At 69.2% G+C, this 57671-nt stretch carries 47 protein-coding genes, 1 pseudogene and 2 riboswitches (2 of these 50 cut by a window edge); of the genes and pseudogenes, 30 read left to right on the forward strand and 18 right to left on the reverse strand.

The features are described from left to right. Together RN901_RS01550 and RN901_RS01555 are read right to left on the reverse strand one after the other, a co-directional pair. Window positions 1-399, reverse strand: partial view of a sulfite oxidase gene (locus tag RN901_RS01550; protein ID WP_310755104.1) — the 5' end (the start) only. Its footprint begins 759 nt before the window's first position; only the first 399 of its 1158 coding nucleotides appear in the window; the start codon lies at window positions 397-399; its stop codon lies beyond the left edge, outside the window. A gap of 85 nt (window positions 400-484) precedes the next feature. Further along, window positions 485-1927 (reverse strand): amidohydrolase family protein, encoded by a 1443-nt coding sequence (locus tag RN901_RS01555; RefSeq protein WP_310755106.1) that lies wholly within the window; start codon window positions 1925-1927, stop codon window positions 485-487. A 257-nt stretch (window positions 1928-2184) separates the two neighbouring features. Here RN901_RS01555 and RN901_RS01560 point away from each other — a divergent pair, with 257 nt between their 5' ends. From RN901_RS01560 to RN901_RS01570, 3 genes are read left to right on the forward strand one after another with little or no spacing between them, the layout of a single operon-like run. Beyond that, complete coding sequence (locus RN901_RS01560; RefSeq protein WP_310755108.1) at window positions 2185-3327, forward strand: MFS transporter; 1143 nt, start codon at window positions 2185-2187, stop codon at window positions 3325-3327. After that, window positions 3324-5084 carry an amidohydrolase gene (locus tag RN901_RS01565; RefSeq protein ID WP_310755110.1) on the forward strand — a complete coding sequence of 587 codons (1761 nt, stop codon included), beginning with the start codon at window positions 3324-3326 and terminating at the stop codon, window positions 5082-5084. The genes RN901_RS01560 and RN901_RS01565 overlap by 4 nt, the downstream gene beginning before the upstream one ends. A gap of 46 nt (window positions 5085-5130) precedes the next feature. Next, window positions 5131-5664, forward strand: a complete 534-nt coding sequence (locus RN901_RS01570) for an 8-oxo-dGTP diphosphatase (RefSeq protein WP_310755112.1) — start codon at window positions 5131-5133, stop codon at window positions 5662-5664. Between the two features lie 64 nt (window positions 5665-5728). Here the strand turns inward: RN901_RS01570 and RN901_RS01575 are convergent, their stop codons facing one another. From RN901_RS01575 to RN901_RS01590, 4 genes are all read right to left on the reverse strand, one after another. After that, window positions 5729-6568, reverse strand: a complete 840-nt coding sequence (locus tag RN901_RS01575) for a zinc metalloprotease HtpX (RefSeq protein ID WP_310755114.1) — start codon at window positions 6566-6568, stop codon at window positions 5729-5731. An 80-nt stretch (window positions 6569-6648) separates the two neighbouring features. Further along, window positions 6649-7320: a hypothetical protein gene (locus tag RN901_RS01580; protein ID WP_310755116.1), complete on the reverse strand. Its 672-nt coding sequence runs from the start codon at window positions 7318-7320 to the stop codon at window positions 6649-6651. Between the two features lie 19 nt (window positions 7321-7339). After that, window positions 7340-8815 carry a hypothetical protein gene (locus tag RN901_RS01585; protein WP_310755118.1) on the reverse strand — a complete coding sequence of 492 codons (1476 nt, stop codon included), beginning with the start codon at window positions 8813-8815 and terminating at the stop codon, window positions 7340-7342. 23 nt (window positions 8816-8838) lie between these two features. Beyond that, window positions 8839-10059, reverse strand: a complete 1221-nt coding sequence (locus tag RN901_RS01590) for a hypothetical protein (protein WP_310755120.1) — start codon at window positions 10057-10059, stop codon at window positions 8839-8841. A gap of 108 nt (window positions 10060-10167) precedes the next feature. Between RN901_RS01590 and RN901_RS01595 the strand changes: the two genes are divergently transcribed. From RN901_RS01595 to RN901_RS01610, 4 genes and pseudogenes are all read left to right on the forward strand, one after another. Further along, a complete protein-coding gene (locus RN901_RS01595; protein WP_310755122.1) occupies window positions 10168-11607 on the forward strand; it encodes a serine hydrolase domain-containing protein in 1440 nt (479 codons plus the stop codon). Window positions 11608-11687: 80 nt separating this feature from the next. Next, window positions 11688-13457: pseudogene (locus tag RN901_RS01600) on the forward strand (DUF885 domain-containing protein). Window positions 13458-13476: 19 nt separating this feature from the next. After that, window positions 13477-15399 (forward strand): S9 family peptidase, encoded by a 1923-nt coding sequence (locus RN901_RS01605; protein WP_310755124.1) that lies wholly within the window; start codon window positions 13477-13479, stop codon window positions 15397-15399. Between the two features lie 34 nt (window positions 15400-15433). Then, window positions 15434-16093, forward strand: coding sequence for a peptidylprolyl isomerase (locus RN901_RS01610; protein WP_310755126.1), 660 nt, complete (start codon window positions 15434-15436; stop codon window positions 16091-16093). A gap of 39 nt (window positions 16094-16132) precedes the next feature. Here the strand turns inward: RN901_RS01610 and rph are convergent, their stop codons facing one another. Next, window positions 16133-16840, reverse strand: a complete 708-nt coding sequence (gene rph / locus RN901_RS01615; protein ID WP_310755128.1) for a ribonuclease PH — start codon at window positions 16838-16840, stop codon at window positions 16133-16135. Window positions 16841-16877: 37 nt separating this feature from the next. On the opposite strand from rph, the gene RN901_RS01620 reads away from it, so the two are divergent. From RN901_RS01620 to RN901_RS01645, 6 genes are all read left to right on the forward strand, one after another. Then, complete coding sequence (locus tag RN901_RS01620) at window positions 16878-18548, forward strand: amidohydrolase family protein (protein WP_310755130.1); 1671 nt, start codon at window positions 16878-16880, stop codon at window positions 18546-18548. A 49-nt stretch (window positions 18549-18597) separates the two neighbouring features. Next, window positions 18598-20454, forward strand: a complete 1857-nt coding sequence (locus tag RN901_RS01625; RefSeq protein WP_310755132.1) for a Xaa-Pro dipeptidyl-peptidase — start codon at window positions 18598-18600, stop codon at window positions 20452-20454. Window positions 20455-20660: 206 nt separating this feature from the next. Next, a complete protein-coding gene (locus RN901_RS01630; protein ID WP_310755134.1) occupies window positions 20661-21767 on the forward strand; it encodes a hypothetical protein in 1107 nt (368 codons plus the stop codon). Between the two features lie 320 nt (window positions 21768-22087). Continuing rightward, window positions 22088-22642 carry a DUF305 domain-containing protein gene (locus RN901_RS01635; protein ID WP_310755136.1) on the forward strand — a complete coding sequence of 185 codons (555 nt, stop codon included), beginning with the start codon at window positions 22088-22090 and terminating at the stop codon, window positions 22640-22642. 3 nt (window positions 22643-22645) lie between these two features. After that, window positions 22646-24715 (forward strand): hypothetical protein, encoded by a 2070-nt coding sequence (locus RN901_RS01640; protein ID WP_310755138.1) that lies wholly within the window; start codon window positions 22646-22648, stop codon window positions 24713-24715. Window positions 24716-24748: 33 nt separating this feature from the next. After that, window positions 24749-25111, forward strand: coding sequence for a cupin domain-containing protein (locus tag RN901_RS01645; protein ID WP_310755140.1), 363 nt, complete (start codon window positions 24749-24751; stop codon window positions 25109-25111). Here RN901_RS01645 and RN901_RS01650 read toward each other — a convergent pair. After that, window positions 25108-25956, reverse strand: a complete 849-nt coding sequence (locus RN901_RS01650; protein ID WP_310755142.1) for a site-specific DNA-methyltransferase — start codon at window positions 25954-25956, stop codon at window positions 25108-25110. The two genes, RN901_RS01645 and RN901_RS01650, sit on opposite strands and share 4 nt — an antisense overlap. A 268-nt stretch (window positions 25957-26224) precedes the next feature. Here RN901_RS01650 and RN901_RS01655 point away from each other — a divergent pair, with 268 nt between their 5' ends. Continuing rightward, the gene (locus RN901_RS01655; RefSeq protein WP_310755144.1) at window positions 26225-27487 is read left to right on the forward strand and encodes a dicarboxylate/amino acid:cation symporter; all 1263 of its coding nucleotides are present in this window, start codon (window positions 26225-26227) and stop codon (window positions 27485-27487) included. A gap of 69 nt (window positions 27488-27556) precedes the next feature. Here RN901_RS01655 and RN901_RS01660 read toward each other — a convergent pair whose 3' ends face one another. Next, the gene (locus RN901_RS01660; RefSeq protein WP_310755146.1) at window positions 27557-27988 is read right to left on the reverse strand and encodes a TonB-dependent receptor plug domain-containing protein; all 432 of its coding nucleotides are present in this window, start codon (window positions 27986-27988) and stop codon (window positions 27557-27559) included. A 215-nt stretch (window positions 27989-28203) separates the two neighbouring features. On the opposite strand from RN901_RS01660, the gene RN901_RS01665 reads away from it, so the two are divergent. The 5 genes from RN901_RS01665 to RN901_RS01685 are packed head-to-tail and all read left to right on the forward strand — an operon-like array spanning window position 28204 to window position 33799. Further along, window positions 28204-29658, forward strand: a complete 1455-nt coding sequence (locus RN901_RS01665; protein ID WP_310755148.1) for a hypothetical protein — start codon at window positions 28204-28206, stop codon at window positions 29656-29658. Window positions 29659-29675: 17 nt separating this feature from the next. Next, entirely contained in the window at window positions 29676-31343 is a 1668-nt protein-coding gene (locus RN901_RS01670) for an amidohydrolase family protein (protein WP_310755150.1), read from the forward strand. After that, on the forward strand, window positions 31340-31894 hold the full coding sequence (gene msrA / locus RN901_RS01675) for a peptide-methionine (S)-S-oxide reductase MsrA (protein ID WP_310755152.1): 555 nt from the start codon (window positions 31340-31342) through the stop codon (window positions 31892-31894). Before RN901_RS01670 ends, msrA begins: the two co-directional genes overlap by 4 nt. A 52-nt stretch (window positions 31895-31946) precedes the next feature. Beyond that, complete coding sequence (locus RN901_RS01680) at window positions 31947-32582, forward strand: hypothetical protein (RefSeq protein ID WP_310755154.1); 636 nt, start codon at window positions 31947-31949, stop codon at window positions 32580-32582. Continuing rightward, window positions 32582-33799, forward strand: coding sequence for a cytochrome P450 (locus RN901_RS01685; protein WP_310755156.1), 1218 nt, complete (start codon window positions 32582-32584; stop codon window positions 33797-33799). Before RN901_RS01680 ends, RN901_RS01685 begins: the two co-directional genes overlap by 1 nt. Before the next feature lie 4 nt (window positions 33800-33803). On the opposite strand, the gene RN901_RS01690 is transcribed toward RN901_RS01685, so the two are convergent. Further along, window positions 33804-34916, reverse strand: coding sequence for a serine hydrolase (locus RN901_RS01690; protein ID WP_310755158.1), 1113 nt, complete (start codon window positions 34914-34916; stop codon window positions 33804-33806). Between the two features lie 121 nt (window positions 34917-35037). Between RN901_RS01690 and RN901_RS01695 the strand changes: the two genes are divergently transcribed. Further along, a complete protein-coding gene (locus RN901_RS01695) occupies window positions 35038-37218 on the forward strand; it encodes a S9 family peptidase (RefSeq protein ID WP_310755160.1) in 2181 nt (726 codons plus the stop codon). Between the two features lie 39 nt (window positions 37219-37257). Here the strand turns inward: RN901_RS01695 and RN901_RS01700 are convergent, their stop codons facing one another. Further along, entirely contained in the window at window positions 37258-38247 is a 990-nt protein-coding gene (locus tag RN901_RS01700; RefSeq protein WP_310755162.1) for a polysaccharide deacetylase, read from the reverse strand. Window positions 38248-38416: 169 nt separating this feature from the next. Here RN901_RS01700 and pckA point away from each other — a divergent pair, with 169 nt between their 5' ends. The 8 genes from pckA to RN901_RS01740 all read left to right on the forward strand — a co-directional run bounded on the left by pckA (window position 38417) and on the right by RN901_RS01740 (window position 47814). Then, window positions 38417-40024, forward strand: a complete 1608-nt coding sequence (gene pckA, locus RN901_RS01705) for a phosphoenolpyruvate carboxykinase (ATP) (RefSeq protein WP_310755164.1) — start codon at window positions 38417-38419, stop codon at window positions 40022-40024. Window positions 40025-40036: 12 nt separating this feature from the next. Continuing rightward, window positions 40037-41671 carry a hypothetical protein gene (locus RN901_RS01710; protein WP_310755166.1) on the forward strand — a complete coding sequence of 545 codons (1635 nt, stop codon included), beginning with the start codon at window positions 40037-40039 and terminating at the stop codon, window positions 41669-41671. A 25-nt stretch (window positions 41672-41696) separates the two neighbouring features. Next, entirely contained in the window at window positions 41697-42578 is an 882-nt protein-coding gene (locus RN901_RS01715) for a PPK2 family polyphosphate kinase (RefSeq protein ID WP_310755168.1), read from the forward strand. Between the two features lie 8 nt (window positions 42579-42586). Further along, window positions 42587-43414: a hypothetical protein gene (locus RN901_RS01720; protein WP_310755170.1), complete on the forward strand. Its 828-nt coding sequence runs from the start codon at window positions 42587-42589 to the stop codon at window positions 43412-43414. A 105-nt stretch (window positions 43415-43519) separates the two neighbouring features. Continuing rightward, window positions 43520-44656 (forward strand): MBL fold metallo-hydrolase, encoded by a 1137-nt coding sequence (locus tag RN901_RS01725; RefSeq protein WP_310755172.1) that lies wholly within the window; start codon window positions 43520-43522, stop codon window positions 44654-44656. A 26-nt stretch (window positions 44657-44682) separates the two neighbouring features. Continuing rightward, the gene (locus RN901_RS01730) at window positions 44683-45822 is read left to right on the forward strand and encodes an NAD-dependent epimerase/dehydratase family protein (protein ID WP_310755174.1); all 1140 of its coding nucleotides are present in this window, start codon (window positions 44683-44685) and stop codon (window positions 45820-45822) included. 88 nt (window positions 45823-45910) lie between these two features. Continuing rightward, the gene (gene soxC, locus RN901_RS01735; RefSeq protein ID WP_310755176.1) at window positions 45911-47143 is read left to right on the forward strand and encodes a sulfite dehydrogenase; all 1233 of its coding nucleotides are present in this window, start codon (window positions 45911-45913) and stop codon (window positions 47141-47143) included. Further along, window positions 47140-47814, forward strand: coding sequence for a hypothetical protein (locus tag RN901_RS01740; protein WP_310755178.1), 675 nt, complete (start codon window positions 47140-47142; stop codon window positions 47812-47814). The genes soxC and RN901_RS01740 overlap by 4 nt, the downstream gene beginning before the upstream one ends. Before the next feature lie 9 nt (window positions 47815-47823). Here the strand turns inward: RN901_RS01740 and RN901_RS01745 are convergent, their stop codons facing one another. Continuing rightward, entirely contained in the window at window positions 47824-48111 is a 288-nt protein-coding gene (locus RN901_RS01745; RefSeq protein ID WP_310755180.1) for a hypothetical protein, read from the reverse strand. 215 nt (window positions 48112-48326) lie between these two features. Here RN901_RS01745 and RN901_RS01750 point away from each other — a divergent pair, with 215 nt between their 5' ends. Then, window positions 48327-49121 (forward strand): outer membrane beta-barrel protein, encoded by a 795-nt coding sequence (locus RN901_RS01750; protein WP_310755182.1) that lies wholly within the window; start codon window positions 48327-48329, stop codon window positions 49119-49121. 42 nt (window positions 49122-49163) lie between these two features. Here RN901_RS01750 and RN901_RS01755 read toward each other — a convergent pair whose 3' ends face one another. The 6 genes from RN901_RS01755 to RN901_RS01780 all read right to left on the reverse strand — a co-directional run bounded on the left by RN901_RS01755 (window position 49164) and on the right by RN901_RS01780 (window position 56501). Further along, the gene (locus tag RN901_RS01755; RefSeq protein WP_310755184.1) at window positions 49164-50885 is read right to left on the reverse strand and encodes a sodium:solute symporter family protein; all 1722 of its coding nucleotides are present in this window, start codon (window positions 50883-50885) and stop codon (window positions 49164-49166) included. Next, window positions 50882-51175, reverse strand: a complete 294-nt coding sequence (locus RN901_RS01760) for a DUF4212 domain-containing protein (RefSeq protein WP_310755186.1) — start codon at window positions 51173-51175, stop codon at window positions 50882-50884. Before RN901_RS01760 ends, RN901_RS01755 begins: the two co-directional genes overlap by 4 nt. 120 nt (window positions 51176-51295) lie before the next feature. Further along, a complete protein-coding gene (locus tag RN901_RS01765) occupies window positions 51296-52981 on the reverse strand; it encodes a hypothetical protein (protein ID WP_310755187.1) in 1686 nt (561 codons plus the stop codon). 266 nt (window positions 52982-53247) lie between these two features. Further along, entirely contained in the window at window positions 53248-54543 is a 1296-nt protein-coding gene (locus RN901_RS01770) for an O-acetylhomoserine aminocarboxypropyltransferase/cysteine synthase family protein (RefSeq protein ID WP_310755189.1), read from the reverse strand. 84 nt (window positions 54544-54627) lie between these two features. Next, complete coding sequence (gene asd / locus RN901_RS01775) at window positions 54628-55701, reverse strand: aspartate-semialdehyde dehydrogenase (protein WP_310755191.1); 1074 nt, start codon at window positions 55699-55701, stop codon at window positions 54628-54630. After that, window positions 55692-56501, reverse strand: a complete 810-nt coding sequence (locus RN901_RS01780) for a hypothetical protein (protein ID WP_310755192.1) — start codon at window positions 56499-56501, stop codon at window positions 55692-55694. The genes asd and RN901_RS01780 overlap by 10 nt, the downstream gene beginning before the upstream one ends. Before the next feature lie 67 nt (window positions 56502-56568). Next, window positions 56569-56685: riboswitch (SAM riboswitch) on the reverse strand. Between the two features lie 120 nt (window positions 56686-56805). Next, window positions 56806-56917, forward strand: a riboswitch (SAM riboswitch). A 77-nt stretch (window positions 56918-56994) separates the two neighbouring features. On the opposite strand from RN901_RS01780, the gene RN901_RS01785 reads away from it, so the two are divergent. After that, a protein-coding gene (locus tag RN901_RS01785) for an alpha/beta fold hydrolase (protein ID WP_310755194.1) crosses the window boundary here: on the forward strand, window positions 56995-57671 show its 5' portion. Its footprint extends 340 nt past the window's final position; the window shows 677 of its 1017 coding nt (coding positions 1-677); it begins with the start codon at window positions 56995-56997; the stop codon falls past the right edge of the window.

Genomic DNA, 57671 nt, shown 5'->3' on the forward strand with positions numbered 1-57671 from the left:
CGAGGGGCGGCCGCGGTTTCCCGAGCACTCCAGCGTGAACACGACCTCCTGACGGGGCCGCGCCCTCAACTCGGCGAGGCCGAACGTCCGCGGCCGGTCGACGAGTCCCCCGACCTCGAGGCTCCAGTCGCTCTCCGCGACGACCGGCAACCCGTAGTGCCCCACGCGGAACATCTGACTGACCGGCGTGATCCAGGAATCCAGCTCTTCCCAGTTCAGGATGTTCATCCGCTCCGTCAGCCCCGGGTGCGGACGCTGAACCCATGGGATCACGGCCTCCTGATCGAATCCGGCGAGCCAGCCACGGAAGATGTCCGTCGGAAGGACCGCAAGCCCGGCGGCCGCCGCGCCGCCCCGGATCAGCACCTGTCGTCGTGGAATCGGGTTTCGCTGGCTCATGTCAGACCTCGCCTCGGGTGGATGGTGTGTCGCAAGCTCGGGTCTGATTAGCCATCGGAGCAAGACATCCACCATGGCGGCAGGCTCAGCGGCCGGGCCTCCACGCGGATTCCTCCGACGCATCCGCCGGCCCGATACTTCCTTCCGCCATCGCAAGCAGCTCGTCCGGCGAATGAAGCCGTCCCCGCGCGAAGACGAACCACACCTCGCGGGCGGCCCGGACATCCTCCAGCGGGTTCCCCCGCACGATCACAAGATCCGCGAACTTCCCTTCCTCGATGCTGCCGAGTTCGTCGTCCACGCCCATCGCGCGGGCCGAATTGAGGGTCGCGATGCGGAACACGTCCGCGGGCGGGACCCCGGCGCGCGCGAACGCGAGGAGTTCGCGGTGTACGGCGAACGGCGACCAGTAGTCTCCCCAGCTCGGGTGATCCGTGCCGAGCGTGATGAGGTCGCGCCCGCCGCCGTCATGGAACGCCTTGAGCGTCCGGCGCTTGATCGGCGACATCTTCGCGAACGACTCGTTCACGGGGCGGGGCGGACGGGCTTCGACGATCTCCCGCATGTACGGCGTCAGGAAGCGGTGTTCGTCCGTCCAGTACTCCGTCATCTCCGGGTCGTGCGGCCCCCAGTAGCCGTAGATGGAGAGCGTGGCGTCGAAGTACGCGCCGTGGCCGACATAGAGATCGATGATGTCGCGGAGCGCGTCCCCCTCGAAATCGTCGAACTCCTGCAGCGAGGCGTAGGCCGTGCGGTCGGCCGGCATCATGTCGCCGCCCAGGAAGTGCTCGACGCGGTCGATGCCCATGAGAATCGCGTCGCGGGGGTTCACCGTGTTCCCGAAACCCGAGTCGAGGTGGGCGGTCACCGTAAGTCCGTGCTCGTGCGCCTGTTCGATGAGCACGGAGAGGTGGTCGGGCCGGATTCCCTTGGCCTTGAAGCCGGCCGCGCCGAGCGACGCCCAGTGGTCCACTTCCCGCCGGATCGAGTCGGGTGTCATGGCGTCGTCGTCCCAGCCCCGCCGCCATGATCCGAAGTAGGGGCCGGAGTTGAGGATCCGGGGACCCCTGCGCTCGCCCCGGTCGATGGCGAGCCGCAGCTCCCGCATGCGGACCGGATCCATCTCGCCGGCCGGGAACGTCGTCGTCACGCCGTTGGCGAGGAAGAGTTCGGGATAGGCGGCCGTCTCATCGACGCGGCCATCGCCGAACAGGTCCACCGCGTAGTGGGCGTGGAGGTCGAAGAACCCCGGAAGGATCGTCGCTTCCCGGTCGAGGTCGATCGTCACCGTGACCGGGTCCGTATCCGCCGATCCGCCGATGGAGACGATCCTTCCGTCGCGGATGGTGATTCCGGCGTTTTCGACGAGGGTTCCGGCATGCACGTCGAGCCAGCGCCCGCCCGTGATCACGTAGGTCGCGTTCTCGTCTACGAGATCGACGAGGTCCATCACGATTCCCTCGCAGCCGGCAAGGGTCACGGCCGGGCCGCCCACTCCGAGGGCCAGAAAGATCCATCGTCGCCGCATCCGCCGTCTCCGAACCATCGATGCACCTCGCGTTCCCTGCGTATCGCCTCGGGTCGCGCGAATCGCGGTCGACCCGACACTCAACATAGATGCGCGCGGGTTCCTCCACGACGGACTCGATCCTGTTACTGTGAGCGGTCACCACGCGGCTGCCATCCGAACCGGATCGGAGTTCGACACTGCACGAACCGAGCGCGGCGCTCGCCAATCCCCCGTCGGGCCTCTCGGGACGCACATCGCCGCGCCCCGCAGTGGTCGTGGCGCTCATCGTCGTCTCGCACACGACGGTGGATGCGTATACGGCGTTCCTGCCGCCGCTGCTGCCGCGGATCATGGACAACCTCGGCCTCTCGATCACGCTGGCCGCGACGCTGTCGACCGTGCTCTCCATCTCGACCGCGCTCCCGCAGCCGGCCTTCGGCTACCTGGCCGACCGGTTCGGGAGGCGCGCCTTCCTCGCTGCGGGGCCGATCGTGGGGGCCGTGTTCATCTCGCTGCTGGGGCTGGCGCCCAGCTTCTTCGTCCTCCTTCTCCTCCTCACGGTGGGCGGACTGGGGTCGGCCGCCTTTCACCCGCCGGGGGCGTCGCTCGTCGCGCGCGCCGGGGAGGGTCGGGGAAGCGGCGTGCGCATGTCCGTCTTCTCCTTCGGTGGGGCGGCGGGCTTCGCGCTGGGGCCGATCAGCGCGGTCGCCATCGTGAGCTGGTTGGGTCTGGCCGGCCTGTGGGTCGCGATGATTCCGGGGGTCGTGCTCGGGATCGCCCTCTGGTTCGGTGCGAAGGGTCGGACCCGGGTGGGGCCGGGGACCCCGCCGCCTCCCCCACTGGAGGTGCTCCGCAAACTCAAGGGGCCGCTCGGTCTCGTGTTCGGAATCTCCGTCGTCGGCTCCTTCGCCCAGAAAGCGGTCCTCACGTTCATCCCGATCATCGCCCACCGCGCGGGCGAGAGCGAGACGGCGGGGGCCGTGGTGCTGAGCATCTACCTGGGCGCCCAGGGCCTGGGGACGCTCGCCTCCGGCTACCTCACCGACCGGCTCAACCGGCAGCACCTCCTGGCCGCGATCAGCGTGCTCGCCGTGCCCACGCACATCCTGGCCTTCACGCTGGCGCCGGCCAGCCCGGCCGCGATCGCGATGGCCGTGTGCGCGGGCTTCCTGAACATGGCGCTGCTGCCTCCGATCGTCGTGGTGGCGCAGGAGATCCTGCCCTCGGGGACGGCCGTGAGTTCGGGCATCGTCATGGGGCTCGCATGGGCCGTCGGGACGCTGGCGATTCCCGTCGTGGGTGGGTTCGCGGACGCGTTCGGGCCCGTCGTCGCGACCGCATGGTCGATGCCGCTCCTGCTGCTCGGCGCGCTCTTCGCAATGCAGCCCTCGCTTCGTCCCTACTGTATGGCCCGATGATGAACCGATCGAATCCATCCGCCCTCGTGTTGGCGGGCGCCGTTCTCGCCGCCTGCGGAGAGTCGCCGCCGGCCGACCCGGCCGACCTGATTCTCGTGGGCGGACCCGTGATCACGCTCGACGCGGAGAGCCGCGTCGCCGAAGCCGTCGCCGTGCGCGACGAACGTGTCGTGGCCGTCGGTTCGACGGGGGAGGTCGAGGCGCTCGCGGGCCCGCAGACCCGCCGCATCGACCTTGACGGACGCGCGGTGACGCCGGGCCTCATGGACGCGCACGTCCACTTCGCGAACGGCGGCGCGAACCGGCTGTACCGGCTCGACCTCAGCTATCCGAACGTGGAGAACATCGCGGACGTGCAGGGCATGGTCGCGGAGCAGGCCGGGCGGCTTGCGGAGGGCGAGTGGGTGCGCGGCGGCGGCTGGGACGAGGGGAAGCTCGAGGAGTTGCGCTACATATACGCCTCCGACCTCGACGCCGTCGCCGCGGGGCAGCCCGTGTGGCTGGCGCACACGATGGGCCACTACGGCGTGGCCAACTCGCTCGCCCTCGACATGGCCGGCATCACGGCGGATACCCCCGATCCGCCTGGCGGCACGATCGACCGCGATGCCGCCGGGCAGCCCACCGGAGTCCTCAAGGAGTCCGCCATGGGTCTCGTGACCCGCCTCATCCCGCCGCTCGGGCCCGACGAGCGGCGCGAAGGCATCCGCGCGCTCGCCGACGCCTTCAACGCCGAGTGCATGACGGGCGGCAAGGATCCCGGGATCGGCCGCCGCACCTGGGAGGCCTACCGCGATGTCCTCGCCGACGGCGACCTCACGGTCCGCATCTTCGCCCTGTGGGACGGCCGCGACGGGACGCTGGCCGAGGTTCGCGCCTACGCCGACAGCCTCGCGGCCTTCACGCGGCCCTACGAGTCGACCGGGGACGACCGGCTCATCCCCGGCGGCGTCAAGCTGTACATCGACGGGAGCGGCGGCGCCCGCACTGCCTGGCTGTACGAGGACTGGAACCGGGAGCGCACGGGGACCGACGCGGGCAACCGCGGATATCCGACGATGGACCCGGATGAACTGCGTCGGCGGTTCCGGGCCTATCACGACGCCGGGCTCCACGTCTCGATCCACTCCATCGGCGACCGCGCGATCGACTGGACCGTCGACAGCTTCGTCGAGGCGCTCGAGGCCACGCCGACCCGCGGGCTCCGGCACGGGATCATCCACTCGAACATCCCCACGGACCGGGCCCTGGACGCGATGGCCGAACTCCAGCGCGAATGGCAGGCCGGCTACCCGGAGCCGTCCCCCACCTTCACGTGGTGGATCGGTGACACCTACGCCGGGAACTTCGGACCCGAGCGAACCCTGCGGCTGAACCCGTTCCGCTCCTATCGGGACCGGGGCATGATCTGGGCCAGCGGCTCCGACTTTTTCGTCACTCCCTACCCGGCGCGCTACGGCGTCTGGGCCTCCGTCGCCCGCCAGCCGCTGCTCGGCGTCTACGGGAGCGACCCCTACGGCACGGCCGAATCCGTCGACGTCGAGACGGCGCTGCGCTCGTTCACGACCTGGGCCGCGCACCAGATGTTCCTCGAGGAGAAGGTCGGAACGATCGCACCCGGCAAGTACGCGGATCTCGCGGTCTGGGACCGCAACCCGCTCACCGTCCCGACGATCGAGCTGCGGGACATGTCGTGCGAGATGACGGTCTTCAACGGCGAAGTCGTCTTCGACCGCGCCGCCGCCCGCACGCCATGACGCGCTCCAGCCGATGCGGTGCGGCCTCGCCGTGAAAGGACAGCAGATGCAAGCTCGACCCCTCGCGACGGAGCGCCCCATCCCGGAGGGTTGGGAGCCGGACCTCCACGCGACCCTTCTCTTCATCGTGCGGGGAGACGAGATCCTCCTCATCCACAAGAAGCGCGGCCTCGGCGCCGGCAAGCTGAACGGGGCCGGGGGCAAGGTCGAACCCGGCGAGAGCACGCTGGAGGCCGCGATGCGGGAATTTGAGGAGGAGCTGCGCGCGCGGCCCGTGGCGCCGCGAAAGGTCGGCGAGGTGGCGTTCGAGGTGCTGAGCGGCATGTCGATCCTGATCCACGTGTTCCGGGCGGACGCCCTCGTGGGAAAGCCGGTCGAGACGAGCGAGGCCACCCCCATGTGGACGCCCGTCGACGACATCCCGTACGACCGGATGTGGGAAGACGACCGCCACTGGCTGCCGCACGTCATCGAGAACCGCCCGTTCGAGGCCTACGCCCGTTTCCAGGGCGACGACATGGTGCACTGCCGCGTGGTCCTTTTCGCCGAAAACGAACGCTTGCCCTGGAAGTTGCCCTGAAGCACCCGCAGCGACCCCGCGCCGGGACGAAACCCGGCCCCGCTTGGCGCCGCGCTGCCGCCGTCTACGTCCGGCCGGCCTGGGCTCTCAGGGCGGCGACCCGCTCCTCTGTTGGCGGGTGGGTGGTGAAGAGGGATGTGAGACCCCGGCGTCGTCCCGCGAAGGGGTTCACGATCGCGAGCGAGGCGCCGGCCGGGTTCACGTTCATCGGGATGCGACGGGCACCGGACTCGAGGCGCTTCAGCGCGCCGGCCAGACCCATGGGGTCGCCCGTGATCTCGCCCCCGGTGCGGTCGGCCTGAAACTCGTTGCGGCGGCTGATCGCCATCTGGATGATGACGGCGGCGAGCGGGGCGACGATGGCCATGACCAGCATGCCGAGCGGGTTGTCGCCGTCGTCGCGGCCCCCGCCGAAGATGAAGCCCCAGCGGGCGATCGAGGCGATCATCGCGATGGCGCCGGCCATCGTCGCCGCGACCGTGCCCACGAGCATGTGCCGGTGCTTGATGTGAGCGAGTTCGTGTGCGATCACGCCGTCCAGTTCCCGGGCCGGCAGCGCACGCAGGATCCCCTGCGTGAAGCAGACCACGGCGTGCTCCGGATTGCGGCCCGTGGCGAACGCGTTCGGCTGCGGCTGCGGCGAGACGGCCACGACCGGCGCGGGCAGGCCCGCCCGCTTCCGTAGCCGCTCCACCCGGTCGTAGAGGTCCGGCGCCTGCGCCCGGTCCACGACCTGCGCCCGGTACATGCGCAGCACCACCCGGTCGCTGAACCAGTACATCCCGAAGTTCATGGCCGCCGACAGCACCAGGAACAGAACGGCGCCCTGCTGCCCGAACAGCATCTGGCCGGCGAACACCAGGAGAAACGTCAGGCCCAGCATGAGGCCGAAAACTCTGAACATCAGCGAACCCTCTCTATCTCACGCTCCGGACCGACTCGTCCGTCGCTCGTGGTACTCCTACACCCGGGACGCCAAGTGGGTCACGCGTCCGCCGCGAGCAGGTCGCAGAAGACGAAGCCGTCCCGTTCGACCACCTCACCGCGCGCGACCGGGATCGGTCGGGGCAGGATCGGGCCGTCCCACACGAAGGTATGGAACTCTCCGTTCTCTCCGCATGGATCCACGTCCTCCGGAAGGTCGGCGACGAACGACGCGTCGAAGGCGCGGCCCGCGAAGGAGGCGTCCAGCACCGCCGGGTTGATGCACACCGCGACGGCCTCGAACCCATCCCGGATGAAGGAACGCGCGAGCGCGGCGGTGGGTTGCTTCCAGATCGGGAACAGACATTCCAGCCCGGAGGCTGCGAGTTGCCGTTCGCGGTATTCGCGAAGGTCCTCCAGGAAGATGTCTCCGAACGCCACGCGACGGATTCCGTCCTCGTAGACGCGGTCGAACGCCTCTCCCATGGCGCGTTCGTAGATCTCGTTGGAGGACTGCGGGGGGACGACGACCTCCACCAGCGGGACGCCCATGGCCGCCGCCTGGTCGCGCACGAGCGCGCGTCGCACGCCGTGCATGCTCACCCGGTCGTAGGCGTCGGTCACGGTCGTGATCAGGGTCTCGACGGTGTAGGTCCCGGACTGCCGGAGCGCGTGCAGGGCCAGGGCGCTGTCCTTGCCGCCGCTGAAGCACATCGCGATCCGTCCCTTCACCCGACGCTCACCCCAGCGGTCACTCCAGGACCGTCGCCTGGAACGCCCCCGTGAGGACACGGCCCTCGCGTTTCACCTGCACCCAGATCGTGTACTCGCCCGGCTGCGGGAACGCGAACGGAAACTCGACCACGCCGGCGGGAGCATCCGTCCCGCCGCCCGCCATCGGCGACCCGTCAGGCGCGAGCACCGAAAGCGACCCCATCGAGATCGTGCCCGCGGGATGCAGGTGCACGAACACGGCCCCGTCGTCCCGCGTGAGCGCGGCGTGGCTGAGCATTCCCATGTAGGGCTCCAGCTCGGCCGGCTTCTCGTCCGGATCCCAGAGCCTGAAAGTGAGAACCGTCTCCTCGTCGACGCGAAGTTCCTGATCCCCCTGCCATTCGAGGATCGAACCGTCGTCCAGTCGCGTCTCCGAGCCCGGCCCGGAGAGGGCGACGGGAACGCCCGTCCATGCCGAGTCGTCCGGGTCGCGCGGCAAGCCCGCTGCCTCCTCCGAAACCCCGAGCGCCGCCGCGTCCACGGTGATCGTGTCGACGACCGTCTGCGCGAAGCCGGACTCCTGCACGATGTCGCCGTAGATGCGGTACTCGCCCGGCGGCAGGTCCGGCCACGGGACGCGGAAGGTGGACGAGTCCACTGGGACGGGGTGCACGTGCGCGAACGCGTCCATGCCCGGCGCGCCGACCACGAACATGTGCATGAGCTTGCCGTGGTCCGGCACGAGCGGGCTCCAGTCCCGGCCCCGCCAGCCGGGATCCGTGATCGCGATCTCGAGCGCGGGCGTCCCTCCGTCGCGCACGATCGCGCCCTCCACGGCGAGGCGCTCGAAGATCCCGCTGCGGACCTCCCGGTCGACGGCTGCCCACCACGCGTTCCCCACGTAGACGAGGCCCGCCATCCCCACGGCGGTGAGGGCCATGGCGAGCCGGGCGCGGCGACGCTGCCGGGAGCCCACCGCCTCACCGGCCGGGATCTGGCTCTCGCGCACCGCGGCCCCCGTAATCGACACGACGCCGGCGACGAGAAGGAGCCCCAGCGCGGCGAGGATCCACCCGAGCCCCGGCGGCAGGTCGCGCACGCCGAGCATGACCGAGGTCACCGGAACGGAGACCTGGCCGCTCCCGCGGCTCCCCTCCACCGCGACCTCGACCCGGTACGCGCCCACCGTCATGAGCCACAGTTCGGCTGCGTAGAGTTCGGGGTCGCCCGCCACGGGCACGGCCTCGTCGGGGGGCGGTGCCCCGCCTTCCGGGGACGCGTCCCAGCGGACGGGGCGCACGGTCACGAGATCCGCCCCGCCCCCCGACACGCGGACGGAGATCTCCGCCAGCCCCGGAATGACCTCGGGGGGACGGATGACGACGGACACGGAGTAGGGGCCCGCCTCGCCCGAGAAGAACACGTTGTTGCTCCCGACATGCCCCGTCGCCACGACGTACAGCCCGACGACGAACGCCGCCGCCCGCGTCAGCCGAACAGCCCCACCGCGCATCGGCCGGGCGGACCGGCTGCACCTCACCGGCGGACGCGCAGCCACCAGTTCCCCAGCCACAGGCCCGAGCGGGCCGAGACGAACGCGACCGGCAGCGCCCACCACGCCGCGGCCAGGAAGCCCGCGGCCGAGAACTCGCCCCCGAGGAACTGGCCGCCGTGCCAGAACACGTCCTCCCAGGCGCCCGGCGCGGCCGTGTAGCCCCACGTGTTGCCCTGGAAGAAGTAGTTCCGCGCCCCCTCCGAGAGCATGAAGTCGGCGAAGAACCACTGGATTACGCCGAAGATGCCCACGAAGGCGACGCCGCCCACGGCCGCGATCCGCCAGTCGGCCGAGGCCCGGTCGGGCGCCTCTCCCGGCGCCGAATGCCGCCGCAGCAGGAGGTCGATCGCGATCGCCGGCACGAACAGGAGGAGCGGAAACTCCGGCGCCACCATGTGGGTGACCGGGCGGAGAATCGGCGCCAGCATCGGCTCCGCCGGAAAGAGCGGCAGCACCCACATCATCGCCAGCGAAACCGCCGTATAGAGCAGCGTCGCGCACGTCGCGGGCCAGCGCATCTGCCCGGCCCGGCCGATGGCGAAGAGAAGGACGGGGAAGAGCGCCGCCATGATGAGGTGGAACGTCGCCCCGTGCATCTGGTTGGGGAACGTGTACTCCATGAGCAGCACGGAGAGCGACAGGATCAGCATCGCGGCGCTGAACACGTACGCCCACGCGAGCTTGCGCCGGCCCGTCTCCGACGCGCGGTTGTGCCACGACAGCGCCATCAGCAGGGCGCCGACCTGGATCGCGTAGATTCCAAGCGCGAGGACGACGTGGGGCGGGCTCAGGATCTCGACATCGAGCCCGTACGCGTTGTGCCACCAGTCGTCGAGCGGCGCGGACGCGAGCATGGCGATCGCGCCCCAGATCGCCACCCAGGCCCCGAGCGGCGCCCGGAACCCCCACAACCGCACGGAACGCCCCACTTCCCCGTCCGTCCCGGAGAACGTCGTCTTGAGCGCGAGCCACCCGCACGACAGCCCCGCCGCCAGCCCGCCCGCGTAGACCAGAATATGAGCGGGCGTGAAGAGCGTGTCCCGACCGATCGTCCGATGCCAGGAGATGTCCCACGTGATGCCCACGATCACGGCCGCCGACGCGAACAGGACCGCGCTCAGATACCACGGGATGCTGTCCGCCGACTCCGCCGCGCCCTCGCGTTCCGCGAAGACCGAGGCCGGTGCCACCGTCGATTCCATCGAAATCCTCTCTCCGGCGCCTCGCGGATCACGAACGCCGAGCTATCGACACGTTTACGCTGCCGTCCGAAGATAGGTCTGGTTCAACCGAGATGCAGGAGATTCAACGTGAGACTGGAGAGATTTGCGGTCCTCGCACTTGGGGTCGCCGGTTGTGCCGGGCCAGACCCGGCGTCGGACCCCGCCGCCCCCGATTCGTCCCCTGCCTCCCTGGCGCCGGACCAGATCGACGCGATTCACGCGATCGCCTCCGCGCCGATCGAGGCGGGCCGCACCGCCGGCATGTCGATCGCGGTCGTGCGGGGGACGGACACGCTCCTGATCGAGGAGTTCGGTCACGCCGACCTCGAACTCGGCGTGCTCACGCCGCCGGACGCCGTCTACGAGGTCGGATCCGTGACCAAGCAGTTCACCGCGGCGGCCGTCCTCCTCCTGCAGGAGGAAGGGAAGCTCTCCCTCGACGACCCGCTCACGAGGTGGCTGCCCGACTACCCCCTCGGCGACCGGACCGTCACCGTCCGCCGACTCCTCGACCACACGTCGGGCATCAAGGGCTACACCGAGATGGAGCACCTCTGGGTCGAACTCGCCCCCCTCGACCTGCCGCGCGACACCCTCGTCACGCTCTTCGCCGCCGAGCCGTTCGAGTTCGAACCCGGCACGGCGATGACGTACAACAACTCGGGCTACTTCCTCGCCGGACTCGTCATCGAGGCGGCGAGCGGGATGAGCTACGAAGCCTTCGTCGAGGAGCGACTCTTCGGCGAGGCCGGGATGGAGAACTCCCGCTACTGCCACAAGGACGAACTCACCCCGAACCGCGCGAAGGGATACGAGCCGGGGGACGACGGGCTGCACCCCGCCCCGTACCTGGACCACCAGTGGCCCTACGCCGCGGGATCGCTCTGCTCCACGGTGCGCGACCTCGTCGCCTGGAATCAGGCCCTCCACGGAGACGGCGAGGGTGGCGAGATCCTGAGCCCGGAGAGCTACCGGCTGATGATCACGCCGGAGCCCCTGCTCGACGGCACCGACCTGCGCTACGCGAAGGGCCTTTCGGTCACGGATCGGGACGGGACCCCGCGGATCGGGCACGGCGGCGGGATCTTCGGCTACGTCTCCGACCTCCGCTACGTCCCGTCCGAGGACCTGTCCATCGCCGTGCTCATCAACACGGCCGGTGGTGCCTCCTCCGGCGGGATCGCGGGCCGGATCGAAGATGTCGTGCTCGGGGAACTCGCCGAGCCCGCCGCGACTCCCTTCGAAGGCGATCCCTCGCCCTACGCCGGCCGCTACGAAGGCCCCGCCCGGGGCCAGCGCATCACAGCGACCGTGGCGGCGGAAGACGGACAACTGACGATCGCCACGGGAGGCGGCGACCCGGCCACCCTCTCGTGGCTGGGCGGCGACGAGTTCGCCGCTGGGCGGACCCTCTACAGCTTCATCCGCGGAAGCGATTCCGAAGGCGCCGCCGGCGGGGCCTCCTTCGATGAACTTCGGATGGACGTCGTATCGGGACACTTCGTCCTGCGGAGGGTGACGCCATGACCGATCCACGAAACCTCGCTCGCAGCGCGGGACGCGTTCTCACCGGAGGACCGATCCTCGCCGTCGCCGTTCTCGCCGCCATGTCGGCCCCCTTCGCCACGTCCGCTGCGGCGCAGGACCTGGCTCCGCTCGTCGGCGCGCAGACGAGCGAACTCGCGGCCGTCGTCGAACGCTACAGCACCGACCGGACCGCGCTCGGTCGCCGCTGGAACGTCTCCTACTCGTCCGAGCGCAACGCGCGCTTCCGCGACTTCTTTTCGGGCTGGCAGCGGGAGATCGACGCGCTCGACTTCGAGGCGCTGAGCCTCGAGGGGCGCGTGGACTACGTCCTCCTCCTCAACGAACTGCGCTACCAACTCGACCTCCTGACGCGCGAGGCGGGGCTCGCCACCGAGATGGACGGGTTCATCTCCTTCACCTCGCTCATCGTGGATCTGGAGGAACGCCGGCGCCGCCGGGAGCCCGTGGAGTCGGAGTCCGCCGCGGCCCGTCTCGCGGAACTTCCGGCCGAGATCGAGGCCGCCCGCGCCGAGGTCGAGGCCCGGCTCGAAAGCGGAGAAGACGTGTCCCGGATCGTCGCGCTGCGGGCGGTCACGGCGCTGGCCGAGCGCACGCGCCTCCTCGAGGACTGGTACGAGCACTACGCCGACTACGACCCCGTCTTCACCTGGTGGAACGAGGATCCGTACACCCGCGCGAAGACCGCGCTGGACGGCTACGCGACCTTCCTCCGCGAGACCGTGATCGGCTACCGGGCGGGCGAGGACGAACCGATCGTCGGCGACCCGATCGGGGCGGAGGGGCTCGCCGCGGACCTGCGCCACGAGATGATCCCGTACAGCCCCGAGGAACTGATCGCGATCGCCGAGCGGGAGTACGCCTGGTGCGAGGCGCGCATGATCGAGGCGTCGCGCGAACTCGGCTACGGCGACGACTGGCGGGCGGCGCTGGAGTACGTGAAGACGCTGCACCGCGACCCCGGCGACCAGCCGCAGATGATCCGCGAACTCGCCGATGAGGCGCTCGCCTTCGTCACCGAGCGCGACCTCGTCACCGTCCCCCCGCTTGCGGACGAGATCTGGCGCATCGAGATGATGTCCCCGGAGCGGCAGAGGGTGTCCCCTTTCTTCCTCGGCGGGGAGGTGATCTAGGTCTCCTTCCCCACGGACGGCATGGAGCACGAGTACAAGCTCATGAGCATGCGGGGGAACAACGAACACTTCTCCCGCGCGACCGTCCACCACGAACTCATTCCGGGGCACCACCTGCAGGGGTTCATGACGAGCCGCTTCAACTCGCACCGCAGGGCGTTCTCCACGCCGTTCTGGGGCGAGGGGTGGGCGCTCTACTGGGAGATGCTGCTCTGGGATCTCGGCTTCCCGTCGACCGCCGAGGACCGGATCGGGATGCTGTTCTGGCGCATGCACCGCACGGCCCGGATCATCTTCTCCCTCTCCTTCCACCTCGAGCGCATGACCCCGCAGGAGGCGATCGACTTCCTCGTGGAGCGGGTGGGGCACGAACGGGCCAACGCGGAGGCGGAGGTGCGGCGGAGCTTCAACGGCTCCTACTCGCCGCTGTACCAGGTCGCCTACATGATCGGCGGGCTCCAGATCCGGGCCCTGCACGAACAGCTCGTGCAGTCGGGGGAGATGACGAACCGCGCCTTCCACGACGCGATCCTCAAGGGTGGCCGGATGCCGGTGGAGATGGTGCGCGCGCGCCTGCTCGGCGAGGCGCCGCCGAAGGACTTCGAGTCGGAGTGGCGCTTCGAGGGCGACCCGCTACGCCGCACGACCTCGGAGGAGCCGACCTCGAGCGGACCGAACCCGCGGGAGACCGCACACTGACGCGCTGAAAGGACGACCCATGGCTCGCGACCCGCATACGACGGTGATCACCGGCATCCTCCTCGTTCTTGGCGCTGCGGCCAGCGGCGGAAGCGAGTTGCACGCGCAGAACGGCGGCGAGGAGGGCGCCCTCTCGATCGACCAGCTCCTCTCCATCGAGTCCGTCGTCGGGGGCGCGCCCGCCTGGTCGCCGGACGGCTCGGCGATCCTGTTCGAGTCCGGGCTCACCGGCGGGCTCATGACCCTGTCGCCCGAAGGCGGCTTTCCGACGCGCGTGCCCGTGGACATGGGCAGTTCCGGCCACTTCCTCAGCTCGCAGATGCCGGCCTGGTCGCCCGCCGGGACGTGGATCTCCTACGTGTCGGACAAGAGCGGCGCCCCGGAGATCTGGCTCTGGTCGGCGCGCGACGGTGCGGACGTACAGCTCACGGATCTCGGCGCGCGGATCAACTCGATGAGCTGGTCTCCGGACGAGCGCTCGATCGTCTTCGCTGGCGACCGGTACGGGAACTACGACATCTGGAAGGTGGATGTCGCCACGCGCCGCGTGGACCGCCTCACCGAGGACAAGCGCTACGACGTCTTCCCCACCTGGACGCCGGACTCCCGCCACATCCTCTACGTCCGTCTCGACGATGCGTGGGAGGACCACGACGTGATCGAGGTCGACGCCACGGGCGGCAGCCCGCGCACGGTGATCGAGGACCGCGACTTCTTCGACTACGGGGCGGGCGCGACCTTCGGCTACGCGAGCGTGTCCCCGGATGGAGGCTCGATCCTCTTCCGCTCGCACCGGAGCGGCTGGATCAACTACTGGCTCGCGCCGCGGGATGGAGGAGACCCGCGCCCGGTCGCCCCGGCCGAGGCCGACCAGAGCGCCGCCGCGTGGTCCCCCGATGGACACTGGATCGCCTACACCGAGAACCACAACGGGCACCACGACCTGCGCGTGGTATCGGCGGATGGGGGCGAGCCGCGGGTGCTCGTGTCACCGAAGAGCGGCGTCGCTTCGAGCCCCTCGTGGTCTCCGGATGGCCAGGCGATCGCGTACCTGCAAGAGGATCTGCTGAGACCGCGCGACCTCCACGTCGTGTCGCTGGAGGACGGGAGCAGCCGACGGCTCACCGCCTCCATGCCGGCCGGCAACTTCGGCGACCGGCTCGTCGCGCCGGAGAAGATCCGCTACGAGAGCACGGACGGGTACTCGATCCCGGCCTATCTCTACCGGCCGCCGGGAGCCGCGTCCGGGGACGGCCTGCCGGGCGTCATGTGGATCCACGGGGGTCCCACGTCGCAGTTCCACGACACCTTCCAGCAGCATGTGCAGTTCTTCGTCCAGCGCGGGTACGTCGTGCTGCTGCCCAACATCCGCGGAAGTTCGGGCTACGGGAAGGATTTCGCCGACGCGAACAACGGCTGCTGGGGGCACTGCGACCTCGAGGATGTCGTCGCGGGCGCCGACTACCTGCGGGCGCTCCCGGAGGTCGACCCGGAGCGGATCGGGATCACGGGGACGAGCTACGGCGGCGTGATGAGCATGTACGCGGTGGCCTTCGCGCCGGACGCCTTCCGCGCGGCGATCCCGGGCTCGGGCTACACGGACTGGGTCCACTTCTACCACGGCGAGAACGAACTCCGGCACATCAAGCTGCTCGACCACGAACTGGGGCCCTTCGAGACGAGCGAGGACGTGTGGAGTCACAGTTCGTCGATCTCGCACGTCGCCGACGTCTCCACGCCGGTCCTCCTCGTGCACGGCGTGGGCCGCTATCCGGGCTCCGACCAGTCCGAGATCTTCGCGCGGGCGCTGGAGAACTACTACAAGCCCTTCCAGTACAAGACGTATCCGAACGAGAACTACTACGTGTACGGGAAGGCGAACCGTCGCCAGATGCTTCTGGACATGCTCGACTTCTTCGAGCAGTTCCTCAGCGGCGAATGACGGCGCGCCACGTCGGAGCGGACGGCGGCCGGGAGTGAGGACCCGCGCCCGCGCCATGCCGCTCCTTGCCGCGACGATCCTCGTCTCCGGCTGCGAGCGCGTCGAACCCGTTCCGTCCTCCGACGTTGGGGCGGATGCCATCGCTGCCCGAGCCGCGGCGGAAGCCGGCCCGGTCGAAGTGGCGGTCGAGACGAGCCAGGGGGAGTTCGTCATCGCCGTGCACCGCGAGTGGGCGCCGCTGGGAGCCGAGCGGTTCCTCATCCTCGTCGAGTCCGGCTACTACGATGACGCCCGCTTCCACCGCGTCGTCCCCGACTTCATCGTCCAGTGGGGTCTGGCCGGCGACCCCGCCCTCACCGCCGAGTGGATGAACGCCTACATCCCCGATGATCCCGTCGTCGCCTCCAACACCCGCGGCCGCATCGCCTTCGCCTTCACCGACCCCGGAACCCGCGCCACCCAGGTGTATATCAACCTTGTGGACAACGTGCGGCTCGACTCGACGGGATTTGCCCCGTTCGGCGAGGTCGTGAGCGGGATGGAGGTCGTGGATGCGCTCTACTCCAGCTACGGAGAGAACTCCGGCGGCGGCCTCCGCCGAGGCGACCAGACCCGGATCGTCGCGGCGGGCAATACCTACCTCGACCGCGAATACCCCCTCCTCGACCACCTCCTCCGCGCTGTCCGCCGCTGACCCGGCCCCCCGGCGCGGCGCGACAGTCGCCCCGAAGCTCTAAGGGGTTGCCTTCTGCAGTTGGAACAGTCCGGCTGCGCCCGCGGCGCCGAGGCGGAGGAGGTCGTCGAGTTCGGCGCGGGTGAAGGGGGCTCCTTCGGCCGTTCCCTGTACCTCGACCAGGCGTTCGTCCTCGAGGTAGACGAAGTTGAAGTCGACGTCAGCGGCGGCGTCCTCCACGTACTCCAGATCCAGTCTCGGCTCGCCGTCCACCATGCCGGCGCTGATCGCGGCGACCCACTGGCGGAGCGGGCTGGCGCTTAGCACACCCTCCGCCACCAGGTGCTGGAAGGCCATCTCGAGCGCCACGCAAGCGCCCGTGATGGAGGCCGTGCGGGTGCCGCCGTCGGCGACGAGGACGTCGCAGTCCACCGTCACGGTCCGTTCACCCAGCGCCGTCAGGTCGACGGCTGCACGTAGCGAGCGGCCGATGAGGCGCTGGATCTCCTGCGTGCGACCTCTCGCGCCGCGGCGCTCGCGGCGGGTTCGTTCCGACGTCGCCCGGGGCAGCATGGCGTATTCGCCCGTCACCCAGCCGCCCCGGCCTTCGCGCCACGGGGGAACGCTCTCCTCGACCGAGGCCGTGCAAAGCACGCGGGTCATCCCCATCGTGATCGTGCACGATCCCTCGGCGAAGGGGGCGGTTCCCGTCTCCAGGGTCGTGGGTCGCAGGGCGTCCAGCGCCCGCCCGTGTGGACGTGCCGGCATGGGGCAGCCTCGGTCGAAGGTCGAAAAGGGAGAACCGATGAACGTCGAACGCGTTGAGAGTATGCCGGCCGCGATCCCGCTGCGATGGCGGATCCCCGCGGTGTGTCTGGCGCTGGCGGGTGCGACGGCAGCGTGCGCGCCCGGCGACGCCCCCGAAGCGGAGGCGGAGATCGTCCCGACGAGCGTGCTGTTCACCGGGGCGACAATTCTCGACGGATCCGGCGAACCGTCGTTCGTGGCCGATGTGGCGGTGGAGGGCGAACGGATCACCTTCATCGGCGATGCCTCGGACGCGGAGGTGGCGACGCGGGATACGGTCGCGCTCGACGGCCTCCTGCTCACGCCCGGCTTCATCGACATGCACAGCCACATCACCGTCATCACCGTCGGCGAAGCGTACGGGCTCGGGGCGGTCGAATTCCTCACCCAGGGCATCACGACCGGCGTCATCGGCGTCGACGGCTCGAGCAGCACGGATCTCGCCGCGCTCTACGCGGACCTCGAAGAGTCCGGCGTCGGCAAGAACATCATCTCCTACATCGGTCACGGTTCCGTCCGTTCGGCCGTCATCGGCATGGACGACCGAGACCCCACCGCGGGAGAGCTCGACGAGATGAAGGTGCTCGTCCGACAGGGAATGGAGGACGGCGCCTTCGGGCTTTCCACAGGTCTCTTCTACACGCCCGGCTACTACGCGGAGGCCGACGAGGTGATCGAACTCGGGCGGGTCGCGGCGGAGTACCCGATCGGCGGCGAGCACGCCCCCATCTACGACACGCACGACCGGGATCTCGGCGCGGCCTACCAGGGGATCGGCTACCACGATTCGATTCGCGAGGCGATCCACATCGGGGCGGAGTCCGGCCTCCGCACGATTTTCAGCCACTTCAACGCGCAGGGGGCCGGCCTCTACGGACGAGCCTCGGAAGGCGCCGCGATCATCGACTCGGCGCGCGCCGAGGGCCTCGAGGTGGCGGGCGCGCAGCACGTCTACACGTCCACGATGTCGAGTCTGCGCGCCTATACGATCCCGCGCTGGGCGCAGGCGGGCGGTCCGGAGCAGATGGTGCGCCGCTTCGCGAACCCGGATACGGCCCGGATCCTCGACGTGCAGACGATGGAAATGCTCGAGATCCGCGGCGGGCCGGAGAAGATCGTGTTCGCCGACGCGAGGCCCGAGTTCAACGGCAAGACGCTGGCCGACGTGGCCGCCGAGCGAGGATTGCCCGTCCCCGAGGCCGTGCGCGAGATCATGTCCGAGTCCAACCCCTGGGTGATGAACCGCGAACTCTACGACGTCGAGAACACGCGCTACCTCGCGACGATGCCGTGGATGATGACGTGCACGGACGGCGCCACGCCCGCGCCGGGCGCGGAGATCGTGCATCCTCGCGTGTACGGGGGCTTCCCCAAGAAGATCAGGGATTTCGTGGACCGGGACGGCGCGATCGGACTCCCGTTCGCGATCCGGAGCATGTCCGGCCTCGCCGCGGACTTCCTGCGGCTGGACGATCGCGGCTACATCCGCGAGGGGCTCGTCGCGGACATCGCGGTCATCGACCCGGAGCGGTTCACGGACTGGGCGACCTACGAAGATCCGCACCAGTTGTCCGAGGGCGTCGTGCACCTGCTCGTCAACGGCCGCTTCGCGATCCGCGACGACGAGGTGACCGGCGAACTCGCCGGCCGCCCCCTGCGGCGCCCCTGACGGCCACGCACCGCCCACCGCCACCCACTGACAGATCGGGAGCCAGCCCATGATTTCGTCGCGCTTCGCCACGCCCGCCGCGGCCCTTCTTGCGTTCGTCCTGCTTCCGTCGGCGGTCGCCGCGCAGGCGGGGCTCGTGATGGAGGACGGGCAGGCGCAGATCGTGCCCGCTTTCGCGGATTCGTCCGCCTGGATCCGGCATGAGCTGTGGGTCGAGACCGAGTTCGACTCCGATGGCGACGGGCGGCCCGACCGGGTGCACCTGGATGTGACGCGTCCGGCGCAGACCGACAGCGAGGGGATGAGGGTGCCGGTCATCTACGAGACGAGCCCCTACTACTCGGGCGTCGCCGGCATCGACTTCGCGCACTTCTGGGATCTCCGCCAGGAGGTGGGCGGCGAGGCCCCGCCGCGCGATCCGTTCCCGGCCACGATCCAGCACATCGAGAGCCAGCCCCGGATCTCGAACTCGCACGTCGCGACCTGGGTGCCGCGAGGGTTCGCGGTCGTCCACTCGCAGTCGCCGGGGACGGGCCAGTCGCAGGGCTGCCCGACGGTCGGCGGCGCGAACGAGTCGCTGGCGCCCAAGGCGGTGATCGACTGGCTCAATGGCCGGGCGCGCGGCTTCACGAGCGTGGACGGAGACGAGGAAGTCGACGCCTACTGGGCGACCGGAAGGGTCGGGATGACGGGCACCTCCTACAACGGCACGCTCCCCCTGGCCGCCGCCACGACGGGCGTGGAGGGGCTCGAGGCGATCATCCCCATCGCGCCGAACACGTCCTACTACCACTACTACCGCTCCAACGGGCTCGTGCGGTCGCCGGGCGGTTATCCGGGCGAGGACATTGACGTCCTGTTCGACTTCATCTTCAGCGGCTTCCCGGAGGTCCGCGACTACTGTCTCGCCAACGTGCGCGACGAGATGACGGCTCGGCTGGACCGCGCCACGGGCGACTACAACGACTTCTGGGCGGGCCGCGACTACCTGAACCAGGTCGATGGCGTGAGCGCGGCCACGCTCATGAGCCACGCCTTCAACGACTGGAACGTCATGCCCGAGCACAGCTACCGGATCTCGGAGGCGCTCGGGGAGCGGGGCGTGCCGCTGCAGATCTACTACCACCAGGGCGGGCACGGCGGGGCGCCCCCGCTCGAACTCATGAACCGGTGGTTCACGCGCTACGTGGTCGGCGTCGAGAACGGCGTGGAGGAAGACCCGGCGGCGTGGATCGTGCGGGAAGGAGACGACCGCGCGGAGCCCACGCCCTACCCGAGCTATCCGCACCCCGAGGCCGACGGCGTGACGCTCCGCCCAGGTGGCGACGGACACTGGACCGGCACGCTCTCCCTCGACGATGCGGGCGCCGGGACCGGTGCGATCATCGACAACTTCGCGTTCACCGGCGATCAGCTGGCCGCGGCGGAGTGGTCGAGCCACCGCCTGCTGTACGCGACGCCGGAACTGCGCGAGGACGTCCACCTGTCGGGCGTGGCCACAGTCCGCGTGCGGATGTCGGCGGACGCGCCCGCGGCCAACCTGTCCGTGTGGCTGGTGTCGCTGCCGTGGACGGAGAGCGGAGAGATCAACGACAACATCATCACGAAGGGATGGGCCGACCCCGCCAACGCGGGCGCCGAGGACATCGCCTCGCCCCGGACCGGCACGCCGCTCGCGCCGGGAGCGTTCGTCGACCTGGAGTTCGCGCTTCAGCCCGACGACCAGATCATCTCGGCCGGAGCCCGCATCGGCCTGATGATCTTCTCCAGCGACAAGTTCTTCACGCTGCACCCCGACCCCGGCACGACCCTGACCGTCGATCTGGGAGAAACCCGCATCGCGCTGCCCGTCGTGGGCGGGAGCGCTGCCCTGCGGCGCGCCCTGGGCGTCCCCGCGTCCGAGTAGCCCCTGCGGATACAACCCTCGGTCGAAATGGCGCCTCTTACAGAATGAGGCCGCCATGCGGCGGACAGTCGGTCAACATCACCGATGTCTCAACCGGAACGGGAACCATGCGCGCCTGCGGAAGCTTGCTTGCTGCCGGAGTCCTCAGTTGCGCGGCCATCGGCTGCGGCGGCGCTCACTCCGAACCCGACGATCAACCCCCGAACGTGGTTCTGGTCTCCGATTCCGCGGGTATCACGAACATCGCCCTGGGCCGGGTGGAGGAGCTGTCGGTACCCCTCCTGGACGCGAACTTCGTCTTCTCCACCCGCGATCTCGGGATCGAATTGTTCTGGGTCGGTGATGCGGTGCTGCTTGGAAACGACGGCTTCGCGCTCGCCAACACCGGTTCGAGCGAGGTGTTCCTCTTCGCCGGCGACGGTTCGATCGCGGCTCGGGCAGGCGGGCAGGGTGAAGGGCCGGGGGAGTTCAGCGACATCACCACCCTCCTCGCCACGGAAGAGGGGTTCCTGGCGTATGACGCGCGGCTGACTCGCCTCACCGAGTTTTCGGCCAGCGGTGAGTTCCTCACGTCGTCCCTGCTTTCCGCCCAGAGCGCGATCGTCGACCTGAGGCCGCTCGCGCGAGATGCGGCCGGGAACCTGGTGGCGATCCTCGGAGAGCAGCGATTCTTCCTCCCGGAGGGGATGAAGAGAGATACGACTCCGCTTCTTTCGTTCACGGATCTCGAGACCGAGCCGGACACGATCGGCATGCTGCCCGCCAAGGAATGGGTCTATGGCGGCTTTCCCGGTGGCGGGATGACGCGCACCGAACCGGCAGTCGGGCGGGACATCGTGGCCGGCGGCTTCCGCGACCGGGCCCTGATCGGGGACAACGACATCCTCAGCCTCTCCGTCTACGCGGCGGACGGGCGTCTGACGCGTCTGATCCGGGGTTCGGGCGGGGGCCGGCCGGTCACGACCGAGGAAATCGAGGCATGGAGGGCGGAACGGCTCGCACGCAGAGGTCCGGACGCCCCGGACTGGTACGTGGAGTTCGCCGCCAACGCCCCCTACCGGGAGACGCACCCCGCCTTCCACTCGGCGGTTCTCGGGCCCGACGAGATGGTTTGGATCGGGCTCGCGGCGCGGTCGGGAGAGGACACGAGACGCTGGCTCGTCATCGGCCCCGACGGACAGCCGCGGGGCCGGCTGGATCTTCCCGCGGAAGCGAGCGTGCTGGCCATCGATGCAGAGCGCTTCGTCGTCCTCCAGCGGAACGCCCTCGACGAGGAGGAGGTCAGACTCTACCGCTACGGCGCGGGCCCGTAGCGCCCGCCTCCCGTTACGCGCCACCGCCCGGGCACGAACCGGCCCCGCCGCGATCCGTTGCGAAACCGTTCAGGATTGTATTCGTACGCCTGATTCGGTATGCCTGTTCGGCAGATTTCATGCCGGACAGCCCCTCGGTAACGGACGTCACCACGCGGCGAAGCATGAGGACCCACCACACAACGCACGTCACGCGCGCCATGCGCGTTGCACTCCTCGGCTTGCTCGCGGTCGTGCAGGCGTGTGCCAGCGCGGGGTCCGGTGGCCGTCCGGCGGAGACACCGACTCGCCCGAACGCGGTCCGCCCGGATGCGGCGCGCGTGGCCGAGCTCGAGGCGATCTACCGGGCGCGCGCGGAAGCCGCCCTCGAGGGCGCGCACGAGGCGGACATCCGCTTCATGACCCACATGATCCCGCATCACGCGCAGGCTCTGGTCATGGCGGGCTTCGCTCCGGAGGCCGGCGCGAGTCCCTCGATCCGGACGCTGTGCGCGAGGATCATCAACGCGCAGACCGATGAGATCGCGGTCATGAGCCGCTGGCTCTCCGACCGCGGCCTCCCCGTGCCCGACACCGGGGACATGCGGGGTCACGGGGAAGGGGCCATGCTCATGGCCGGGATGCTGACCCGCGAACAGCTTGCGGAACTCGAAGCCGCGCGTGGCCCCGACTTCGACCGCCTCTTCCTCCGGTACATGATCCAGCACCACCAGGGCGCCGTCACGATGGTTCGGGAGTTGTTCGCCACCGATGGCGCGGCGCAGGACGACTTCGTATTCAAGCTGGCCTCCGACATCCACGTCGATCAGGCCACGGAAATCGCCCGCATGGAAATCATGCTCGAGGCGCTCGCCGCGCCGGAGCCGGGCGGCTGATTCATGCAGTTCAACCCAATCGAAGGATCCGACATGTTCGCTGTGACGAAGGACCGCAACGACACCCGATTCGCTTCGCGCCCCGCGACGCTGCTCGCCGGCGTGATCGTCCTCGGAGGGCTGACCGCCTGCTCCTCCTACCGGTCGACGCCGGCCGGCATGGCCGCCGCTCCCGCCGCCCCGGCCGCCGCGCCCACGGGGCTTCAGGTCAATCCGCCCACGCCGGATCCGCGCGTCGGGCTCGCGCCTGGCATGTTCGACGCGGGCGAGGCGATCTGGAATCTGGACCTCGTGTCGACCACGCCCCCGCCCGACCCGTTCGTAGGCCAGACGAACTCCGACCTCGCCTTCTCCGGTCCCTACGCGATCCAGGGGAACTACGACGGCATCCAGATCTGGGACATCTCCGATCCCGCCAATCCGCAGACCGTCGTGACCTACGTCTGCCCGGCGTCCCAGAGCGATGTCTCGGTGTATGAGAACCTCCTGTTCGTGTCAGGAGAGGGGTTCGGCGGACGGCTGGACTGCGGTGATCAGGGGGTCGAGGAAGCCGTGAGCCACGACCGGCTGCGCGGCATCCGCATCTTCGACATCTCCGACATCACGGCGCCGGAATACGTCGCGAACGTCCAGACCTGCCGCGGTTCGCACACGCACACGCTGCTGGAACACCCCGGCGATGACGAGAACGTCTACATCTACGTCTCCGGTTCCGCCCCGGTGCGTCCGGCGGAAGAACTCGCCGGCTGCTCCGGCGGTCCGCCCGCCGACGATCCCAACACTGCCCTCTTCCGCATCGAAGTCATCCGCGTGCCACTGGCGGACCCGGCGAGCGCCGAGATCGTGAGTTCGCCGCGGATCTTCGAGGATCTGGTTGCGCCGCCGACGCACGGCCCGGCGCCCGATGACATCGCGGCGCTCGAGGCGGCCCGGGAGCGCGGGGCCTTCATCATCGAGGTGCAGGGTCAGGAGATGGTGCTGCCCGAACAGGCCTCCCAGCAGATGCTCGGGCAAATCGTGGCCCAGCGCGGAGGCGAGGGCCCGCCCACCGCCGCCGACAGCGCGACGCTGCGGCAGGCGCTGCCCATGATCGTGGCGCAGATGGCGGGACCGCAGGGAGACGGGGACGGCCCGGAGCCCGGCCCGACGCAGTGCCACGACATCACCGTGTATCCGGCCATCGGCCTCGCCGGCGGCGCGTGCGAGGGCTACGGCATGCTCCTCGACATCAGCGATCCCGAGAATCCCCGCCGGCTCTCCGCCGTGTCCGACTCCAACTTCTCCTACTGGCACTCCGCCACGTTCAACAACGATGGCAGCGCCATCCTGTTCACGGACGAGTGGGGCGGCGGCGGCGCGCCGAAGTGCCGGGCCTCCGACCCCATGGAGTGGGGCGCGAACGCGATCTTCACGATCGAGGACACGGAGATGGAGTTCCAGAGCTACTTCAAGCTGCCTGCCCCGCAGACGCCCGAGGAGAACTGCGTGGCCCACAACGGGTCGCTGATCCCGATCCCGGGCCGCGACATCATGATCCAGGGCTGGTACCAGGGTGGGGTCTCGCTCATCGACTGGACCGACCCCGCGAACCCGGCCGAAATCGCCTACTTCGACCGCGGCCCGGTGAACCCCGACCGCATGCAGATGGGCGGCAGCTGGTCCGTGTACTGGTACAACGGCGTCATCGTGAACTCCGAGATCGCGCGCGGCCTGGACGTCCTCGAGCTGGTCCCGAGCGAGGCCATGACGCAGAACGAGATCGACGCCGCGAACTCCGTGCGGTTGACGCATCTGAACTCCCAGGGTCAGCCCATCTTCGAATGGCCCGCGACGTTCGCGCTCGCGAGGGCCTACCTGGACCAGTTGGAGCGGCACGGCGGGCTCGCCGCCGCGAGGATCGACCGTCTCCGGGCCGGACTCGCCGAGGCCGAGGAGATGACGGGACCCGCCCGCGCCGACGCGCTGCGGTCGCTGGCCGACGGCGTATCCCGTGGGGCCGCCGGGGCGGGAGACGCCGCGAAGGTCCGCATGCTGGCCGATGCCGTCAGGTCCCTCGCGAACGCGGGGATGTAGGGACTCCCGGGTCGTCCGCAGCCCGTCCCGGGGATGCCCACGCTGATCGAAGCCCCGGCCGTCATCGAGGCGGCCGGGAACCGACCCAAGCGGATCGAGGAGTACGCCGGCCGCGTCCGGACGGAACACGACGCGGTCAGCGTGGCGCGCATGGTCGCGCCGTCCGGCTGGGTCGAACCCGGTCAGCGCCCCGAGTTCGAGGAGATCACCGTCGTGCTGAGGGGATCACTGCGCGTAGAGCACGAGGCCGGCGTCATCGATGTGAACGCTGGCCAGGCGATCGTCACCCACCCCGGCGAATGGGTCCGCTACAGCACCCCCGGCCCGGAAGGCGCCGAGTACATCGCCGTCTGCCTCCCCGCCTTCTCCCCCCGCACCGCCCACCGCGACCCCTAGGGGGCGACTCCCTCCCAGCGGATGCCGGGGACGGCCTCGAACCGCTTCGCCATCACGTCGAGCGCTTCCGGGTTGTCGTCCACGAGGAGGAAGTCCCGGCCCAGTTCGTGGGCGGCCATGCCGGTCGTGCCGCTGCCTGCGAAGAAATCCAGCACGAGGTCGCCGGCGTTCGAGGAGGCCGTGATGATGCGGCGGAGGATGCCGAGCGGTTTCTGCGTCGGGTAGCCCGTCCGCTCGCCGCCGCTCGTGGGGACGATCGTGTGCCACCAGGTGTCGGTGGGCAGCTTGCCGCGTGCGGCCTTCTCGGGGCCGACCAGTCCCGGAGCCATGTACGGGATGCGCTCGATCTCGTCCACGTTGAAGACGTAGTTCGACAGGTCCTTCACGTAGAACAGGATGTTGTCGTGCTTCGCCGGCCACCGCGTCTTCGGTCGCGCGCCGTAGTCGTACGCCCAGATGATCTCGTTCAGGAGATGCTCCGGGCCGAACAGGTCGTCCAGGAACAGTCGGCAGTGGTGCACTTCCCGGTAGTCGACGTGGAAATAGAACGACCCGTGCGGAGCGAGAACGCGGTACGCCTCGGTCAGCCGCGGCGCGAGGAACGCGAGGTAGTCGTCGAACCGATCCGCGAAACGGCGGGTGCCAAGGACGGTCGTCTCGTAGCGCTCGCCCTGAAAGCCCGTCCGGTCGCCGTCATCTCCGCCTGAGGCGCGGCGGGTCCGGATCCGGGTCCGCCGCTGCGTGCGGCCGGTGTTGAAGGGGGGGTCGATGTAGATGAGATCCGCGTAGCCGTCCGGCATGCCCCGGAGCGCGTCGAGGTTGTCCGCAAGCATGATCGTGGGCATCGCATCTCCCGGGGGGTGAGGCCCGCGCGCGGTGGTGGGGGTCGGGACTCCCGAAGCTAGTGTAGTGTCGCAGAAATCTGCGAGTCACCGAGCGTGCCGGGCGGCTCAACGCGGCGAACGAAGTGACGCCCATTGCCGGCTCGCCGTCTGGATACCACGATCAACCCCCGTTGGATCGTTCGCTCGAATTGCGGCCTCACCGCCTCTGGGTCGGGTCGCCCACAACGCTGGACACGCGCCTCGACACGGCGCCACACCGGAGACGCCAATGGAATACGATCCCACTCTCCCCTGGTACCGACGCCTTCACTGGCAGGTGCTGGCCGCCATGGGCCTGGGTCTCCTGACCGGTTGGGTCTTCGGAGCGCCGGCGGCCGAGAACATCGGCTGGATCGGCGAGCTGTTCATGAAGCTGCTCCGGATGATCATCGTGCCGCTCGTGCTCACGTCGATCGTGTCCGGGGTCGCGTCCGTAGGCGGGGGGAGGGCGATCGGCCGCCTGTTCGGCAAGACGATGGGCTACTACGTGCTGTCCAGCATGCTGGCGGCACTGACCGGCCTGCTGATGGTGAACCTCATCCGGCCGGGCGTGAACGCCGACATGGGCGCGGCGGCGCAACAGGAGGTCCCCGAGCTCAGCACGCCGGACTCTGCGGTCGACCTCATCCTCGACATCGTCCCGAACAACTTCTTCGCCGCCGCCTCCGCTGGCGACATGCTGGCGATCATCTTCTTCTGCATCGTCTTCGGCGCCGCCATTACCGGACTGCCGGAGAAGCCCCGCGTGGTCGTGACCGACATCTTCAACGCCTTCTTCCAGGCGATGATGGCGCTCACGTCCGGGATCATAAAGTTCCTCCCCATCGGCGTCTTCGCGCTCATCACGAAGATGGTGGGGGAGACCGGCTTCGACCGCTTCGCGGCGCTCGCCAAGTACTTCGCGACGATCGGGTCGGGGCTCACGATCCACCTCTTCATCACGATGCCGCTCCTGCTCATCGTTTTCGGCCGCATTAAGCCGCTGGTCCACTTCGCGAACCTGCGGGAGCCGCTCCTGACGGCGTTCTCGACGAGTTCGTCGGGCGCCACGCTCCCGGTCACGATCAAGACGCTGCGCGAGAAGGTCGGCGTCTCGAACAAGGTCTCGTCGTTCGTGCTCCCGATGGGCGCCACGGTGAACATGGATGGGACGGCGATCTTCGAGTGCGCCGGCGCCCTCTTCATCGCTCAGGTGCTCGGCGTCGACCTCACCATCGGGCAGCAGGCGATCGTCGTCCTCACGGCGCTCCTCGCCTCGATCGGCGCGGCGGCGGTGCCGTCCGCCGGCGTGGTCGTGATCTTCATCGTCCTCAACGCGATCGGCCTCGGCGACAACCCGGAGGCGATCACGATCGTGGGCGCGATGCTCGCCATCGACCGGCCGCTCGACATGTACCGCACCGCGGTCAACGTGTTCAGCGACTCGTGCGGCGCCGCGATCATCGCCCGCTCCGAAGGAGAGGAGGGGGTAGACACCGAAGTCCGCCACTGACGGAGTCCGCTACTGACGGCGGTGCGAGATCAACGCGGGAGGCCGGGAGACGACCGGCCCCCCGCGTGGTCACTTCGGTTTCAGCCCGTTCAGAAGGGTGGCTTTCTTCCCGCGCTTCGTCTGGATTTCGATCACGCCGTTCTCACCGCGCGGCCCGTAGAGAATCGTCGCGGCGACCCCCTTCACGATTTCTACGTGGGCTATGTCCAGGGCCTTGACGTCGGAGATGGGGAAGTCCTCCGGTTGCACGACCCCGTCGATCACGACCAGCGGCGGGATCGAGCGACACGCCGTGCTGATCGACGTCGGTTCGCGCAGCCGGATCACCTCGGCCTCCCCCGGTGAACCAGCTCCCGTCTGCACTGACGAGATCGGCTGTTCCACCGAAGTCTGTTCGGCGGGGACGGAAAGCCGAGAAGGCTCTTCGACCCCAAAGTCCGGCGCGAATGGCGACTCCGCGCGGTCGCACCCGACGCTCGCCAGCACGCAGACCAGCAGCATGGCGGTGGCCGCCGGACTCCCGAACCCGAACCTGCCTGGCCGGCTGAACCGCATGAACCCGCCCTTCGCGTACGTCGTCATCCGTAATCCCGTGTGCTAAACGCCCCGTTGCCGCGTTATGCGACAGTTCGATGGCCTCCACGGACCGCTTTTCGGCTTGCGCGCGGCCGATCCGGGGTCGAACGTGGCTGGGCGTGCTGAAGGAGGTGGGACGGATGCCCGATCGCAGGGAGTTTCTGAGTCTGGCCGGCATCGGCGGCGGCGGTGCGCTGCTCGGGGCCTGTGTGGGCGGCGAAGCGGGATTCGCTTCCGCCCGTGCGGGGAGTGAAGGTCTGGACCCGACGGCTCGCGCGCTCCTCGACGAACTGCGCGCGATCCCCGTCGACGACACGCACTGCCACCCGCTGACGTTCGACGACGCGCAGACGGACCCCGACCAGTTCATCGAGCGGCTGGCGCTCTCCGCCTTCCCCATGGGCCGCTACTTCCCCGACGGGGTCTACGGGCGCTGGCAGGCGGGCGATGCCTCGGAGCGCGCCACCCTCGACGCCGAGTTCGACATCGCCGCCACGCGGGCCCGTGTGCTCGAGCAGGCCGGCGACACCGTCTTCCTCCGCTACCTCGTCAAGGAACTCGCCGCCTTCCTCGACTGCGACGCGACCTTCGAAGCGGTGATCGAGGCCCGGAACGAGCGGGGCCGGGACTACGCCAGTTATCTGGGCGCCCTGTTCGCCGACGCGAACATCGAGAACGCGATGCTCGACATGGGCTACCGCGAGGGGATGGACCAGGCGGCCGTCGACCGCTTCAAGGACGCGATCTCACCCACGAACGGACGGCACATCCTGCGCGTGGACACGATCCTTCGCGGCCTCACGGGCGACGACCTCGACCTCGGGATCGACGAGATCGAAACCCGCATGATGGCCGAGATCGAGGCGGGACTCGACGGCGACGGCAACCTCGGCTCCCCGTCCTACGGGATGAAGTCGTACCTGCTCCCGCGCCTGGGGCTCCTCAAGCCGCACTTCGATCGAGAGGCGGCGCGCCGCTCATGGGACGCGTTCCGGGCGCGGCGCGCGCGCGGCGAGGTCCCGGCGGCGGACGCCCGGGATCGCGACGACTACTGGCAGTTGCAGGGCGAAGCGCTGATCTACCTCCATTCGCTCGCGCTCGAGGCATGCCTGGAGCGCGACATGCCGATGCAGTTCCACGCCGGCGACGGCGAGGCCCCGCGCGGGATCATGCGCAACCAGGATCCCTTCCTCATGGAGGAGATGGTCCGCTTCGAGCGCGGCGGCGTGATGCGCATGCCGCAGGTCATCCTCATCCACGCCGGCTATCCGCTGATCGGGCGCGCCGCGTGGCTCACGCACCTGTACGCGAACTGCCACTTCGAACTGTCGCTCGCCGCGCCCCTCATCCACCACGGCATGCTGCGCATGTTCCTCGAGGTGATGGAGGTCGTCCCCCTCTCCAAGCATCCTGTTCGGGAGCGACGCCTATCACCTGCCCGAGTTCTACTGGCTCGCCGCCAAGTGGGGCCGGCGCTTCCTCGCGCAGGCGCTCGGGATCTACGTCGACGCCGGCATCCTGACCCGCGACGAGGCCGTGGCGGCCGCCCGCATGATCCTGCACGAAAACAACCGCCGCCTCTACCATCTCGATGACTGACCCCGGAGGACCCATGAAGACGACCGGCCGCGCCATTCGAAGCGCTCTGACTGCCATTTCGGCGCTGATCCTGCTGGCCACGGCGGCGGAAGCCGCGCAGCCGATGCAGATGGTCGGGGCTCCGGACCGGGGCCCGGACGAGGGCGGGGGACCGTACGACCGCCTCATCATCCGCGGCGCCACCGTGATCGACGGCACCGGCGCGCCCCCCATCGGACCGATGGACATCGTGATCGAGGGGAACCGCATCGTCGACGTCGTCGGCGTCGGCGTCCCGCAGCGCCCCATCGACGAGTCGCGCCGCCCCGGGCTCACCGTGGACGGCAACCCCGACGCCGTCGTGCACGAGATCGACGCCACGGGCATGTACGTCCTGCCGGGGTTCGTCGACCTCCACCTGCACACCGGCGGCGTCCCCAAGGCGCCCGAGGCGGAGTACACGTACAAGCTCTGGATGTCGCACGGGATCACCACCGGCCGCGGCGTCGCCTTCGGTCCCCACGACTGGTCCGTCCAGGAGAAGGCGCGGAGCGCGGCGAACGAGATCGTGGCCCCCCGCATGTGGGTCTATCCCTTCACGGGAGCGGGCGGAGAGGGATGGAGCGGCCGCCTGATCGACACCCCGGAGGACGCGCGCGACTGGGTCCGCTACGTGAAGGAGTCGGGCGGCGACGGGCTCAAGCTCAACTCGTTCCGCCCGGAGATCATGGAGGCGCTGCTCGACGAGGCGGTCCAACTCGGCCTCGGGAGCACCGCCCACCTCGGCCAGATGGGCGTCGCGCAGATGAACGCGCTCGACGCCGCGCGCCTCGGCCTCGGCACCGTCACGCACTTCTACGGGCTGTTCGAGGCGCTGTACAAGGACACCGACGTCCAGCCGTGGCCCCCCGAGATGAACTACAACGACGAGCAGCACCGCTTCGGGCAGGTGCCCATGCAGTGGAACCTCATCCACGAGCGCGGGAGCCCGGAGTGGAACGCCTTCCTCGAGGAGATGCTCTCGCTCGACGTCACCCTCGACCCCACGATGACCGCCTACCAGGCGAGCTGGGACGTGGACGACCAGATGTATGCCCCGTGGCACGAGAACTACACGCTGCCGACGCTGTGGGAGTTCTACGAGGCGAACCGCGAGGACCACGGCTCGTACTACTTCGACTGGACGACGTGGGAGGAGGTCGCGTGGCGCAACTTCCTCGAGGTGTGGCACGATCTGCTCAACGACTACAAGAACATGGGCGGCCGCGTCACCGCGAGTTCGGACGCGGGCTACATCTACAACCTCATGGGGTTCTCCACGATCCAGGAGATGGAACTTCTGCAGCATGCCGGGTTCCATCCGCTGGAGGTGATCCGCGCCGCGACCATGCACGCGGCCGAGACGCTGTTCAAGCCGACGGGCCGCCCCATCGAGTTCGGCGTCGTGCGACGCGGCCTGCTGGCGGACCTCGTGATCGTGGACGAGAACCCGATCCAGAACCTCAAGGTCCTGTACGGCACCGGGGCGCGGCGCCTGAACGACGAGACGGGAGAGGTCGAGACGGTCGGCGGCATCCTGTACACGATCAAGGACGGCATCGTCTACGACGCGAAGCGCCTCCTCGCCGACGTGGCCGAGATGGTCGAGGAGCAGAAGCGCGCCGTCACCACCGCCACCGACAACGGAGATACGAATAGATGAGTGAGAGAAGGGAGACGGCGACGCTGGGCGGGGGGTGCTTCTGGTGCCTCGAAGCCGTGTATCAGCTTCTGGAAGGGGTGCACGGCGTGAAGTCGGGGTACGCCGGGGGGCATGCCGAGAATCCGACCTACGAGCACGTGTGCTCGGGCCGCACCGGACACGCGGAAGTCGTGCGCGTCACGTTCGATCCGGATACGGTTTCGTTCGACGATCTGCTGGATGTCTTCTTCACCATCCACGACCCCACGACGCTGAACCGGCAGGGCGCGGATGTGGGAACGCAGTACCGCTCGGCGATCTTCCACGAGAGCGAGGCACAGAAGGAGGCGGCCGAGCGGAAGATCGCCGAGATCACGGCCGCAGGGATCTGGCAGGACCCCATCGTGACGGAGGTCACCCCGCTGGAGACGTTCTACCCGGCCGAGGCCTACCACGACGACTACCTGAATCGGAACCCGACCCAGCCGTACTGCCAGGCGGTCGTGGCGCCGAAGGTGGCGAAGTTCCGACGCCAGCACCTCCAGCGCCTGAAGCGCGGAGCGGGCGTCTGACGGAGGCCGCGGCGCTTTCTGCGCGGCGCCGGTCTTCGCGGCGGGTCGCCGGGTGACGACGCCGGCGCACGCCGCGCTCAGCCTGATCGTCCTGGGCCGGTCCGAGCGCAACGCGCTGCCGGTCGCGCTCGGGGCCGTCGCCCCGGACCTCCCGATGCTCGTCTTCTACTTCTGGGAGCGGCTCGCGCGCGGCGTGTCGGAGGGCCGGATCTGGTCGGAGCGCTACTTCGACCCCGGCTGGCAGGTCGTGTTCGACATCCCGAGTTCGATCCCTCTTCTCGCACTCGCCCTGTGCATTCTCCTGGTGCTCATCGGCCGGCGTTCGGCCGCCGGGCGCATCCCGCCTCCCGGAGTGGTCGCCGCGCTGCGGCCGGCGAGGCTCACCGAGTGGGCCCTGTTCGTCGCGAGCATGATCATCCACGCGCTCGGCGACCTGCCGCTGCACCGGGAAGACGCGCACCGCCACTTCTTCCCGTTCAGCGACTGGCGCTTCACGAGCCCCGTGTCGTACTGGGACCCGGACCACTACGGAGGCTACGCGGCCATCGGTGAAGTCCTCCTCGTGCTGGCGGTCTCCTTCTTCCTCTTCCGGGCCTACCGCGGCCGGGGCCGCTGGATCGTGCTCGGAGTCGCCGGCGTCTACGCGCTCTTCATCGGCTTCGCCGTACTGATGTGGTCCGGGCTGTGATGGCCGACCGATTTCCGCTCGGGGCACGGGTCCGGCTCGCGGATCTCGCGGTCGATCCCTACCCGATCTTCTCCGAACTGCGGGAGGCCGAGCCCGTCACCTGGGTGCCGGAGATCGAGCGCTGGTTCCTCACGCGGCGCGACGACATCCTCGCCGTGCTCCGGGACCCCGACCTCTTCACGACGGACGCGCCTTCGACGATCCGCGACATGTTCGGCGTCCACATGATGACGACGGAAGGTCCGACACAGATCCGCTACAAGCGGAAGTGTCTGTCCCCGTTCCACGCCTCCCGCCTGAAGACGGCTTCGCTGCCGCCCCTGGTGGCGGAGGTCGAGCGCCTGGTGGAAGCGATGCGGTCGACGGCGAGGCCGGCGGACGGCGGACAGGCCGGTCGATGGCAGGCCGGGGAGGTGCGGACGGGTGTGGCCCGGCCGGTCGCGCTCCATTCGGTGCTCTCCGTGCTCGGCATTCCGCTGGCCGAGACGGAGCGCGTGAACGAGTGGTACGAACACTTCGCCCGCGCGCTGGCGAATTTCGCCGGAGATCCGGAGCTGCGCGCGGCGGGCAAGGGGGCAGCCGACGCGTTCGGCCGGGCGCTCGCACCGATCCTCGAGGAACTCGAACGGGACCCGGACGGCAGCCTGCTCTCCGACCTCGCGTGCGACCACGTCGACCCGCTCACGGCGGAGGAGATCCGCTCCAACGCGCTCATCATCCTCTTCGGCGGGATCGAGACGACCGAGTCGATGATCGCCAACGCGGTGTGGGCCCTTCTCTCGCACCCCGAACAACTGCCGGCGGTGCGTGCGAGCGAGGCCGCCCTGGAGCTGGCGATCGAGGAGACGCTGCGCTGGGAGCCGGCGGTGCAGTCGGCCGCCCGCCACGCGACCCGCGATACGGAGATCCGCGGCGTCCGCATCGCGAAGGGCGAGGTCGTGCACTGCATGCTGGGCGCGGCCAACCGCGACCCCGCGCACTTCGAGCACCCCGACCGCTTCGACGCGACCCGCCGGAACGCCGGAGACCACCTGTCGTTCGCCGTGGGCCGCCACTTCTGCCTCGGCGCCCCGCTCGCCCGCCTCGAGACGCGCGTCGTGCTGGAGACGCTGTGGGCCCGCTGCCCCGGCCTCCGCCTTGACCCGGACCGCCCCGCGACCCCCCGTGGCTACGAATTTCGGAAGCCGCCGGCCCTGTGGGTGCAGTGGAAGGTCTGAACCGTCAGCAGTCGGCGCCGCAGTGGGCCGCCACGAGGCGGGTGAGGATGCCCATGTAGTCGCTCCAGGGCGTCTGGGCGTCCGGGACCGTCTTGTGGGCGACGACCATGCCCACCGATGGGATGACCGTGATGAACTGGCCGTACGCCCCCCGCCCGCTGTACGCCCCCTCGAATCCCTCCGGCACCGCGGGGCCGTCCCACACCCACCACATGTACCCGTAGCCGAATTCGCCGCCGCGCAGCCCCTCGGGATTCATCTCCTCGGAGGGCGTGACAATGCTGACGATGCGTTCGGCCCACCCGTCGGGAAGGATCCGCTCGTCTTCCCACATTCCGTCCCGCTCCATGACGTATCCGATCCGGGCCATGTCCCGCGTGGAGAGGACCATGTGGTAGGCGAGATTCCGGGAGCGCGTGTCGTCGCCCGACTTGCGGTGGATCGACCGGTCCCAGTCCTCGAACCCCAGTGGCACCGCGAGGTCGGTCTCGAGCGCGTCGTAGATGTTGCGGCCGGTGAGCTGCTCGAAGGCGGCCCCCGCCGCGTTGAAATCCCAGTTGCTGTACAGGTAGTAGGTGCCGGGCTCCTGCGAACCGCGCGGCGGCGCGTCCGCGAGGTTGTCCCCCGCGTTCGAAGCCGGGTGGTAGACCCCCGAGCGGGCCGTGACGAGGTCGAGGACCCGGGCGCGCTTCTCGACCGGAAGCAGGCCCTGAACGTCGTCCATGCCGAGGTCGTCGAGAGTGAGCTCCAGGTCGATCGTGCCATCCTCGACGTAGTTCCCGTACAGCATGGCGAGAATGCTCTTCCGCACCGAGGCGAGATAGCTCAGCGAATCGACGGGCCCGTGCTCGAACAGCACGCGTCCCCCGACGACGGCCATGACGGCGGAGGTATTGATCCCCTCCACGTAGGGATGGATCGCGTCCAGCGCCTCGGCCGAAAATCCGGCGGAGGCCGGCTCCGAGATCCGCTCCCACGACGCGCCCGGATAGACCGTTTCGGCCGCGCGCTCCGCGACCGGCGCCGGAGCGCAAGCGAACCCCGCGACGAGCGCCAGAACCAGCGCCGCCAGCGCCACGCACCCTTTGACGCGGTTCTCGTGTCTCACGATCATCATGTCCCGATTCCCGTCCTGAAGAACTGGAAAGAGACAACAGTGAAACGCGCGCAGCACCGCCGCCAGTGTAACGGCTACGAACACGGGCGATCAGGATCCGAGTGAAGCGAAGGAGTCGTCGATGTCGCGAGCGAAGGCCGCATGCCATGACCGTTTCCCCCTCGTCGCGGCGCTGCTCGCCGTGAGCGTCCAGACCGCCGGCTGCACCGGGGAGGGTGCCGACCCAGCCCCCGAATCCCCGGCCGACGCCGGGATCGCGCCCCCCGTCGCGCGCGTGATCCCGGAGCAACTGGAGACGCACGGGCACACGCGGATCGACAACTACTACTGGCTGAACCAGCGCGACAATCCCGAGGTCATCGCGTACCTCGAGGCGGAGAACGGCTACACCGACGCGCTGATGGCCCACACCGAGGATCTCCAGACCGAGCTGTTCGAGGAGATCAAGGGCCGGATCCAGCAGACCGACCTCTCCGTTCCGGTGCGGGAGGGAGACTTCTTCTACTACACGCGCACCGAAGAGGGGCGCGATTACCCGATCTACGCCCGGAAGCGCGGCTCCCTCGACGCCGACGAGGAAGTCATCCTCGACGTCAACCCGCTCGCCGAGGGCCACGACTTCTACGCCGCCTTCCCTGAGGTCAGCTCCGACGGCGACCTGATGGCGTGGGCCGAGGACACCCGCGGGCGCCGCATCTACACCATCCGCATCCGGAACCTCGACACCGGAGAGGACTACCCGGAGTCGATCGAAAACGCGTCCGGCAACATGGTGTGGGCCGAGGACAACCGGACGCTCTTCTATGCGCGCCGCGATCCCGGGACGCTGCGTTCCTATCAGGTCTACCGCCACCGGATCGGGACCGACCCCGCGGAAGACGTGCTCGTGTACCAGGAGGACGACGAGGAGTTCAGCAGCCGCATCCGCAAGACGAAGTCGAAGCAGTACCTCGTCATCTCCTCCTCCCACACCGTGATGGACGAGCACCGCTTCCTCGACGCGACGAACCCCGAGGGCGAGTTCACCCTCTTCCTTCCGCGCGAGCGCGGGCACGAGCACCGCTTCGACCACTTCGGAGACCACTTCTACATCCGGACGAACCTCGACGGGGCCGAGAACTTCAAGCTCATGCGCACCCCCGTCGACCGGACGGCGACGGACAAGTGGGAGGCGCTCGTCCCGCACCGGGACGATGTCTTCCTGCAGGGGTTCGAGCTGTTCCGGGACCACCTCGTGATCTCGGAGCGCGCCGGGGGGCTCACCCGTCTGCGCGTCCGCGCCTGGGAAGGGGACGAGCACGAGATCGCGTTCGACGAGCCGGCCTACCTGGCCTCCCTGTCGGCCAACCCCGAACTGGACACGAACATCCTTCGCTACGGGTACACGTCGCTCTCCGCGCCGCGCTCGGTCTACGACTACGACATGTTCACCCGCGAGCGCACGCTGCTCAAGGAGGACGAAGTGCTCGGCGGCTATGACCGCGCGGACTACGTGGTGGAGCGGCTGCACGCCCCGGCCCGCGACGGCGCCGTGGAGGTCCCGGTATCCGTCGTCTACCGGCGCGGCCTCGAGAAGGATGGTGACAACCCGCTCCTCCTCTACGCCTACGGCTCCTACGGCGCGAGCATGGAGCCCACCTTCTCCTCCACGCGCCTCAGTCTCCTCGACCGCGGCTTCGTGTACGCGATCGCCCACATCCGGGGCGGACAGGAGCTGGGCCGCGCGTGGTACGAGGACGGGAAGATGTTCAACAAGAAGAACACCTTCACCGATTACGTGGACGCGGCGGATTTCCTCGTGGCGGAAGGCTACACGAGCCCCGAGAAGCTCTTCGCCCGGGGCGGGAGCGCCGGGGGTCTGCTCATGGGGGCGGTCGTGAACATGCGGCCGGAGCTGTTCCGGGGCGTGGTCGCGCACGTGCCGTTCGTCGACGTCGTAACGACGATGTTGGACGAGTCGATCCCGCTCACGACCTTCGAGTGGGACGAGTGGGGCGATCCCCACGAACTCGAGTCGTACCGCTACATGCTGTCCTACTCCCCCTACGACCAGGTGGAGGCGAAGGACTATCCCAACCTGCTCGTCACGACGGGGCTGCACGACTCGCAGGTCCAGTATTGGGAGCCCGCGAAGTGGGTGGCGAAGCTGCGCGCGACGAAGACGGACGAGAACCGCCTGCTCCTCAAGACGCACATGGACGCCGGCCACGGCGGCGGCTCGGGCCGCGACCGGGCGTACGAGGAACTCGCCTTCGAGTTCGCCTTCATCCTCGACCTGCTCGGAGAGACCGCCCCGCGTTAGGGCATGATGGCCGCTCGTGCCGGGGCGCGCCCGCTCGCGCTAGGGCATGCCCGCCTGGGCGCGGACCCACTCGACGGCTTCGCGGTGCGTGCCGAACCAGACGCCGGGCTTCGTCCGCATGTGCTCGATGAGTTCGCGCAGGATCACGATCCGTGAGCGGTGTCCGATATAGTGCGGGTGCATGGTGAGGAGGAACATCGTCCCCTCCTCGTACGCCACGTCGAACTCGTCCTTGTACACCTCCAGCACCTCGCGCGGGTTGGAGTAGCGGTCGCCGAGCGGATTGAAGAGCGGGGCGTCGTCCAGGATCCAGTCCACGGGGAGTTCGACGAGTCCCGTGGGCTCGCCGTTCTGGTTGATCTCGTAGGGACGGTCGTCCGCCATCAGCGAGGAGTCGTACAGGAAGTCCATCTCCAGCAGCAGGTCGAGCGTCGAGTCGCTGAAGTTCCACGACGGCGCGCGGTAGCCGACCGGGCGTTCGCCCATGAGTTCCGTCAGCCGCTCCACGGCCATGCGCAGCAGACGCTCCTCCTCCTCGCGCGGGAGCGTCGCGTTGCGCTCGTGGATCCAGCCGTGGACGCCGATCTCGTGGCGGCCGGAGGCCTGGATCATGTCGATCTGGTGCGGCGCCAGGCTGAAGCTGAGGGCGGGGCCGAAGAAAGAGGCGGCGATCCCGTACTCGTCGAGCAGGTCGATGACGCGGCCGAGGGCGACGCGCGAGCCGTATTCCCCCTGCGAGAGGCCGCCCACGTTCGTGTCGCCGTTGCGCAGCCAGACCGTCTCGTTGTCCACGTCGAAGGAAAGCAGCACGGCCACCCGGCCGCCGTCCGGCCACGAGTCCGGGTTCAGGTCGCGCCCCGCGCGCACGCGGTTGACGGCCTCGAACACGCGCTCTTCGGACCAGCGCCACGGCGGATCGTCCGCCTCCTGCGCGGCGTGGGCCGTCCCGGGAGTCGCGGCGGCCGCCGACATGCCGCAAAGGACGACGGCGAGTCCGCGAGAGATCGAAGATCGTATCGGGCCGGTCATGAGGATTCCCCCGTTTCGGTAGTCATCTCAAGTCTGAAGGCTTATTTTAACAGATTGCTCGTGAATCGGACGGTCGGCGCCGATTCCGTACGGCGCTGAGATCTGTCCCCGGATTCGTGGGCTCGTCGCCGTGGTGTCGGCCCTCCCTTGATTATGGCGACGACGACACATGACGACTACAACGGCCGAAATCGGCATCATGGACCTCAGCGCGGACGGGATCACCGTCACCCGCATAAAACGTAATCCCTCCGTGGGGGACATCTACGCCGATGCGCTGAGCGGACGCGAGCCCGGCGCGATCAAGGCGGCGAACGGAGCCCTCGTGGCGTTCTCCGGCGCCAAGACCGGCCGCTCCCCGAACGACAAGCACGTGGTGCGCGATCCGGAGACCGAGCGGGACGTCTGGTGGGGTCCGGTCAACTTCCCCCTCGAGCGCGAGAGCTTCCTGCGGAACAGGGCTCGCGTGCGCGCTTTCCTGAACGCGCAGGACCTCCTCTACGTCATCGACGGCTTCGCGGGCTGGGACCCCGCGTACCGCCTCAACGTCCGGATCATCTGCAACCGCCCGTACCACGCCCTCTTCATGCACAACATGCTCATCCGCCCCACGCCCGCGGAGTTGGCGGAGTTCGGCGAGCCCGACTTCGTCGTCTACAACGCGGGACAGGAGGCGGCGGACCCGTCGGTGGAGGGCGTCACCTCCCCGACGAGCGTCGATCTCTCCTTCGGCGACAACGAGGCCTGCATCCTCGGGACCGAGTACGCGGGGGAGATGAAGAAGGGCGTGTTCACGATCATGAACTACCTGATGCCGAAGCGGGACGTGCTCTCGATGCACTGCTCGGCGACGACCGACCCGACGACCGGGGCGTCGTCGCTCCTCTTCGGTCTGTCGGGGACGGGGAAGACGACGCTCTCGGCCGACCCGAACCGGCGGCTCATCGGCGACGATGAGCACTGCTGGACCGACTCCGGGATCTTCAACATCGAGGGCGGCTGCTACGCGAAGACGATCGACCTCTCCGAGGAGAAGGAACCCGACATCTACCGGGCCCTCCGGTACGGCGCGGTGCTGGAGAACGTCGTGCTGCGGGACGACGGAAGCGTGGACTGGTCCGACTCGTCGATCACGCAGAACACGCGCGGCAGCTACCCCATCGAGTTCATCGACAACGCGCAGGTGCCGTGCGTGGCGGGTCACCCCACGGACGTGATCTTCCTGACGGCGGACGCGTTCGGCGTGCTGCCGCCGGTGAGCCGGTTGACGCCCGAGCAGGCCATGTACCACTTCATCAGCGGGTACACGGCGAAGGTCGCGGGCACGGAGGTCGGCGTCACGGACCCCGTGGCGACGTTCTCGCCCTGCTTCGGGGGCCCGTTCCTCGTGTGGCACCCGGCGAAGTACGCGCGCCTGCTCGCGGACCGGATGCACGAGCACGGCGTGAAGGTGTGGCTCGTGAACACGGGCTGGAGCGGCGGGCCGTTCGGCGTCGGCGCGCGGATCGACCTCCCGCACACGCGCCGGATGGTCGACGCCATCCACGCGGGCGAACTCGGCGACGCGCCGACCGAGCCGGACCCGGTGTTCGGAGTCCACGTCGTGACGGAAGTGCCCGGCGTGCCCAGCGAGATTCTGCGGCCGCGCGCGACGTGGCCGGACCCCGCGGCGTACGATGAGAAGGCCGCGCACCTGGCGCGGCTCTTCAGGGAGAACTTCAGGGAATACGAGGACGACTGTCCGCCGGAGGTGTGTGCGGCGGGCCCCGTGATCTAGAGGAGAAGCGCGATGCGGCGACGCGATCTGATGTTGGCGGTGGGTCTGGCGGCGATGGTGGCCGGGTGTACGAGCGGGCAGCGGGAGGCGCCACGGATGGCGGGCGCCTCCATGGCCGGCGCCGCGCAGGCCGGCAACGGCGACGGCAACTCGACGCCGCTCTATGGCAATCTCGGCCCGCACCATCGCCCGATCACCACGCAGTCGAACAAGGCGCAGGCCTACTTCGACGAGGGCCTGCTCTTCATGTACGCCTTCGGCACCTCGATCGCCGAGGAGTCGTTCCGGGCCTCGCAGGCCGAGGATCCGGAGTGCGCCTCCTGCTACTGGGGCGAGGCGTGGTCGCTGGCGCCGTACCTGAACGGCGGCATGTCGCCCGGCAACGAGCGCTCGGCCCACGCCGCCATGCAGAAGGCGCAGGAGCACAAGGCGGGCGCGACCGAGGTCGAGCGGGCGCTGATCGACGCCTTCGCCGTGCGCTTCGAGGCCGACCCGGAGCGTTCGCGCCGCCGCATGCTCGACACGCTGTACGCCCGCGAGATGGACAAGGTCGCGGCGCGCTACCCGGACGACCTGGATGTGCTCACGCTGCAGGCCGAAGCCTGGATGCTGCTGCGCCCCCGCCGCGGGGATGTGGATCTCGAGGCGGAGGACGTGAAGAAGATCCGCCCCATCCTCGAGACCGTCCTGGCGCGCGACATCCGCCATCCCGGCGCCTGCCACCTCTACATCCACCTCGTGGAGGCGTCGCAGGACCCGGGCTTGGCCGAGGCGTGTTCGGACCACCTCGGAAGCCAGATCGCGGTGAGCCACATCCACCACATGCCGACGCACATCTACATGAACATCGGCCGCTGGGGCGATGCGGTGCGCGGCAACCAGCAGGCGTGGCACGCGGACCAGAAGGCCGCGCACGGCGGCCCCCCCGGCGTCTATCCCTCGCACAACCTGCACATGCTCCTCAACGCCGCGGTCATGGACGGGCAGAGCGCCGTCGCGATCCAGGCGGCGAAGGACCTGGCGGGGCACCGCGGGCCGTGGGCGGCGTACATCCCGCTCACCTACGCCGCGTTCGGCCGCTGGAGCGAGATCCTGGCGGGCGAGGGCCCGAAGTCCGACGAGGCGATGGAACTCGTCGCGTGGAGCTTCTCGCGCGGTCTCGCCTACCTCCGGATGGGGCACGTGGACGTCGCGCAGGATCACCTCGAGGAGATCGATGAGGTGCTCGGGGACGCCGATCCCTCCGCCACCTTCCGCTACAGCCCCCTCGCGGACGTCGTCGCGCTGCCGCGTTCGATTCTCGCGGGAGAAGTCCTCAACGCGCAGGGGAAGGCGGACGAGGCCGTCGCGGCGCTGAAGCACGGGATCGGGAAGGAGGACGGACTCATCTACTCCGAGCCGCGGGCGTGGCACATGCCGGTCCGGCATACGCTCGGCGCGATCCTGCTCGAAAACGACCGGGCCGCCGAGGGGGAGAAGGTGTACCGCGGAGCGCTCGAGGATCTGCCCAATCAAGGCTGGGCCTGGTTCGGTCTCATGCAGGCGCTCGAGGCGCAGGAGAAGACGGCGCAGGCGCAGGAAGCCCGGCGGGAGTTCGACCGTTACTGGGTCCGCGCCGACACCTGGCTGCGCAGCTCGAGGTTCTGACATTCGGCGCCCCGACCCGCTGGGCATGATCGACTTCTCGCCGCCCGAGAGTCCGTTCAGGATCAGCTACGACGGCGACTTCGACATCTCCCGTGCGGTGACGGCGCCACCCCCCGAGGCGCCCTCCGAGCGTGAGATGAGAAAGGAACTGAAGCGCACGGTACGCAGGATCTCGCGGCTCCAGCGGCGTCTGCACGCGCACCGCCACTACGCGGTGCTGCTGGTCTTCCAGGCGATGGACGCGGCGGGGAAGGACTCGACGCTGCGGGCGGTCATGACGGGCGTGAACCCGGCCGGCTTCCGGATCAACGCCTTCGAGGCGCCGTCCAACGAGGAGGCGAGGCACGACTTCCTGTGGCGCACGACGCGCCGCCTTCCCGAGAAGGGCCGGATCGGGATCTTCAACCGCAGCTACTACGAGGAAGTCCTCATCGTGCGGGTCCACCCCGAGTACCTCGATCGGCAGAAGCTGCCCCGCCGGCTGCCGATCCTGGAGCGCTGCGAGGAACGCTACCAGTCGATTCGCGACCACGAGGCGCACCTCGCGCGGAACGGGACCGTGATCCTGAAGTTCTGGCTCAACATCTCGAAGGAAGAGCAGGCCCGCCGCTTCCTCCGCCGCATCGACCGCCCCGACAAGAACTGGAAGTTCAGCCGCGCCGATATCGAGGAACGGCAGCACTGGGACGACTACATGGCCGCGTACGAGGACGCGATCAACGCGACCGCTCGCCCGTGGGCGCCATGGTACGCGATCCCGGCCGATTCGAAGCCTTGGATGCGGCTCCTCGTCGCCCAACTCGTGCGCGACCAGCTCGCCACCCTCGACCTCACCCATCCCGAGCTACCCGAAGACGAACGCGCCGAACTCCAGGGCTACCGCCAGCACCTCACCGCCGAACTTTGATCGAAACCATGCCGACCCGCCATCGCGCCTTTCTCGAGCGCGCGTTGGCTGCCGTCCCGGCGATCGACGGCATCGTCGGCCTGGCGGCGGGCGGGTCGTTCATCGCGGGCGAGATCGACGAGTTCTCGGACCTCGACTTCGTACTGGCGGTGGATCCGGAGGCGTGGCCGGAGATTCTCGAGCGGCAGCAGGCGATCGCCGCCGAACTCGATCCCTCGTTTCTGGCGGGATTCACCGGCGAGCATGTGGGAGAGCCGCGCCTGCTCGTGTGCCTCTACGGCCCTCCCCTCCTGCATGTGGATCTGAAGTTCGTGTCGCTCGACGACGCGCACGAACGGATCGAGGACCCGGTCATCCTGTGGGAGGTCGACGGCTGCCTGAGCGCCGCGTTCGCCCGCGCCGCCCCCCGCTACCCGGCCGCGGATCCGGACTGGATCGAGGATCGCTTCTGGATCTGGGCGCATTACGTCGCCGACAAGATCGAGCGGGGAGAGATCTTCGAGGCGCTGGATGGACTCACCTTTCTGCGAGCCGCAGTGCTGGGGCCGCTGGCGTTCCTCGGAGCCGGCGTCGAGGCCACGGGCGTGCGCCGGATCGAGGACCGCCTCCCCGCCTTCGCGACCGATCTCGAACGGACGATTGGAGGCGTCGACGCGGCGGCGTGCGTGGCCGCGCTCGAAGCCGCGATCGAACTCTACACCGAGCTTCGGGCGGCCGGCGGCGAGGGAGGCCACGGCGAAATGAGCCGCGGCGAAACGAGCGCCGTGGAGCGCGAGGTCCGTGACTATGTGGCATGGATTCGCGGCCGGCTCGGCCTCGGCGGCTCGCGCGGCTGATCGCCCTCCGGACGCACGTCGGATCGCCCGCGGGACATCTGTTCCGGGACCGACTCCGCCGACATCTTGCGAGCCTTGGCTCATCGCGCGCACCGAGAGGTTCTCATGACCGGCAGACGACATCGACCTGAGCACTTGCACGCCGAAGCGGTCCGCCGCCGGAGCGCGATTCCACCCACCCTTCTCGCGGGAATCTGGCTTTGTGTCGGTTGCGCGCCGGATAGCGGCGCAGGGGCGAGCGGTGAGGGCGGCGGAGCGGAGGAGGGCGGCGCGGCGACGACGGAAGCCGTCCACTTCGCGTTTACGGAGGTCGTGCCGGGGGTCTACCATGCGCGCGGTGCGAGCGACCTCGTCGTGGGATCGAACGCCGGCGTGGTCGTGAACGAGGCGGACGTGCTGCTCGTTGATTCCCACATTTCTCCCGCGGCGGCGAGCGCCCTCATCGAGGATCTGCGCTCGATCACCGACAACCCCGTGCGCTACGCCGCGAACACGCACTGGCACTTCGACCATGCGCACGGCAACCAGGTGTATCCGCCCGAAGTCGAGATCATCAGCCACGAGGCGACCCGGGCGGCGATCGCCGCGGGACGCTCGAACTCGGGCCGCTCCTACGAACTTTTCGTGGGATCGATCCCCAGGCGGATCGAGCAACTGGAAGCGAGGCTCGACACGATGACGGACGCGGCGGCGCGCGCGGAGGTGGAGGCCACGCTGGAGGCGCAGCGGACCTACTACGCGCAGTTGCAGGAGGTCGTCCCTACGGCCCCCAACACGACGCTCTCGGAGCGGCTCACGCTCTACCGCGGCGGACGCGAGATCCAGTTCCACTTCTTCGGGCGCGCCCACACGGAGGGCGACGTCATCGTCTACCTGCCGGATGACCGCGTGATCATCACCGGAGACATGCTCACGGCCGGTCTCCCCTACATGGGCGACGGGTACGTCGACGAGTGGGTCGAGACGCTCGACCGCGTGAAGGCGCTCGACTTCGACTGGATCATCCCCGGCCACGGCGAGCCGTACCGGGAGCGCGAGCGGATCGACCACCTGCAGGCCTACCTGCAGGACCTGTGGGACCAGTCCGTCGCGCTCCACAGCCAGGGGGTGAGCGCGGAGGACGCCGCGGGCCGCATCGACCTCACCGCACACGCCGACAACTTCGGCGGGATCGCCAGCCCGGGCGCGAATCCCGTTGCGGTGCTGCGGATCTTCGAACTGCTCGACGGCACCGCGAACTAAACACGCAATCAGACGGAGGAGTCACGATGTCCACCGATTCGAACCGGCGCGATTTTCTGAAGGTCACGGCTGCGGCGGGCGCCGCCCTCGGGCTCGGCGTCCCCGTCGGGGCGTGCTCGGGCCCGGCGGCCACGCCCCAGGCCTCGGGGAGCGGCGGGCGGCTGCTCATCCTGGGCGGAACCGGGTTCATCGGTCCCTACCAGGTTCGATCGGCGCTCGCGCAGGGCTTGGAGGTGACGATCTTCAACCGCGGCAGCCGCCCCGGCATGTTCGAGGGCGTCGAGGAACTCGTCGGAGACCGGAACGGGGACTTCGAGTCGCTGCGCGGCCGGACGTGGGACGTCGTCATCGACAACTCCACGGCCCGTCCCGACTGGGTGACGAGCATCGGGGAGTTCCTGCGCGACTCGGTGGAGTACTTCTACTACGTCTCTTCGCGCTCGGCGTACGCGAGCCACTCCACCGTGCCGATGACGGCGGATGTCCCGTCGTACACGTACGAGACGGCCGGCGTGGACCGCGCGACCTCCGACATCACGGATCTGCCGTACGGCCTCGCGAAGGCGGAGTCGGAGCGCGAGGCGATGCGGATCTTCCCCGACCGCTACGGGATCTTCCGCCCGGGTCTCATCATCGGACCCGACGACCCCACGGACCGCTTCACGTACTGGCCGGTGCGGATCCACCGCGGCGGCGAGGTGCTGTCTCCCGGCGACGGGACGGACCCGGTGCAGATCATCGACGTGCGTGACCTCGGCGACTTCATGGCGCTGTCCTCGGACCGCGGGCACACGGGCATCTTCAACCTCGTGGGCCCCGCGACGCCCCGGCCGATGGCGGAACTCCTGTACGGCATCCGGGCCGTCACGACGGCCGAGACGACGTTCACGTGGGTGCCGCGCGAGTTCCTCGCCGAGCGCGGCGTGCGGCCCTACGCCGAGATGCCGGTGTGGCGCCCTCCGACTCCGGGGTCGGAAGGGTTCGCGCGCTTCGACCTCTCCAACGAAGTCGCGCACGGGATGACGTTCCGCTCGCTGGCGGATACGACGCAGGCCACGCTGGACTTCCACTTCTCCCGGACGCCCGAGCGCCAGGCGGAGATGCGGCCGGGACTCTCCGCGGAGCGGGAGGCGGAGATCCTGCAGGAGTGGCACGCGTCGCGCTGACGGCGGCAACTGTGGTCGGCGCACACATGTAGATGGTGCGCGGGACGGGGCGGAGGTGGGGCGCGAGACCGACGGAAACGGAGGCGACGTGAACGACCGAGACGAAAGCTCCGGACTCACGCGGCGAGCCCTGATCGCCGGAGCCGCGGCGGCCGCCGGGGGCGCCATCACGGCGGGCGCGACGCGCGGACTGGTCCAGGAGGCGCCGGATCCGACGAAGGTGCCGGGCGCCCGTCCCGTCACGGTCGGGTCCCGGTCGCCGCACGAGGCCCCGGAGAAACTCCTGTCCGGTTCCATGGGCGGCTCCTCGCGGACGCCGCTCCAGGATCTGCACGGGATCATGACCCCGGCGGATCTCCACTTCGAGCGGCACCACCACGGGATCCCCTACATCGATCCCGCGACCTACCGCCTCCTCATCCACGGCATGGTCGACCGGCCCACCCTCTTCACGCTCGATGACCTGAAGCGCTTCCCGCAGGTCTCGAAGCTGCTCTTCATCGAGTGTTCGGGGAACGGCGGCGGCGCCTACGCTCCGTCGCCCAGCCCGCAGCACACGCCGCAGTCGGTGGACGGCCTGCTGAGCACGAGCGAGTGGTCCGGAGTCGCGCTCTCGACGCTGTTCGAGGAGGTCGGGGCGCATGCGGACGCGACGTGGTTCCTCGCCGAGGGATCGGACGCGGCGGTCATGGGCCGCAGCATCCCGATGGAGAAGGCGTGGGACGACGCGATGATCGCTTACGCCCAGAACGGCGAGGCGATCCGGCCCGAGCAGGGCTACCCCGCGCGGGTGTTCCTTCCCGGATGGGAGGGCAACGCGAGCGTGAAGTGGGTCCGGCGCATCGAGCTTTCCGACCGCCCCGCGATGTTCCGCGACGAGACGTCCAAGTACACGGATCCGCTGCCGGACGGGACGGCGCGGCAGTTCTCTTTCGTGATGGATGCGAAGTCGATCATCACGTACCCCACCTATCCGCGGCGGCTGCCGGGGCCCGGCTTTATCGAGATCACCGGCTACGCCTGGACCGGCCGGGGCCTCATCGAGCGCGTGGAAGTGAGCACGGACGGCGGCGACTCGTGGCACGACGCGGTGCTGCAGGAACCCGTGCTGCCGAAGTGCACGACGCGGTTCCGCCACGCCTGGGAGTGGGACGGCGGCCCGGCGCACCTGCTGAGCCGCGCCACCGACGAGACGGGCTACACGCAGCCGGTCCGGCAGCAGGTGCTCGACGCGCGCGGACCCGGCACCCGCTACCACTCCAACGCGATCCGGGGGTGGCGCGTGGCCGGCGACGGCTCGATCGAGTTCGCGCCGGTATGAGCCGCGCCAGCGTGGTCTCGCGGAGGCTGGCGATGGCGGCCCTCGTGCCGGCGCTGGCGGCCTGCGGCGCGGGCGACTCCGAGGGCGGCGCGGAGGTCGGCAGCGCCCCACCCGGCGCGGCTGCGGTCGCGACGACCGATCCGGGCGGCGGGACGCCCGGCCGGGCGGGCGTGACCGAGCCCCTGTACGGCTTCGGGACGCCCGCGACCGCGTCCCAGATCGCGGCGTGGGACATCGACATCGGTCCCGACGGCGCGGGCCTGCCTCCGGGGCGCGGCTCCGTGGCGGAAGGGCTGGAGGTGTGGGAGCGCCACCGCTGCATTCTCTGCCACGGGCCCACGGGGCGCGAAGGGCCGAACGACCTCCTCACGGGGCGCATCCCCGGAGACGAGTTCCCGTTCGCGAACGACCGCAGCCTGCGCTCCACCGTCGGCAACTACTGGCCCTACGCGACGACGCTGTTCGACTACACCCGCCGCGCCATGCCCTTTGACCTCCCGGGAACGATGACGGACGAAGAGGTCTACGCCGTGGTCGCGGCCATGCTCTACTTCAACGACCTCCTGCCCGCGGACGCCGTCGTCGACTCCGCGGTGGTCGTCGACACGCGCATGCCCGCCCGCGACCGCTTCGTCCCCGACAACCGAACCGGCGGCCCCACCATCCGCTGACCAACGCGCCTACACGAGTTCGATTCGGAGCCGTCGCCCGAGCGCCTCGGCAGCCCCTATCAGCGTGGCGAGTTGGATCCGATCGTTGCTCGGATCCAAGACCCGATCCAACTGGCTGCGGCTCGTGTTCATCTTTTGGGCCATCTGATTCTTGCTGAGGCGTTCCGTAGCCATGGCCTCCTTCAACTGCCACGCGATGACACGCTTGACGGCCGCCGCCGTCGTCTCCTCCAGCGTCCCTTGTTCCCGGAGATAATCCTCGAACGACGAACCGACGCCTCCTCTTTCCTCAACCATGAACGAACTCCCTTGCCCGCCTTCGTGCGATGTCCATCTCGGACTTCGGCACCGCTTAGGCGCTGACATGGTCCCTTGCCGGATGCGTGTACCTTATATGGTACAGGCCGTCAAGCGCGTCTCAACTAGTCCAGGGACATCGTCTTGCGCTGAGACTTAGCGGCCCGACTCTTGAAGCCAACCCTCGATCTCCAATGACCCAGGGACACCCCTCCATGAATGACACGAACCTCGTCGGACGTGCGCTCGCCTCGGCGCTCATGAGCCTGCTGGCGATCATGGCAGTGGCGGGCGTTGCGCAGGCGCAGGACGGCTCGGACGGCTCCGGTCAGGCGGAAAGCTACATCGGCGCGTTCGCGGGACTTGGCTCGCTGGACGTTCGCATGACCGACCTCAACGGCTTTACGGGGTCGAACGGCGTCCCCGGCCAGGCGTTCGAGTACGACGGCGCCGGACTCGCGGTCGGTGTCGTGGCGGGGCGGTACTTCCACCTGGGGCGCCTGCGGCTCCTGTTCGAGGCGGACGGGGCGTTCAGCGGCGTGTCGGCGACCCCCGGACAACTGGATCCGGCCGGCATGGATGAAACGGCGGCGGCGGAGCTGCGTTGGGCCGGGACGGCGCGCATCGGCCTTCGGAGGTCCCTCGGCCGCGTCGGCCTATTCGTCGCCGGCGGCGTGTCGGTGGCCGGATTCTCCAACTCGTTCACCGATCTCGACCCGGGAACGGACAGCCGCCTGCAGTTGGACCCCGACGATTCCTTCGACGAGCGGCCGACGCGGGTCGGATGGGTCGCCGGGGCCGGCATCGAAATGCCGGTGGCGGGTGCCTGGACCCTCCGACTCGAAGGCCTCTACAACGATTTCGGCGAGACCATCCACCAGGCGGAGAACCGGCGTGACGTCAACGCCGGCGTCTGCGGACCGGCCGGGCTGCCGAGCCCCTGCCGCTACGGCTTCGACCAGCGGCTCGCGCTCCTCCGTCTCGTCCTCGTGCGCCGTCTCGGCCGCTGATCGCCGTGCGGCCCCGAGGCTCCCGCCCGACCCGCCGACGCGTCAGCCGCTGATCTCGTGTGCCTCGCCGGCGCCCCGCGGCAGCCGGATCCGCTCGACCAGCCGCTGCGCCTCCGGCGGGGGCGCCGGCGTGAAGCGGGACACGACGATCGCCACCGCGAAGTTCACCGCCATCCCGATGGACCCGATGCCTTCGGGTGAGATTCCGAACCACCAGTTCTCCGCCACGTTGGCGGCCGGGTTCACGAACTTGAAGTAGACGATGTAGGCGGCGGTGAGCGTGATCCCGCACAGCATGCCCGCGATCGCCCCCTCTCGGTTGAGCCGCTTCGAGAAGATGCCGAGGATGATGACGGGGAAGAACGACGACGCCGCGAGCCCGAACGCGAACGCGACGACCTCCGCCACGAAGCCCGGCGGGTTGATGCCGAGGTATCCGGCCACGAGGACGGCGAGTCCGGCGCTCACCCGCGCCGCGATCAGTTCTCCGTGTTCGCTGATGTCCGGCCGCCAGTTGCGCTTCAGCAGATCGTGGCTGATCGCCGCCGAGAGCACGAGCAGCAGTCCGGCCGCCGTCGAGAGCGCCGCCGCCAGTCCGCCCGCCGCCACGAGCCCCACCACCCAGTTCGGCAGCCGGGCGATCTCCGGATTCGCGAGCACCATGATGTCGCGGTCGATCGTGAGCTCGTTCTGCACGGGAGCACCCGCGGCGTCCACCGCCTCCGGTCCCACGTACTGGATCAGCCCGTCCCCGTTGTGGTCCTCGTACGAGATCAATCCCGTCGCCTCCCACTTCGTGAACCACTCCGGCATCTCCGCGTACGGCTGGTCCGTCACCGTGTTGAGCAGGTTCGTCCGCGCGAACACCGCCACCGCCGGCGCCGCCGTGTACAGCAGCGCGATGAACACGAGCGCCCAGCCCACGCTGATCCGCGCGTCCCGCACCCGTGGCACCGTATAGAAGCGGATGATTACGTGCGGCAGCCCCGCCGTCCCCACCATGAGCGCGGCCGTGATCGCCAGCACGTCGAGCGTCGACTTCGTGCCGTCCGTGTAGGCCGCGAACCCAAGCTCCTGGTGCAGGCCGTTCAGGCGGTCGAGCAGGAACGTCCCCGTCTCCTGCTCCGCCGCGCCGAGCCCGATCTGGGGAATCGGAATCCCCGTGACCAGCATCGACAGGAAGATCGCCGGCACCATGTACGCGAAGATGAGCACGCAGTACTGCGCCACCTGCGTGTAGGTGATCCCCTTCATCCCCCCGAGCACCGCGTAGAAGAAGACGATCCCCATCCCGATGACCACGCCCCAGACGATGTCGATCTCCAGAAAGCGGCTGAACACGATCCCCACGCCGCGCATCTGGCCCGCGACGTAGGTGAAGGAGACGAAAATCGCGCAGATCACGGCCACGACCCGCGCCGTCTGGGAGTAGTAGCGCTCGCCCACGAAGTCCGGGACGGTGAAGGCCCCGAACTTCCGCAGATACGGGGCGAGGAGCAGCGCCAGGAGCACGTAGCCGCCCGTCCAGCCCATGAGGTAGACGGAGCCGTCGTAGCCCAGGAAGGAGATGATCCCGGCCATCGAGATGAAGGAGGCGGCCGACATCCAGTCCGCCGCCGTCGCCATCCCGTTGGCGAGGGGATGAACCCCTTTGCCCGCGACGTAGAACTCGCTCGTGGAATGGGCCCGCGACCAGATCGCGATCCCGATGTAGAGTGCGAACGAAAGCCCGACGAGCGTCGCCGTCCACTGGAGAACCGTCATGCCGCGCCCTCCTCGTCACGCTCGTCGACGTCGAACTCCCGGTCGAGCCGGTTCATGAGGAAGACGTAGACGAAGATGAGGACGACGAAGACGTAGATCGCGCCCTGCTGCGCGAACCAGAACCCGAGCGGGAAGCCGGTCCCCGGGATCCGGACCGCGTCGAGCGCGTCCGCGAACACGATCCCGGCGCCGTAGGACACCAGAGCCCAGATCGCGAGAAGGATCCCCACATAACGGAGATTGCGGCGCCAGTACGCCAGATGATCGCGGCCTGCTGCGGGTCGATTCATGGGTCTCCCAGCGTGCGGGTCCGAACTTCCACGGGCTGCCAGGACTTCACTTCAGCGACGCCCAAGGCTGCGGCCCGGCTGGGCGGCGCGCCAGTGTAACGCCTCGCGCAGCGACGGCGGCTACCAGAACACGCCGAACACGAGCCAGGCCGAGATGGCGGCGAGAACTCCCGTGTAGAGCGCCGGGCTGGCCAGCAGCGGCACGCGTTCGCTGAAGGGGTGGAGGCGGATCGGACCGAGTTCGCCGGAACTCTTCGCCAGCCAGTCGTCGGCGCGCGGGGCCGACGCATCGCCGCCGCCCGCCCCGATACCGGCCGTCCCGCGCCAGCGCGGGAGCAGCGCCGCGAAGGCGCAGCCGGCGGCCGTGAAAGCCACGGCCCACACGAACGCCTCCCACTGTCCGGTCAGCCAGGAAGGCAGCCACGAGATGTCGATGACCTCGCGATCCACGAAGCCGATGACGCCGTACAGCCCTCCGGTGGCGAGACCGGCCATCCCCACCCGCCGGTTCGAGCGCGTGACGGCGCCGACGAGGTAGACGATGAGAAGCGGCGTGACGAAGACGGACGTGACCGAGCGGAAGGCGGCGAGCATCGTCGGCGCGCGCAGGATCAGCGGCAGGTAGGCGAACCCCAGGACCAGGATCGCGACCGTCGCGATGCGTCCCACGCGGAGGTAGTGGGCGTCGTCCCGCTCCCGCGAGATGAAGCGCGCGTAGATGTCGCGCGTGAAGACGGCCGACATCGACGAGCCCATCGAATCGAAGGTGCTCACCGCGGCGCTCACCACGCCGGCCACCACGAGTCCCTTGGCGCCGATCCCGAGATAGGTGGAGATCAGGTGCGGGTACATTTCGTCGGGCCGGGCGAAGTCCGGGAACTGCGCCCGCCCGAAGAGCCCGAGCATGTCCGTGAAGAGCAGGATGACGAGGCTCACGCCGGCTCCCAGGACGCCGGCCATCTTCATGTCCCACAGCGAGCGGGCGCCCATCATCCGCTGGGTGGACGTGTGGCTCACCGTCCACCAGCCGGAGGAGATGAGAATCCACGCGATGAAGATGACGGCCGGCGACGTGGTCCCGTCCCGTCCCCGGAAGGCGCCCACGTGGACCAGGTCCGCGGCGGCGAGGCCCGGCGCGAGTCCCTCGGCTGTCGTCCCCAGGCCTTCCAGTTGCGCAACCATCGCGTCCCAGCCGCCCACGGCCTGCCAGACGGCGATGCACACCGCGAGACCTCCCGCCATCACGAGCACGCTCTGCAGCACGTCCGTCGCGACGACCGCCCGCAACCCGCCCACGGCGGTGTAGACGCCCGACAGGACGACGAGCGATACGATGAGCGCCCAGGACAGTTCCGGTCTCAGTCCGCCGACCCCCACCAGGGTGAGATGGACGGACCAGATCATGAGCCCCAGCACGGAGGTCCGGTACTGGATCTGGATCAGCGCGCCGAGGACGCGCGTCCCCGGACCGAAGCGGTGCTCGAGGTACTCGGAGTTGGTGTACAGTCCGGCCCGGTAGATGGCGGGGACGATCACGAACGTGGCGATCGTCACCCCGATGAGTCCGCCGAACGTGTGCGCGGAGAGGAAATGCAGGCCCTCGCTCGCGATCGTCCCCGTGGCCGACACGAACTCCGAGTTGTCCATGTTGGTCGCGAAGAGGGACAGGCCGACGGCCCACCACGGCAGCGCTCTCGAACTCAGGAACCACTCGCCGCTCGTGGAGGTGCCGCGCGCGCGGCGCAGCCCGTAGGCGATGATCGCACCGTTCAGTCCGAGGACGATCAGCCAGTCCAGGGCGCTCAAGGGATGGAGACGCTCCTGTCGTGAGGTTGCCGCGGTCGGGCAAAGTGTCGTGTCCCGGAAATACCCCGGCTATTCGAGCGCCGATGCATCCGGCTCCGCGGCGTTGCTCCTCCTCGAAATGACGCTGCCATTCCTCGTCGGAGCGCCTAGCGGAATCCGGCGCCTCGGCACTCTCGGTAGCTCGTGTATTTCCGGGACACGACACTGGGCGTCCGCTACCGTAGCCGGCGCCCCGCCCGACGGTCAACGGCGGCCGCTCGGGTCGGTCATGCGGCGGCCGGCCGGGCCGGCAATGCTGCCGCCAGCGCGCGGTCGAGATCCTCGACGATGTCGTCGATGTGCTCGATGCCGACGGAGAGCCGGATCGTCTCCGGACGCACGCCCACGCTGAGCTGCTCTTCCTCGGTGAGCTGCCGGTGCGTCGTGGACGCCGGGTGGCACGCCAGCGACTTCGCATCCCCGATGTTCACGAGCCGCTTGAACAGCTCGAGCGCGTCGTAGAACTTCACGCCCGCCTCGAAGCCGCCCTTCACCCCGAAGGTCAGGATCCCCGAAGCCCGGCCGCCCAGGTACTTCAGGGCCAGCTCGTGGTACGGATCGCCCGGCAATCCGGCGTAGCTCACCCACTCCACGGCCGGGTGGTCCTTCAGGTGCTTCGCCACGGCCAGCGCGTTCTCGGAGTGGCGCTCGATGCGGAGGTTCAGCGTCTGGATCCCCTGGATGATCTGGAACGCGTTGAAGGGCGAAATCGCCGACCCGGTGTTCCGCAACGGCACCGTGCGCGCCCGACCGATGTACGCGGCCGGCCCCAGCGCCTCCGTGTAGACGACCCCGTGGTAGCTGGGTTCCGGCGTCGTGAACTGCGGATAACGGATCTCGTGCTCCTCCCACGGGAATTTCCCGGAATCGACGATGGCGCCGCCGAGTGAGTTGCCGTGGCCGCCGATGTACTTCGTCAGCGAATGCACCACGATGTCGAACCCGTGTTCGATCGGCTTGAGGAGCGCGGGCGTGGCGACCGTGTTGTCCACGATGGTGGCGACTCCGTGGGCGTGCGCCACGTCGGCCACCGCCGCGAGGTCTACGATGTTGCCCGCCGGGTTCCCGATGCTCTCGACGAACACCGCCTTCGTGCGGGCATCGATCAGCTTGGCCAGATCGTCCGGGCCGTCGCCTTCGGCGAAGCGCACTTCGATCCCCAGCTGCGGCAGCATGTGGGCGAAGAGCGTGTACGTGCCGCCGTACAACTGGGGCACCGAGACGATGTTGTCCCCCGCGGCGGCGAGATTGAGGATGGAGTAGTTGACCGCTGCGCTGCCGGAGGAGAGCGCCAGCGACGCCAGCCCGCGCTCGAGCTGGGCAATCCGCTCCTCCAGCACGGCCTGCGTGGGGTTCATGATGCGGGAGTAGATGTTTCCCTCGACCTCGAGGTTGAAGAGGTCCGCGCCGTGCTGCGCGTCGTCGAACTCGTACGCCACGGTCTGGTACAGCGGCACCGCGACGGCGTGCGTGGTGGGCTCGGACTCGTATCCGAGGTGAATCGCTACTGTTTCGTCTCTCATTGGTCTCAACCCTTTCGTGAGATCGATTGCGACTGGATCAGGCCCGAACGCCGGGCCGTGAACTTCCGTGTACCTGGCCGATGCTCATCGGTGCGGAACCCGGATCGGGGTGCCTCGCGCGTCAGCGGACTCTCGCGCGAGACACAACTCGGCATTGAGCAAACAGGCGCCGGCGGCGCCCCGGATGCCGTTGTGCGAGACCACGGTCATCGCGAGGTCGTGTGGCGGCGCGGCACGAATCCTTCCGACGCTCGCCGCCATCCCTCCGGCCGCGCCGATGTCCAGGCGCGGCTGTGGACGGTCGGGCTCCGACCGCACGATGAGCGGTCGCTCGGGAAGCGAAGGCAGACCCGGCAGGGATGGCGGGCCTCTGAACTCGGCGAGCGCCCGCGCGGCGTCCCCGGGACTCGCGGGCGATGCGAGCTTCAGAAAGACGTTCGCGGTGTGGCCGTCGAGCACCGGTACGCGGTTGACGCTCGCCGCCACGGGAATATCGGTCCCCAGGATCTTGTTGAGTTCGGGACCGATCTTCTCCTCTTCGCCCGGGATCCAGGGAATGGCGTTCCCTCCGATCTGAACGGAGCCGATCCCGTGGAGCCCGGCGCCGGTGACGGCCTGCAGCGTGACGATCGTGGCCGACTCGATGCCGAAAGTCTCCTGGATGGGAGCCAGCGCCAACGCCAGCCCCGCGACCACGCAGTTCGGGTTGGCGACGAGGCGGCCCCCCCGCTCCGACCACGGCTGGGTCGCCGTGAGAGTCAGGGCCTGCGGGTTCACCTCCGGCACCAACAGCGGCACGTCCGCTCGCAGCCGGTGCGCCGAGGCGTTGGTGCATACGGTGTGCCCCGCTTCGGCGAGCGACGGTTCGAGCCGGTGCGCCACGCGCGAAGGGAGCGCGGAGAGCACGAGCCGGCAGGGCGGCCGCTCGACCGCCATGCGCAGGGGCAGCGGAACAGCCTCCGCGGGAGGATCTCCTCCGAGACTCCACCGGACCACGTCGCCGTACCTCTCGCCCGCATGCGTCTCGGACGCGGCGACCGCCGCAAGCCGGAGCGTCGGGTGGCCGTCCAGCATCCGAACGAGCCGCTGCCCGACGATCCCGGTCGCGCCCAGGACGGCCACGGGCACGCGTTCATTCGACGGATGGGTCAGGCGCATCGGGCACGCTCCTCTCCGCCATGGCCGGTGTCGGGCGGCGGGTCGTTTCTGCCGACCCAGGTGCCCGTGCCGCCTGGAGCCGCCACCCTGAAGGCGACCCGGTGCCGCTCGGCGAAGCTCAGCGCCCGGTCCTGAACGACTCCGGCGCCCGTTCGCCGGGCCTCGCTCCACGATGTCCGGCGGATCGGCTTGACGTGCGGGAACCGTTTCGGGTCGGCCGGGAAGATCCCATCCACATCCTTCACGAGACGGACTTCCGCCGCGCCGAGCGCGTGTGCGAGGAAAAGCGCCGTAAGGTCCGAGCCTCCCCGCCCGAGCAGCGACGTGATGCCCGTGGCGTCGACGCCCACGAATCCGGGAAGGACGATCACGTCGTGCGTGGCCAGGGCCGTCTCGATCGCCCGAGCGTCCACGTCCACCGGCTCGGCGGCCCCGAGCGGCCCCCGGGTGCGGATCGGCAGGCGCGAGAACGACATGCCCACCGCACGCACGCGCCCCGTCACCAGGGCGAGGTGCAGCAGGGCGACGGACGCTTCCTCCCCGGGCGCGAGGAGAGATCCGATGAGGTCGTCCGGGAGCGAGGGCGCAACTTCGCGCGCCGCGGAAAGAAGATCGTCGGTGGTGTCCCCCATGGCCGACACGACGGCAACGACCTTCGCGCCGGCGGCGACTTCAGCCCGGATCTCCTCGACCGCCAGCCGGTATGCGGCCGGATGCGCCAGCACGGATGAACCGAATTTGAGTACGTGAACGCGGCGAACTTCGCGCAATGAAACGCCTCCCCCCGAGTCTCGATTCACGCTCAGCGGACTCCGGAGAAGCGACGCCCTGGGAACTGCAGCTGCCGTGCAATGAAGCGCGGCGGGCGACTCATCTACCAACGGATTACATCCGTCGCAGGAGTTGGCACATCAGTGGAAGAGCCACCTTCCACAGGTTGCCCCGGTGTCTTCGGGCCTGTCCCTCGACCGGTCTCGATGAGCGTTGTGGGCGCGGAGGCTACAGGGTCGTGGGCGGCGCGTCAAGTTTTGGCGGGCGAAGCCGGGCGAGAGGCGCCGCGCGTGTTTCTTGACCGCCGTTGCCGGACCCATTAGGGTCGGCCGCTACTCATCGAGACCGGCTGAGGGACGGGCCCTTTGAAGCCGGGGCAACCGGGGCGCAACGCCCAGCGGTGCCAACTCCTGCGGACCCCGAACACGGGTCCGAGAGATGAGCGTCGGACCCGCACGGTCGGTCGGCTGCTCCGGAGTTGGCGTCGCGAACCACAGACGCGAGCCGAAACGGAGACACAGCTTGAACGCCGTACTGCCGGAGGGTCGGAGGGGCGCCGTCGCGATGCCGGCGGCGTGGAGACCGGAACTGGAGGCCGGGATCGACGCCTGCTTCCGGGTGCGCTACGAACTCGCCGGACCCGAGGGCGCCCCGCTGCTCGTCGCGATGGGGGGGATCTCCGCCGACCGCCACGTCTGCGCCAACGCCCTGGACCCCGCGCCCGGCTGGTGGAGGAAGCTGGCGGGCCCGGGTCTGGCCATCGACACGAACCGCTGGCGGCTGCTCGCGATCGACTTCCTCGGATCTCCCGGGACGTTCGAGTCGCCGGATCGGATCCATCTCACGCCCGGAGACCAGGCGGACGCCGTCGCGGTCGCGCTGCGCCACCTCGGTGTCGAACGGGCCCACCGCATGCTGGGCGCCTCCTACGGCGGCATGGTCGCGCTGGCGATGGGGATCCGCCATCCCGCCCGCCTCGACGGCGTCGTGCTGATCGGCGCGGCGCACCGCGGCCATCCCCAGGCCATCGGAATCCACGCGGTGCAGCGCTGGATCGTCGAGTTCGCGCTCCGGCACGGCCGGGGGAGCGAAGGCGTGGCGCTCGCCAGGGCGCTGGCGTTCACGACCTACAAGTCCGCGGAAGGGCTCGACGCCCGCTTCCCGCACGACTGGGAGTGGGAGGATGGCGCCCCGGTCTA

Source organism: Candidatus Palauibacter soopunensis, assembly GCF_947581735.1.
GTDB classification, from domain to species: Bacteria; Gemmatimonadota; Gemmatimonadetes; order Palauibacterales; family Palauibacteraceae; genus Palauibacter; species Palauibacter soopunensis.

What these genes read in the sequence shown, in the direction of transcription:
- RN901_RS01555 (WP_310755106.1), bottom strand. Translation starts at nt 1,927, where the DNA reads ATGCGGCGACGATGGATCTTTCTGGCCCTCGGAGTGGGCGGCCCGGCC.
- RN901_RS01565 (WP_310755110.1), top strand. Translation starts at nt 3,324, where the DNA reads ATGATGAACCGATCGAATCCATCCGCCCTCGTGTTGGCGGGCGCCGTT.
- RN901_RS01570 (WP_310755112.1), top strand. Translation starts at nt 5,131, where the DNA reads ATGCAAGCTCGACCCCTCGCGACGGAGCGCCCCATCCCGGAGGGTTGG.
- RN901_RS01575 (WP_310755114.1), bottom strand. Translation starts at nt 6,568, where the DNA reads ATGTTCAGAGTTTTCGGCCTCATGCTGGGCCTGACGTTTCTCCTGGTG.
- RN901_RS01585 (WP_310755118.1), bottom strand. Translation starts at nt 8,815, where the DNA reads ATGCGCGGTGGGGCTGTTCGGCTGACGCGGGCGGCGGCGTTCGTCGTC.
- RN901_RS01590 (WP_310755120.1), bottom strand. Translation starts at nt 10,059, where the DNA reads ATGGAATCGACGGTGGCACCGGCCTCGGTCTTCGCGGAACGCGAGGGC.
- RN901_RS01605 (WP_310755124.1), top strand. Translation starts at nt 13,477, where the DNA reads ATGGCTCGCGACCCGCATACGACGGTGATCACCGGCATCCTCCTCGTT.
- rph (WP_310755128.1), bottom strand. Translation starts at nt 16,840, where the DNA reads ATGCCGGCACGTCCACACGGGCGGGCGCTGGACGCCCTGCGACCCACG.
- RN901_RS01620 (WP_310755130.1), top strand. Translation starts at nt 16,878, where the DNA reads ATGAACGTCGAACGCGTTGAGAGTATGCCGGCCGCGATCCCGCTGCGA.
- RN901_RS01625 (WP_310755132.1), top strand. Translation starts at nt 18,598, where the DNA reads ATGATTTCGTCGCGCTTCGCCACGCCCGCCGCGGCCCTTCTTGCGTTC.
- RN901_RS01640 (WP_310755138.1), top strand. Translation starts at nt 22,646, where the DNA reads ATGCAGTTCAACCCAATCGAAGGATCCGACATGTTCGCTGTGACGAAG.
- RN901_RS01645 (WP_310755140.1), top strand. Translation starts at nt 24,749, where the DNA reads ATGCCCACGCTGATCGAAGCCCCGGCCGTCATCGAGGCGGCCGGGAAC.
- RN901_RS01650 (WP_310755142.1), bottom strand. Translation starts at nt 25,956, where the DNA reads ATGCCCACGATCATGCTTGCGGACAACCTCGACGCGCTCCGGGGCATG.
- RN901_RS01655 (WP_310755144.1), top strand. Translation starts at nt 26,225, where the DNA reads ATGGAATACGATCCCACTCTCCCCTGGTACCGACGCCTTCACTGGCAG.
- RN901_RS01660 (WP_310755146.1), bottom strand. Translation starts at nt 27,988, where the DNA reads ATGCTGCTGGTCTGCGTGCTGGCGAGCGTCGGGTGCGACCGCGCGGAG.
- RN901_RS01665 (WP_310755148.1), top strand. Translation starts at nt 28,204, where the DNA reads ATGCCCGATCGCAGGGAGTTTCTGAGTCTGGCCGGCATCGGCGGCGGC.
- RN901_RS01670 (WP_310755150.1), top strand. Translation starts at nt 29,676, where the DNA reads ATGAAGACGACCGGCCGCGCCATTCGAAGCGCTCTGACTGCCATTTCG.
- msrA (WP_310755152.1), top strand. Translation starts at nt 31,340, where the DNA reads ATGAGTGAGAGAAGGGAGACGGCGACGCTGGGCGGGGGGTGCTTCTGG.
- RN901_RS01685 (WP_310755156.1), top strand. Translation starts at nt 32,582, where the DNA reads ATGGCCGACCGATTTCCGCTCGGGGCACGGGTCCGGCTCGCGGATCTC.
- RN901_RS01690 (WP_310755158.1), bottom strand. Translation starts at nt 34,916, where the DNA reads ATGATGATCGTGAGACACGAGAACCGCGTCAAAGGGTGCGTGGCGCTG.
- RN901_RS01695 (WP_310755160.1), top strand. Translation starts at nt 35,038, where the DNA reads ATGTCGCGAGCGAAGGCCGCATGCCATGACCGTTTCCCCCTCGTCGCG.
- RN901_RS01700 (WP_310755162.1), bottom strand. Translation starts at nt 38,247, where the DNA reads ATGACCGGCCCGATACGATCTTCGATCTCTCGCGGACTCGCCGTCGTC.
- pckA (WP_310755164.1), top strand. Translation starts at nt 38,417, where the DNA reads ATGACGACTACAACGGCCGAAATCGGCATCATGGACCTCAGCGCGGAC.
- RN901_RS01710 (WP_310755166.1), top strand. Translation starts at nt 40,037, where the DNA reads ATGCGGCGACGCGATCTGATGTTGGCGGTGGGTCTGGCGGCGATGGTG.
- RN901_RS01715 (WP_310755168.1), top strand. Translation starts at nt 41,697, where the DNA reads ATGATCGACTTCTCGCCGCCCGAGAGTCCGTTCAGGATCAGCTACGAC.
- RN901_RS01720 (WP_310755170.1), top strand. Translation starts at nt 42,587, where the DNA reads ATGCCGACCCGCCATCGCGCCTTTCTCGAGCGCGCGTTGGCTGCCGTC.
- RN901_RS01725 (WP_310755172.1), top strand. Translation starts at nt 43,520, where the DNA reads ATGACCGGCAGACGACATCGACCTGAGCACTTGCACGCCGAAGCGGTC.
- RN901_RS01730 (WP_310755174.1), top strand. Translation starts at nt 44,683, where the DNA reads ATGTCCACCGATTCGAACCGGCGCGATTTTCTGAAGGTCACGGCTGCG.
- RN901_RS01740 (WP_310755178.1), top strand. Translation starts at nt 47,140, where the DNA reads ATGAGCCGCGCCAGCGTGGTCTCGCGGAGGCTGGCGATGGCGGCCCTC.
- RN901_RS01745 (WP_310755180.1), bottom strand. Translation starts at nt 48,111, where the DNA reads ATGGTTGAGGAAAGAGGAGGCGTCGGTTCGTCGTTCGAGGATTATCTC.
- RN901_RS01750 (WP_310755182.1), top strand. Translation starts at nt 48,327, where the DNA reads ATGAATGACACGAACCTCGTCGGACGTGCGCTCGCCTCGGCGCTCATG.
- RN901_RS01755 (WP_310755184.1), bottom strand. Translation starts at nt 50,885, where the DNA reads ATGACGGTTCTCCAGTGGACGGCGACGCTCGTCGGGCTTTCGTTCGCA.
- RN901_RS01760 (WP_310755186.1), bottom strand. Translation starts at nt 51,175, where the DNA reads ATGAATCGACCCGCAGCAGGCCGCGATCATCTGGCGTACTGGCGCCGC.
- RN901_RS01770 (WP_310755189.1), bottom strand. Translation starts at nt 54,543, where the DNA reads ATGAGAGACGAAACAGTAGCGATTCACCTCGGATACGAGTCCGAGCCC.
- asd (WP_310755191.1), bottom strand. Translation starts at nt 55,701, where the DNA reads ATGCGCCTGACCCATCCGTCGAATGAACGCGTGCCCGTGGCCGTCCTG.